The following is a 53,903-nucleotide window of genomic DNA, read 5'->3' as shown; positions in this document are numbered from 1 at the left end:
GCCAGAGCGGGCGATCGGGCGATTTGCGCATGGTGCTATGGCTTTGCTGCGGATCGGTTCGGACGGCCTGCTTCCGCCCCTTGCCTATGCTCGGTTCATGGCGACAAGGGACTCCGTTGACTGTGAAAGGCGGAGTCAGTTGAGGTTCTCGAGCAGGGCAGATCGAAAAAGGGGCCTCGACAGAGGCCCCTTTCCTATGGCTGACCCAAGCTTAATAGCGCCAGGAAATACCCAACGAGAGCTTGTTGTTGTCAACGCGGATGCCGTTGGCGCCGAGATCCTTGTTGAGGCCCGCGCTGCCATAATCTTCGATCAGATATTCGATGCGAACCGAAGTCTGGGCCGCAATGCGGGTTTCCAGACCCGCGCCGTAAACGAGGGCGTCCTGCATCGTCTTACTGCTGTAGCTGTCCACACCGTCAAATGCCTGTGCCTTGAACTTGGTCGACTGCCAGCCGCCCCGCGCGTAGACGGCGGTGTTCTCGGCAATCATCGCGCCCAGGCGCGCGCTCAGGCCGAAGGATTCGCGAGCCTTGATCTTGCCGCTCACGCTGTCGACGCCATCGTCGAGCTGCGCCGAGATGCTCGCGCCCGAGAAGTTCGCATTGGCCTCGACACCGAAGAAGACAGTGTTCGAGAGAGCATAGTCGTAGCCGACATAGAGACCGCCGCCCACGCCATTGCCGCTCAGGCCGTCAAGGTCGAGGGTGGCGAAGCCGAGGTCGGTGCCTTCGGCTTTCACTTCATAGGCGTCACGGCTGATTTGGGCGCCGATGAACGGGCCGGAGAAGGTTTCGGCGTGAGCGGAGGTGGCTCCGGCGACAATCGCCAGAAGCGTAATAGAGAGTGTCTTCATGTTTCCCCTGAGTGGTTCGCGTTGATTATCGTTTCGGTTGCGACCCGAGGCGCGGATAATCGAAGGAAAGGGCGGTGGTCAACCTGCCGTGGCAATTTTGCTAAACGCTGTCCTCTTTCTGTAACAGGGTGAGAGGCCGTTCAGGGGCGGTCTGATAGCTGTTGCGCGGCAGGACCGCACGCCGTTATTGCCGAGCTTGATGCTCTTTAGAACGTTGCCTCCCATCAAGCTGTGCCAGGTCCTGGCAGGAGCGATGGCTGTTTTATTCAGTGCCGGACCGGCCCGCGCCCAATATGCCGATGACCTGACGGCAAGCATCGGGGTGGCGAGCGACGAGCGGCGCCAGGGCTTGAGCTGGAGCGATGGCGATCCGATAGTGCGTGGCCGCTTGTCGGTCCCCGTTTACGAGGGACTGAGCCTTGACGGTGCGACCGTTGCGCTGTGGGGCAGCGATCGTCACGCCGGCGCGGCCGCTGTGGTCGATGTCGGGCCAAGCTATGTGCGGCAGGTCGGGGCGTGGCGACTGACCGCCGACGCGCGCTATCACCTGTTCGTCGGAGCTTCCGGGCAGGGCTATGGCGAAATCGGCGCGGGCGCCGGCTTCTTGATGGGACCGATCAGCGTCGACCTGATGGGCAGTTATGCTCCGCGCCAAACCTCCATCGGCGGCGACAATCTCTATTTCTCGGCATCGGCATTTGTCGGCTTGCCGGGCACCCCCTTGACCATATCGGCCTGGGTCGGGCGATCGTCGGGCGGCGTATGTGATCCGGCAAAGGCGGCGCGGCTGAGGCCCGATGGCACCTATTGGGACCATGGCGTCGGCGTCGACTATCTGAAGGGCCGCTGGTCGGCGGGACTGCGCTACGTCAACAGCAGCATTGATGGGCCGAGCCGCCGCGACGCCGGCGCCAGCATGGTCGGGCGCGTAGGGCTGAGTTTGTAGCAGCATTGCAATGAGTGGGAGAGCGGGCGGCCGTCCGATGGTCCACTGATCCTCTTGTCAGGCGGCAGGTGCTCGCCTCGCAAGCCTGAGCTTCATATGCCGGCGCGGCAGGTCATAGCGCGCCATCGCTTGTTCCCCGAAGGCGTGATAAGCCCCGCTCGTCCAGCGAGGCCGCAGCCCGTCATCCTTGCGGCGCCAGCTTCATGAGGATGAGGCCGCTGATGATGAGGATCGCAGCACCGATACGCAGCGCGCTTGCCCCTTCTCCCAGCAACCATATCCCGATCACGAAGGCGCCGACGGCGCCAATACCGGTCCATATCGTGTAAGCAGTGCCAAGCGGCAGCGTCTTCATGGAAAAGGAGAGGAGCGCGAAACTGGCCAGCATTGTGACCACGGTAATCGCCGACGGGACGATGCGTGTGAACCCGGCAGACTGCTTCATGAAGAAAGCCCAGACGACCTCCAATAGGCCTGCAACGATCAAAGCTACCCACGCCATACGGCTCTCCACTGTGAGGGCCGGGCCGTCCCGGACTTGGCACCCAACGGGGTACGGGAACGTGGTCGCCGCGCCGCTCAGATAAGCCGCTTGCGCCGATCGTTCAATCCTGGATCGCGGCAATCGAGAATGCGAGCTGATCCCTCCTCGGCGACTTACGGACCGCAGCGAACCGACCCCGGTCGCAGGCACGGCCTCTGAGCCTGGTAAAATTCGCAGTAGCGAACACCCCCTGGGCCCGAGGTACTCGAAAAGAATGGGAGGAGTGCCAATGCACGAAGTTCCCTTTCTATGCTTTACGCTATATGGACCAATCCTACAGAATCCATGAATAGCGATTCTCTGGAAATAATCGATGGAAATGGACCGCTCCCTTTGCTGCAGGATCAGGCGAATGCCAGGGCATCCATGCCGGCGCGCGTCGAGCGCGACATGAACAGGGCCAACGGGGGGGCGTCCATGCGCGCTGCGTTATACCGGTCAGCAAGGTCGGATTGCCAACATATCGATGTCGTGATCAAGGATTTGACCATAGCAGGTTGCCGGATGCTGCTCAGTCCGGCCGATCTCGATGAAGGCGAGCAATGGATGATCGATCTGCCGGGGCTTGGCCTGCGGCCGTGCCGCATCAGGCGATCGCATCGCCGAGGTATTCGCTGCGAGTTTCAGGATCCTTTGGAGTTTGCCCAAATCGCGATGACCCGTAAGGCCGATGTCGCCGCTGGGGCGGCCGTATCCATGGTAGTCCCTTTTGGCGTCCGAGGCGTTGGCAAGGATGGCAGATTCTCGCGTTCACAAAGGCTTTTCATCATCATCCTTGCCGCCGCCGGCGCATGGATGTTGTTCTACGCAGCCGTCAGGCTGGGCGATGCGCTGTTCGCGACCGCATCCGTGCCGGCACCCACCCGGTCATGACCGGTCGGGAATAGGGGAAACGGTTCGGACCAGCAGGCCCCTCATCGCTGGGGCCGTCAGCGACCGAGTTTCGTCTTAACGGAGTTCAATCCGTTGGGCTGGAACAATTTCGTTCTTTTCAGCCCACAAGACGATTCTGCCCCAAAATCCCGGCGCCATACTTAGGAGACGCTGGTAGCGGATGGCGCCGGGATCCCTGACGCGGCGGTGCGACCCGAGGCCGGCTTCAGGCGCTCAGCGTGGTCGACGCTGCTGAGGAGGATCATTTTATAGATTCGGCAGCATGATGTCCAAACAATTATATGTTTAAATCCAGCATTGATAGGAGGACGCAAAAACAATAAAGTGATTCGGGAAGAAACCAGTTATAAGACTATCATGTCTTCTGCCGACCAGCCTTGCTGCGCAAGGAGATGGCGTTGCGTGCGCTTTGGTTGCTTGCCGCTGCACGCGACGGGCAGAAGCCTCGCAGAGAAAATATCTCCCGTCGTAAGAGGCCTGAAAGCCGGTGGCCTATGAAGACGACCATCTGACGGCCGCGACCGGCTCGGAAGAGCGCGTCATCCAGTTCCGCAGGATGAGGCGCCATGGCGAGGATGGTGAGATGAGGATGGCGGGGGGAATCACCAGGTCTGCGCTTTCCCGGAGGGGAGAGCGACAATGCGAGGGCGAATGATGGCACATAGATATCTGACCCGTTTTGGGTGGTTTTCAATGGCCTATGTCGGATGGCGGAATGATGCGAAACTACGTCTGGATGATGTGCTCGCCCGGTTCGGCCTTTCGGATGCGGCGCGCGACTATATCAATACGCGCGTAAGGCGGGCGCCCATCAGTTCTTTCGAAAGGCGGCGCTGGGTCCACATCCGCAAGCTTTATTGTGATCGGCTGCGCCGTCCTACCGGAAAGACGAGCAATGCCGGTATGGCGGGGACGCAATAGGTCGGGCGGAGGGATGGGCCGGTTCACACCCCGATCGCCTTCATCTGCGATGCTGCCCTCCATCCCCCATTTCGCGAGTCATCATCGAGGATATCGCGAGATGCGATTGCTTTGCAGGCTTTCGCGGTTCCTCGATCACCGGTCATGGATGGTTCATCTTTGCAGGGCAATAACGCACGAGCCGCCTGGTTACCTCCCCCCCCTCCTACCGGGCGGCCCTGAACCTCGGCCCCGTTGTGACCCTGCTCCAACGGGGCAATTTTCCTCAAATTTCACGGTGCACGAGGCGGGATGGCGAATGCGCCTTGCTTCCGTGCCGCTGATCGCAGCGAAGAGTCCGTCCTGGCAGCGTGCGCTATCTGTTGGCTCGCCACTGACGAAGGGCGAGCATCACGACAGCAACGGTACGCCAACTCTGAAACGAATAGCTGCAAAAGGATGAGAAAGCGTGTGACTTCCTTCTCCCTGCGGAGCAAGGTGGTAGATACATGCACGGTCGGGAGAATATTCAACGCAATTGCTGATACAGCCCTGGGGTGCGCTTACGCGAATGTCTGATTGCTGCAAGGGAGACCAGATCGGAGCGACAGCCGCGATCTGAATGCCTGCGGATATTTCAATCTTCTATTTCTTACTGACTGAATGTAGAGGCGCACTATCCCGGTTTTGCTGCTACGCGTGATCGTTGCCCGCTGTTGGTTCGGTCGGAAAGGCAATCGGACTTGTTTGGTGTGCGGAGGCAGACGAGAAATCCCAATGATTAGATCTGAGCTGGTCCATGAAATGCAGCAACAATATTCCGATCTTCCTGCAGAGGATGTGGAACGGATCGTCTCGCTGTTTTTCCAGGACATTTCGGACCATCTTTCCAAGGGTGGCAGGGTTGAGCTGCGAGGATTTGGCGTTTTCAGCACGCGCTCCCGCGAGGCTCGCATGGGCCGCAACCCCCGAACCGGCCAGGATGTACCCGTCGCCGCCAAAAAGGCGCTTCATTTCAAGCCAGGCAGGCAGATGCTGGCACGGCTGCAGGCGAAGCCTGCCGACTGAAGCTTCAGGGCTCAGGAAGTGATGGATTCTTTTCCCGCCCGTTGAGCGTATTGATGATCCGGAAAGCGGCGCTGCGCACCAGCCGATAGCTGCGGCGTCCCGTTTCTATGGCCCCGTCCTCGATGCCGCCTGCTGCCAGCTGTTGTCTCAATTTGCAGACATAGACCCTGATCACAGCAGCGCTCGGGGAGATGGTCCCGGCAGCATCCGCCAATTGCTTATGCGTGACATATTCCCCTGACTGCCGTAGCAGGCAAAGCAGAACGCCCGCCGCGACCCAGCCGTCCAGCGCGAAGCAATCGACAAGCTTCTGCCGGATCATATCCTCACGATCTTTCGCTTTGGCCGTCCTGCCCAAAGCGGCGAGCGCGCCCTGGACATCGGCTTGATCCTCGGTAAGCGTTACGTCATCTGCCTCATCCGCGCGCCTGGTCTTGCCGTTGCGAGGCGGCGACGAATTTGTCGAATCGCTTGAACCGGGACCAGACAGGATCCCGCGGATTCTTGCTATGGATGCTTCCAGTGCCTTAAATTGCTCCTCCAGGGCATGTAAATCTTCGTACGAGACGGATTTAACAATTGGTTTTTCTTCCTTTTTATATTTTCCGGATATAGCCAAATCTGTTCTCCGCTGAGAATTCGATTATTATTGTTCGATCTGCCTCAACTAATATTGTTCGGAACCAGGACCATTGGAATGTTCTATCATATTACTCTGCAGTCGGCGGCATCAGGGGCGGATTAACCTTCGAAGCAAGCTAATGCAAATGATAATCATGGATATCCAAACATTCGTATAGATCACGATGGAGTTACAATAGGAATCCATTTTCTTTGCTCAACGATTGTTACAGATTGCCGTCATTCGCTTTCGGTTCCTGCGGCACGATGCGGCATGCCACGGATTTCGGATCAATGGCTGAAATGCTCGGGGGCATCATGTGAGCAAAGGAGAGAGTGGGGAAAGGGGGCGAAGGAGACAGGGCATGGCGCTGACAATGAAAAGACCCTCCCAGGAGACTATTGATCTTGTGGGTGCATTGGGAGGCGTATGGCACGGCCGCTGTGCCATGTGCCGATGCCCTGCCCACGACGATCGCCGTCCCAGCCTGTCCATCCGCCAGGGCGACCATGGTATCCTGGTCACCTGCTTTGCCGGCTGTTCCCGGGAGGATGTGCTGCGCGAGCTGCGCCGGATACCAACCGGCCAGAGATTCTTCTATCGGGATGCGCCAGCCGCCGTACCGGGCGCTGCCGATCGCCTGTGGTCAGAGGCTGGCCCGATCGCCGGGACTCTGGCCGAGCGCTATCTGGCCAGAAGGGGGTTGGATGTGCCTGTGGGAGATGCGCGTTTTCACCCTCATTGCCCCTATCGGCCCAGACCCTGGACGAGCCATCACCCGGCATTGTTGCTGGCAGTCCGCGAGGGACGACGGCTGACCGCAGTTCAGCGCATCCTGCTCGATCCCAGCACCGGTCACTACCGCCTGAAAGTCATGCTCGGCCGCCCCGGGCGCGGCGCCTGGACAGGGGATCGTCCGGTATCGTCTGTGCTGGCGCTTGCCGAAGGGTTCGAGACGGCCCTGGCCTTTACGATTCTTCAGAAAATTCCGTGCTGGGCGAGCCTTGGCGCACGGCGAGCGGACCAGCTTCTGCTCCCGGAAGCACCTTCGACCCTCATCCTGGCGATGGATGACGACGAGGCCGGGCGACGTGCCGCAGAGCGTGCTGCTGTGCGCTATGCACGACCCGGGCTTGTCATCACCCGCATGATGCCTACCGGTCGCAAGGACTGGGCCGGAGTGCTCGAAGCCATGCGCTCGACCTGAGTCCCGCGATCCCCCTCGCTCGATGCGGGGCATGGGTCGGTTTCTCCCAGAGCATCGCGCAGCAGGATCGGATGCTTTGGGGGCGAAATCGCATGGCGCCAGAGTCGATCTGGCGACGTAACAGTCATGCTGCGTTCAGCCTGTCGCAATAATATCGAGCGATCATGCGAGGATGGAGGGCGCCCGACCCGGTTGTTTCATGGTCTTTCTTGTCCTCACGGCGCCTCGCACAGTCGCGCGACAGGCCGAACTCTCAAGTCCGGTGTCGAAGTCGATCCGGCGTCAGCGTCGGCTCTGCTTCGGAGGCAATGGAATTGCCTGCGGAGCAGCGGTCGCCCGTCCTCATTAACTGGCGTCTGACCGAGAGCCTCCATGGGCTCGTCGCGCCGTTACTGACCCGCGAGGCAAGCATAATGCGTCAACTGCCTCCTGGTCTATGGCCATCACCCCAGCGCACGGGTTGGAGATGGGCCATTTGAAGAAAGGAAGGTGGAACGCGTGCGACATATCTATACTCTGGCAGCCGCTACATTATTGGGAACAAGCACCATATTCCTCGCTGGGGGATCTGCGTCACAGGCTGAGGTCGCGCGGAAGGAAACGGCCCCGCAGGCGCCTGAGGGCCGCAGCGCGCAGGCGGCCACCGGTTTTGCAGATCTGACCGAACGGCTCGCGCCCGCGGTGGTCAACATCTCGACCCGCCAGCGCGTCCGGACGCCGGTCATCAACCCCTTTGCCGGAACACCTTTCGAAGACCTGTTCGGTGGCCGCGGCCTTGGCCCAAGAACGCGCGAGGCACAGTCGCTCGGCTCGGGCTTCATCATATCGGCCGATGGCTATGTGGTGACCAACAACCATGTGATTTCGCCTGGCGGCGGAGACGCCGAGATTAAATCCATCACCGTCACAATGCCGGATGGGGCGGAATATCCCGCAAAGCTTGTCGGCCAAGATGCCGCTTCGGATCTTGCCGTTCTCAAGATCAACGCGCGCGCGCCGCTGCCGTTCGTCAAGTTCGGCGATTCCCGCGCTGCGCGCGTGGGCGACAGGATCATCGCCATTGGCAACCCGTTCGGCCTTGGCGGTACGGTGACATCGGGAATCATATCGGCAGTCTACCGCCATACGGGCATGGGGACCGCCTATGATCGCTATATCCAGACCGATGCCGCGATCAACCGCGGCAATTCGGGTGGGCCGATGTTCGACATGCACGGCCAGGTCATCGGCATCAACAACGCCATCTACTCCCCTAATGGCGGGAGCGTGGGTATCGGCTTCGCCATTCCGGCTGAAATCGCTGCGCCCATCGTCGAAAAGCTCAAGAGCGGTCAATCGATCGACCGCGGCTATCTGGGCGTGCGCATACAGCCCGTGGCGGACGACCTCGCCGATGCGCTGGGCATTTCACGTCGCAGAGGCGCCTTCGTACAGGCGGTGGAGCCGGGCAGCGCCGCTGACGAAGCAGGCGTCCGGCCAGGCGACGTCATTGTTGCTGTCGAGGGCAAGGAGGTCAGGGCGGAGCAGTCCTTGTCCTACCTCATTGCAAACGAGGATCCTGGAAAACGCGTAGCCATGGCGCTGATCCGCGATGGCAAGCGCATGACGGTCCATGTCACGCTGGACCTGCGGCCAACGGAAACGGAGCTTGGCGGCCAAAGCTTCGAGCCTGGGCGCAGGGATAGACCTGGCAATCCATCGCAGGATCAGGCCGACTCTGCGGTGCGCGAGGCGCTGGGCATATCGGTCCTGCCGCTGACTCCGCGGATCGCGCGGCAATTGGGAACGGGCGAAAAGACCCTGGGTCTTGTGATTGCCAGCGTCGACTCGACTTCCGACGCGGCAACCAAGGGGCTGCGGCGCGGCGACATCGTGCTCTCGGTGAACAATCACCCTGTCCTGTCGGCTGGAGACCTTGAAAGCCGGATCCAGGAGGCGAGGCGGGCTTCGCGTGGCGCTCTTCTGCTGCGCGTTCAGCGCCGGGGCCAGCCGCCAGGCTATGTGCCAGTCCGGCTGCGCTAGGGAGCAGGGTTAAAGCCGAGCTTTGGGTACCATAAGGCGCCTATCTCCGACCGGCGGGGGGCGCCACATATTGCCCGATGCGCAAGAGCTGCAGCCCTGGTGCGCAAGGCCTTCAATCCGCGCTTTACGAAGCCGTCCTGCATGTCGTCGGACAGCAACGCACAGCTGGCCTGAGCCGCCACGATTTCGCGCGATCCGGACTCGTCAATACGCGACGCCGATTGGGCTCGGGGGCGGTTGGACCTCCGACGTCATGCGCTCGACCTGAGCGTCAGCGCCCCCGTCCGACGCGGGGCAGGCATCGGCTTTTGCGAGGGATCGCGCAGCAGGACTGGACGCCTCGGGTGAGTATCCCGCCAGGCGGCTCATGCCTTGGAGCGGCCTGGCGCCGGACTGGAAGGGGAGGGGGGATGGAGGAGGTGATGCTGCCAATGGGGCAGCCAGCCTGGAGACCCACCATGTCCGATCTCTTTGAAACGGTGAGCGCGGCCGAACGTCGCGTCGCCACGCTTCTCATTGACCGCTTGCGCGCCGCCCGCCCGATCACCCGGGCTCATCTGAACGAGGCCATGGTGGAAGGCTTTGGCGGCACGGATGCCGAGGGCCTCTGGACCCAGCGCGACAGTTTTGAAATGCTCGAACATGCGCTTGCTCACCATCTCCAGTTTGGCCCCTATCCGCTATGTTCGCTCGCTGACGTGCACAAGGCCTGCGATTTGCTTGACCGACTGCCGACCCAGACTGTCCGCAGCGAGGAGCAGATCGAATGGCAGCAATTTTCGACCCCCGTGGATCTCGCCGCGATTCTTACCCTGCTGGCCAATGTCCAGAAGGAGGATGTCATTCTGGAGCCGAGCGCGGGCAATGGCCTGCTCGTTGCGCATTGCCGTGATTTCACCGCGTTGCACCTCAACGAATATGCGCCTGCCCGTCGCGCCCGGCTTGCCCATGTCTTCCCGGACGCCCTCGTGACCGGTCATGACGGCGCAACGATCAATTCCACCCTCTCGCATGCACCGCGTCCCAGCCTAATCCTCATGAACCCGCCCTTTTCCCGGTCAGTGGGACGCGGCGCTGACGCCCACGCGGCTGTCCGTCACCTGCAGGCGGCGCTTGGGAGGTTGCAGCCGGGCGGGCGGCTGGTTGCCATCATGCCCGACTGGTTCGGCCCCAATGCCAGGATGCGGGATCTTTTCGAGACGACCCTGCGCGATGTCAGTGTCCGCACTTCGGTGCGTCTTGAGAAATGCTATCTCAAGCACGGTACTGCCATTGCGGTTCGGCTGTTCGTTATCGACAAGGTTCCAGGAAGAGCCATTCCCGCGACGATCCAGCGCGCATCCGTCCGGGACCTGATCGAGGTCCTCACGATCCACGAGCGAGGCGTGGTTGACGAGGTTCCGGCGCCCGCTCCAAAGCGCTCGACCAGTCCTTCGCTGTTCCGGGCCGTCAAGAGCAGCCGCGCACAGCCTCGGCCCGATCACAGGCCTGTTCGTAACAACGTGCTCCCGGTCGACTACACGCCGCTCGACACGCCGGCCGCACTGCTCGATCAGGTGGGCGTCTATCTCCCCTATCGTCCCAGCCGCATCGTCCTCGATGCCGCTGGCGAGCACCCGACCGCACTGGTGGAATCTGTCGCCATGGGCTCGATCGCGGCGCCCATTCCCGCCTACATACCTCATCTGCCCGAGAGAACGGTTGCCGAGCGGATGCTATCGGCCGCGCAGCTCGAAACGGTGGTCTATGCTGGCCACGCCTGGGAGCAGTTCCTGCCAGGCCGTTTCAGGCCGGCCAAGGAAGGCGTCGGTCTTGACGAGGCCGAGGACGGCCATGCCTATCGCAAGGGCTATTTTCTGGGCGACGGCACCGGAGCGGGGAAGGGGCGGCAGATTGCGGCCTGCATACTCGACAACTGGCTGCGAGGCCGCCGCCGGAACATCTGGATTTCCAAGAATGAGGCGCTGCTGGAAGACGCGCGCCGCGATTGGACCGCGCTCGGCGGGCTCCCCGCTGACGTCCAGCCTCTGGCGAACTGGAAGATCGATCAGGCGATCCCGCTCGAACAGGGCGTGTTGTTCGTCACTTATCCGACGTTACGCTCTGCCCGCGGCGATCATAGCCGCCTTCAGCAACTCGTCGAGTGGGCCGGTGGGGATTTCGAAGGCGTGATCGGCTTCGACGAGGCCCATGAAATGGGCGGCGTTGCCGGCGGCGAGGGCGCCATGGGCAAGAAGGAAGGCTCCCAGCAGGGCGTCTGCGGCGTGCTGCTCCAGAACCAGTTGCCAGGCGCCCGGGTGCTGTACGCTTCGGCTACTGGCGCATCGGACGTCAATAATCTTGCTTATGCCGTGCGGCTGGGGCTTTGGGGACCGGAAACGGCATTCAGCAATCGCGAACAATTCATCTCGGGCATCCGCAAAGGCGGCATCGCCGCAATGGAACTGGTCGCCCGCGATCTGAAGGCTCTTGGCCTCTACACGGCGCGCGCGCTCAGCTTTGCCGGGGTCGCCTATGACATACTGCGCCACGAACTGACGAGAGATCAGATCGCCATCTACGATGCCTATGCGGATGCCTGGGGCATCTTATGCGCAGCTCGCCATAAAACCGCTTATCGCGAGGAAGCGGTAATGCGGAGGAACGCGGCGTAGTCCTGCAAAGCTGCGGAACATTTCGCCACGTCCTTCACATTATTCTATAGGGTGTCGAGCCATCCCATCAGATTGGCATCTCGCTTCCACGAAGGTGGCACGTTGCTCGCCGCCGGGGCGCCAACCTGTTCCAGCGCCTTTCGTTTGGTCTCCAGATTGGCCTGAGCATAGTGATTGGTCGTATCGAGACTGACGTGCCCGAGCCAACTGCGGATGACGGTGATATCGACCCCGGCGGCAACGAGGTGGACGGCGGTCGCGTGCCGGAAGCTGTGAGGCGTAACGTGTTTTGACTGGAGGGTCAGCGTCGATTTCGCGGCTTGTTCCACGTAGGCGTTGAGCTTGAACCGCACCCCTGACGCCCCTAGCCCGCCTTATTCACCAAAAGTGTCCTGAAGGGTTGGCGGGAGTGGCGTAAGCCTCTGATCTGAATTAGGAACTGGGTGTCTAAGCCGAACCTGCCGCAGGGCAGAAAATGCCACGGGCCACACCCGCCATGAACGATGATATCGCAAGCTCATTTGGATTCCCAGCAGTCGGCCGCAAGAAAATCACAGCTGCGTTCGACGGTGGCCGGCTTACCTCGGATGGCGGTGTTCTACTGCTTGCACAGGCCGAGCGCGCGATGGGGATTTGCCAGCGCCTGGCGGCTTGTATTGCCGATCCGCGCGATCCAGCGCGGGTGATCCATCGCCTGGATGACATTCTGCGTGCCCGTGTGTTCGCGATTGCGTGCGGCTATGAGGATGCCGATGATCTCGATGCTCTGCGCGACGATCCAGGCTTCCGCCTGGCGCTCGGCAAGCTGCCGGAATCGGGCGCGGGGCTGGCCAGCCAACCGACGATGAGCCGGTGGGAAAATGCACCGACTACGCGCGAACTGGCCAGCATGATGGCCGCGATGATCGACATCTACTGCGCCAGCTATCCCGCCCCTCCGACAGCGGTCACGCTGGATATCGACGACACGTGCGACGTCGTGCATGGCTATCAACAGCTCTCGTTCTGGAACGGGCATCATGGGGAGCGCTGCTTCCTACCGATCCATATCTACGACACCGCGACCGGCAGGCCGGTGGCCATGCTGCTGCGCACAGGCAAGACGCCTTCTGGAAAGGAGGCGGCGGGGCACATCCGACGCCTGGTGCGTCACCTGCGCCGTAATTGGCCCGATACCCACATCACTATCCGCGGCGACGGGCACTATGGTCGACCCGAGGTCATGGCCTACTGCGATGCGGCCCGCGTCGATTACGTGTTCGGCCTGCCCACCAATTCAGCGCTGCGCGCCGATCCCGCCATTGTTGCGGTCGCCGATGCCTGCGCGGTCAAGCGCGCCCAGCGTCAGTGTCCCGTCCTGCGCAACTATGCCGAGACCCGCTATGGGGCAAAGACCTGGAAGTGCCAGCGTCGCGTCGTTGCACGGATCGAGGCCAGCACGCTGGGCATGGACATCCGCTATGTCGTCACCTCGTTGGCAACAGGATCGGCCGAGCACATCTACGACACGCTCTACTGCGCGCGTGGTCAGGCCGAGAACCTGATCAAGCGCCACAAGTCCCAGCTCGCCAGCGACCGAACCTCGTGCCGCTCGGCCAATGCCAATCAGATGCGCCTGATACTGCACACTGCCGCATACTGGCTGCTATGGCGCATCCAGCAGGCGATGCCCAGGACCGCTGCTCTGGCAAGCGCGGAGTTTACCACCTTGCGCCTGCGGCTGCTCAAGGTCGCTGCGCGCGTCGTAGAAAGTGCTAGCCGCATCCGCATTGCCTTCGCTTCCGCCTGTCCGGATGCCGACCTGTTCCGCGCCCTCGTTCTCCGGCTGAAGCCTGCGCCGACGTAGCCCATGCGGCAGCGCCGCAGAACTCCGAGCCCAGCCCTTCAACCCGAAAAGCCCATCAATCCGAATGCGGTGAAACAAACGCCAGCGATGCCGGTCGTCCGCGCAATACAGCCAGCCGCAGCAAATGCCCAGAGCGGGCCCGAAACCGAGCGTCGTGAATAAGAGAGGCTAGCGGTTCACCGTATCGATTGACGAAGATCCGCTCATCGGGCGCACGCGGCTGTCGCTCCAGTAGCTTCCTGAGCAATGCCACGGTTTCTGGCCAGAGCGGGCAGATGCGTTCCTTGCGCCCCTTGCCGTAAAGACGCACGAAGTTCGGTGCATCGAACCGGATTGCTTCGGGACAGAGGTCAAGCGCCTCTTGGATTCGCGCGCCACTGTTATAGAGGAACGAGAGCAGTACATGGTCGCGCAGCCCTTCGAGTGTCGATCGGTTGGGCTGGGCGAGGATGGCCTCGACCTCCTCGGGCTCGAGGTAGCACGGCGCGGAGGTGGGCTCCCGCTTCAACGGAACAGCCAGGACCTCTGAGCACTGCGCGATGTATTCCGGATTCTTGTCCGCCACGAAGCTGAAGAAGCTGCGGATGGCGGCCAGTCGGCAGTTCCGCGTGCCGATCGTGGTCTTGCGGCCATGCTCGGTATGATGAAGGAACGCGCGCACCTCGCCGGCCGAGACGTCGGTGAGCGTCAGCCGCGCGACCCCGCAGCCTTTTCGCTCCGCGACGAACCGAAGCAGCAGCCGCCAGGTGTCGCGATAAGAGCGGATCGTGTGGATTGACGCGCTGCGCTGCTCGGCCAGCCACTCCTGGAAGAACGCCCGCAACAACGCGGGCAATGGATTGCCTTTCCTCATGGCCGCGCCTCCGTGACAAGGCACGGGGCGCCGAGCGCGCGGAACCGTTCACTGGCTTCCTGCAACAGATCCTGCGTGACGGTGATGTAGACCAGCGTGGAGTGGAGATCCCGGTGCCCCATGTAGGTCGAGAGGAAGTGCAGTTTTTCCTGAGGGTTAATGCCGGACCGGTACCACTGGAGGATGCGGTTCACCACCATCGAGTGACGAAGGTCATGGACCCGCGGCCCGGTCCGGCCCGAAGCGGGCTTGAGCCCAGCACGGCGCATGACGTTGGTAATCATTGTCGTAACCGCCTCGGGCCTGTAGCGGTCATTTAAGTGGGCATGCCAGAACAGCCCTGATTTCGGGTTCTGTGGGCCGCCAGCGCGCCGCCTCGCATCGATGTACGCGCGCAGTTCGACCGCGACACTGTCGGATAGAGGCAAGATCCTGGTCTTGTAGAACTTCGTTTCCCGGATCGTGATCGTGCTTGATTGCAGGTCCACGTCACCAAGATCGAGCCATGCCAGCTCGCTTCGCCGTAGCCCGGCACAATAGGCCAGCATGATCATGGTGTAGAGGGTCAACGGCCGCAGCGGAGCGTCCGGCGACGGATAAGTCCGTGCGGTATCGAGCATACGCCGAACGTCAGCCGGGCTGAAGATATGCGGTTGCCGATGCTCCCGCGCTACTTCCCGCTCTGGCCGGGGATTGAAGCGCTTTGGCGGGATAGTCGGATCGAGGCGGAACCGCGCCTTGGTCAGGATGCGCGCCAGCTTCTGGCATTCAGCCGCGTGGTTGCGGGTCGGCTTGGCAGCCGCCCAGCTCGCAATCATTGCCTCAAGTGGTTGCTCCGCGAGGTCGGGACGGGCCTGAAGGAACCGATCGAACCGCAGCAGCCAGTGAGCCTGCGCTTCATATTGATATCCCCGGCTGCGCATCAGCATGACATGGTCTTGCATGAAGTCACCCAGCACGCTGCCGAAGGGCGCAGGCCGTCGTAACGCGGCCAAGGATTCGTCGGGATTCGGGGAAGCCAAGGCCCGCCAGATCGGCTTGCTTTGCTTGACGTTGTACCGACGGCGAAGTGCAGCAACAGGGTTGTCGGCGATCAGCCCGATTTCGACGAGGTGGTCGAGGAAGCGGTCGACAATGCAGACCTGATTGAGCAGCGTCGACAATCGCCAACGTTTTTGCATCTCCTTCAGCCAGGCGTCGAGCATCTGCCGGTCCACCGCCGGATGCCGGCGGGCAACATCTTCGAAGGTGCAAAGGAACCAGCGATATGTCGGTACGCTTCCCGGCCGGAACTGCGATTTTACCAGGAAGGCGTCGACGACGGTGCGATCGGGATCGTGCCAGGCGCTCATGACAGCACCTCCATTCCAGGCACCTCGAGTGCCACGGCTCGGAGATCATCTGTTGCCAGTTTGAGATAAGTATTGGTGGATTCGGTGGATCGATGCCCGAGCACGTCGCCGATGATCTTTTGCGGGACCGATGCCCGCAGCATTTCGACCGCACGTGCGTGGCGGAAGACATGCGGCCCCCGCTTTCCTGCTGGCACTACGCCTGCGGCGGCCAACCGACCGCGGATCATGCCGTACAGGTTCGTCATTGCGATATAGGGTGCGCAGGATCGGACGAAGATTTCCCGCACTTCAACCTGGGGCCGCCCAAGGCGCAGATAATCCAGCAGCGCTTCACCAACAGTCACCATTAGCGGCATGTACGAGTACGCGTTGGTCTTGGTGTGGCAGATCCGGAGGGATTCTGCGCGCCAGTCCACGTCATCGAGCCGAAGGCGGCATATCTCACCTTCGCGCAGCCCATACGTGGCAAGCAGCTGAAGTATCGCATAATCGCGTAGTCCGCGTGGCGATCTGTCCTCCTGCGTTGTCGCCAGAACCGCGGCGATTTGGCTCCTTTCCAGCGTCGACGGCACATCTTCGTAGGCATAGAGCATGGGGCCGATGATGTGTGGCGTCAGATCGGTCGGGATGCGACCCGTCCGATGCAGATGGCGAACCACCGAACGGAGACGCTCAGCGACATCGGCCAATGATTTGCGCCGTAAACCAGGCGCGCGCATGTCCATGTAGAGATCGATGTCCACGATGCTCAACGTTTCGAGGCTGGCGGCACCGGCCCGGTCGAACTGCCATCGCAGGAAGTTTCGCGCCTCCCACATCAGCGCCGCAATGGACGCGCTTGCCAAACCGCGCTCCTCGCGCAGCCATGCCTCGTATTCGCGGCAAATTTCATGTCGATGCTCGTCATCGGGACCGATCATTTCTGCGTCCGGGGGCCAATTGCCTTGAGCAAGCCGGAGGAGCTTGGCGATCGCGGTGCGGGGCAACATGTGCCAACGCGCACTGGGAGGCCGACCGTACTGGATCTCAAAATCCTGAACCGCATAGCCAAAATACTGATCGACCTGCTGCGGCGTCACAGTCTCGACCTGTATATCGCACTCGGCCAGATAATCGAGAAACGCGCGGGCGTAGAGACGGTGGTTCGCCACGACCACGGGATTGTAATTCTGTGTGGTGAGCGAATTCGAGAGTTCGGTGATCAACTCGTCATGCAACTTCAACATGATTGCCTCCTCAGCTGGTCCAGGGACCGCCGAGGTTCGCAACCAATATAATGCGCAGCAACTGCGCACACTATCATGGGAATTCGCCGGTTACGCCGCGCTCCTCCGCATTACCGCTTCCTCGCGATAAAGCCTGATCCATCGGAACATGGAGGGCGCCCTCGAACTCACCGCCGTGGTCGACGGGCTTGAACACACAACCCTCAACAGCGGGGCCAAGGCCTCGGCCCGCTCGCGCTTTGAATCGACCAAACAGCGCTTTTTTGGACAATTGCTTCTCAGCATGAAGCTGCCGACCGTGATCGGCGCTATCGACTCCCATCTCAAGGCTGGCCAGTCGGTTGTCCTGCAGCTGGTGACGACAGCGGAATCGATCCTCGATCGTCGGCTGGGCGACCTGTCCCCCGACGAGCGGGCAAATCTGGAAATCGATCTTTCTCCCCGCGAGTATATCATCGACTATCTGGAGCGCGCCTTTCCCATCCGCCAGATGCGCGTGTTTACAGACGATACCGGAACACCGCGCTCGATGCCGATGGTGGATGACAATGGCCATCCCGTCTACAATCCCGAGGCGCAGGCCGCGCGTGACGCGCTGATCGAGAAGCTCTGCGCGATGCCGCCGATCATGTCCGCGCTCGACGCGTTGCTCGAGCATTTTGGACATGACAATGTTGCCGAGGTTACGGGCCGCACCAAGCGATTGATCAGTGCGAGCGATGGGCGCCAGAAGCTCGAAAGCCGGTCTGCCCGCACCAGTCGGGCCGACGCCGCCGCCTTCATGGCCGGGAACAAGCGCATTCTCGTCTTCTCGGACGCCGGCGGCACGGGCCGCAGCTATCATGCCTCTCTGGACGCTGCCAACCAGGAGCAGCGCGTGCATCTGCTGCTCGAGCCGGGCTGGCGCGCGGATCGCGCTATCCAGGGTCTTGGCCGTACGCACAGGACGCACCAGGCCACGACCCCGCTGTTCCGGCCGGTGACAACAGACTGCAAGGGGGAGTTGCGTTTCACGAGCACCATCGCCCGGCGGCTCGACAGTCTTGGCGCGCTGACACGCGGCCAGAGGCAGACAGGTGGGCAGGGGCTCTTCGACCCCGCGGACAATCTCGAAAGCGAATATGCGCGCGCTGCGCTGCTTTCCTGGTTCGACCTTCTTGCAATGGGCAAGCTCACCAGTGTCACGCTCGACGACTTCCAGCATCGGACCGGCCTGGAGCTGGTGGACAAGGACGGCGTTCTCAAGGATGAGATGCCGCCTATCCAGCGTTGGCTCAATCGCATTCTCGCGCTGCCGATTGCGCTTCAGAACACTATTTTCGACGAGTTCCTCGCCCTGATCGAGACACGTGTTTCGGCTGCACGCGAGGCTGGCCGTCTCGATGTCGGCGTCGAGACGATCATGGTCGACAAGGCGACGCTCATTGAGGATAGCGTGCTGCGCACCGATCCGCTCACGGGCGCAACCTCGCATCTCCTCACCATCGAGATCGCCCGGCGCCGCAATCCGGTGTCGCTCGATCGGATCCTGCGGATCGCCGACGGTGATGGAAGCGCCGCCTTCATGATCAATCACAAGTCCGGGAAGGTGGCGCTGCGCACGCGGGCACGGGCGCTCATGGAGGAGAAGGAAGGAACCCCCATTCCCCGTGTCGAAATGATGCGGCCAACGCGAAGCGACTACATGCGTGAGCATGACCTGTTCGAATCTTCCTGGGAAGAGGTGGACCGGCAAGCTTTCAGCGCCATCTGGTCGACCGAGGTTGAGGCCGCGCGCCAGATTGTCGAGAGCGAAACCGTCCGTCTGGCAACGGGGCTGTTGCTGCCGATCTGGTCGGCGCTACCCAGCGATCACCTCGCCGTCAACCGTATCGTCGATGCCGAAGGACGGTCCTGGCTCGGTCGCCTTGTGTTCGACGACCATGTGCCCCAACTCTATACCAAGCTGGGAATCGACTGTGCCGGTGCCTTGCCAGTAGAGGCTGTCGCCAAGGCGGTGACGGCAGGCCGAACCATCGACATATCGCGGCCTTTTGCGCTCACAATCAGGCGTTCACTCGTCAACGGTTCGCCTCGGATTGAGCTTGCCGGCGCCCCCCATGACCGGCTGCCCTGGCTCAAATCGATCGGCTGCTTCACCGAAGTGATCCAGTATCGAACAAGGGTGTTTGTCCCCATGGGATCGGCCGAGGCGGTCCTCGGCCTGTTGCTCGCCTAGATCGTCGCGCCAACGCTGCTCAGAGCAGCATAAGAAAGTCCTGCCCGACCGAGCCGGGCAGGCTCTCAAGTTTAACGGTCGGGACAAGGCTTTCGACTCGCCAGACCTTTGGGTCGCTCCCCTTTCTAACAGATCAGATCCCAGAAGCCTTGTATGAATGAGACGTGTATCACCAACCCCGGTCCCGTCGCGCGGTCAGGGCAGCAGCTTGCCATATGGGCGCAGCACAAGCGTCTCTTCGGCATTGTCCAGTATCGTTGTTCGCCGGAGGCGCTGACGCGTCCATCGTCATACGCCTGACTGACGGCCTCCAACGGTCCAGAGCGGGGAAAGGGAAGAGGGAGCGGAGCTGGTGTCCGGGCTGATCCGGACGTTTGATGGAGCTTTCCCATGACCACATCCGTAAAGCTTTCCAAGCTCACGCTTTCGTCGATCAACGTCCGCAAGCGGCCTGACGATCTGCTTGAAATCCCGCAGATGGCCGCCGATCTCGAGGCGCGGGGCGTCCTGCAGAACCTGCTCGTCACACCCGTGAAGAAGCCTCGTGGCACGTTCGAGGTGTTTGATGGCGGCCGCCGACTGCGGGGCCTGCTGATGCTGGCGGAGCGCGGCGTCATCGATCCCGAAACCTATGACGTTCCCGTCAAGGTGCTGGTCGGCGACGAGGCGACCTTGTCCGAAACCTCGACCGCGGCCAATTTCCACCAGCTCAAGATGACTCCGGCGGAAGAATGCCGCGCATTCCAATATTTCATCGGCCTCAACAACGACATTGACGGTGTCGCCAAGCGGTTCGGTCTCACGCGCCGTTTCGTTGAGGGCCGCCTGCGCCTCGCCACCTTGGCCGAGCCGATCTTCGAGGCGCTGAGCGAAGGCGCGATCACGCTCGATGTCGCCAAAGCCTATGCCTCGACCGAAAATCAGGAGAAGCAGCTTTTGGTCTGGACCAGTTATGGCACCACCTATTCCAATGCCGACACGATCAGGCGGGTCATTGCCAACGAGACCATGAAGTCGACGGACCCGGTTGCAATCCTGATCGGTGAGGACCGCTATGTCGAGGCCGGGGGCAAGGTCGACCGTGACCTGTTCAGTGAGAGCGGCGACAAATGGGTCAATCCCGAGATCGCCCAGCGACTCGCCGCCGACGTCATGGAAGCCGAGGCCAAGCGTGTCGGTGAAGAACTCGGCCTTGCCTGGATTCGTCCGATCGCGTCCAACTACACGCACAGCGCCGCCGCCGGCCTCCATCGCGTCATTCTGCCCGCACCTGACCTCACCGACGACCAGCAGGTGCGGCTCGAGGAAATCTCAGCGCGGCAACAGGCGATCTCGGAAGAGATGGACGACGAGTCCCTGAGCGAAGATGCCTATAAGGCGCTCGATCAGGAATATGACGCACTCTCCGACGAGGAGCATGCGATCTACCATGTCGCCCCGGTGCTGCCTGATGAGCTCAAGCCTCAGGTCGGTGTCTTCCTCAAGCTTACGCCACAGGGCGAGATGGTGCTCGACACCGAATATTACAGCGAGGAACCTCTTCGCCTCAATGTCGCGGAGGACGCCGAGGAAGGGGATGAGGGGGATGCGGCCGGCAACCGTCCGGGCGACATGGGCCGCGATCACATGCCTCCGCCACCGGCTCCCGAAACCATCGCGCCGGGCGGCAAGCCGCTCAGCGCTCGCCTCTATGACGAACTCGCCATGCAGCGCCGCGACGTCCTGGCGGCCGCGTTGCTCAGCCATCCCGCGCTCGCGCTCGACTATGCGCTCTTCGTGATGATAGATGATCGCATGAGTTCGTTCAGCGCTTATGGGTCGACCATTCGCGCGCGTTCCGCGACCGACCCGGTGTCGGGCGAACAGCCGACGACCCGGGCGCGCAGCTATCTCGCCGAAGCCCATGACGGGCTCGATGCGAACTGGACCGAGCACAAGTCGGAGGTGGAACGGTTCGAGGCGTTTCGTGCGCTCGATGACGATGGCAAGGCGGCCTGGCTCGCCTATATCGTTGCGATGTCGCTCGAGGCAAAGCCCAGCTACCGTGCCGAACAGTGCCCGCTCCACAACCGTCTCGCGACGATCATGGAGGTCGATGTCGCAAGCTGGTGGCGCCCCACCTCTGCGAACTTCTTCGATCGTGTCAGCAAGGGTTCGATCCTGACCTTGCTTGCCGACGTTGGCGGCGCTGCGCTTACCGCCCGGCACGCGACGATGAAGAAGTCGGAGATCTCCGAATCCTGCGCCAGGCTGTTTGCAGGCGAAGCGATAGTAGAACCCGAGGTGCGCGATGCCGCGCTCGCCTGGGTGCCCAATGCGATGAAGTTTCTTGACAAGGCCGACGCGCAGGAACTGGTCGTGGCCGAAGGTGAGGGCGACGAGGACATCGGCGCAACCGCCGACGAGCCGGACGTGGTGGACACCGACGGTGCGGTTGCCGGCGACGGCATAGCGGTTCAGCCTGGCGCCGACATGGTCGCGCAGGGCGATGAGGAGAAGCCGGCGCTCGCGGCCTGACGCCTGACCTCTCCTGGATGACCGGCCGCCGGCGCTCCCCCGCGTCGGCGGCCAATTTCATGCATCCCTTCGCGCTCTATCGTGGGGCATGATTCGCCGGTTGCCGGCACAGTTGAAAGTAATGCAGTTTCGCATTATTCTATGGAAAGCCCGGAGAATGCTCATGACCACATTGACCGTCACAGCGAGGGGACAAGTCACGTTCCGGAAGGATGTCCTGAAGCACCTCGGTATTCAGCCGGGTGGCAAGATCCAGCTCGACCTCCTTCCCGACGGCAGGGCCGTGCTCAAGGCAGACCAGCCTCGGGGGACCTGGAAAGATATCGCCGGCATGCTCAAGGGGAAGGGCAATGGCGCCCGCCTTTCGATCGACGCGTTGAACGACGCAATAGCCGATGCCGGCTCCGATGCCGGTGCTACCGGGATCGAGCGCAAATGAAGGCGACGCTCGACACGAATGTCCTGGTTCGTCTCATGATGGGCGATGACGAAGCACAGCAAGCAAAGGCGGTCGAGGTTCTCGAGGCCGCGGAAGTCGTTGCCGTCAGCGTCCACAGCCTGTGTGAATTCTCCTGGGTGCTCGGGCGTAGCTATGGCGTCGAACGCGCCGACATCGCTTCGGCCATCCGGCATATTCTGGACCTGCGAAACGTCGTGACCAATCGACCCATGGTCGAAGCGGGGCTCGACATATTTGAGGCGGGCGGGGATTTCGCCGACGGCGCGATTGCCTTCGGCGGCCAGTGGCTCGGCGGCGAAACTTTTGTTTCGTTCGACAAGAAGGCGGTCAGGTTGCTCAAGGCGAACGGTCTCGAAAGCGTCCTCCTGACCTGAGCGTTGCGATCCGGCGCCGCGAGGAGAGGCGAGGGGAAGGAATTTCGGCGAATGGCGGAGCGGGAAAGGCCCGTTTCCAGGCCTGCCGAGGTACCCATGCCCAATCCCAAGCGCGTGAGCCGCGACGTTGCCGCTGAAATTACCGATCTCACCATCTGCAAGCTCAAGGAGGGCGTTCCGCCTTGGTGGCGTCCCTGGCGCTCCCCGCGACGGCGGCCTTCATCCCGTTGCCGGATGTTGACGGATTGACGACGTTGACGTCAATGATATCATGAGGTCAGAGTAGAATGGAGGCTCAGATGCCGGGTGCACTTCAAGTCCGAAACCTCGACGATGATACCATTCAGCGTCTCAAACGGCGCGCGGCTCGCCATGGCCGCTCGGTTGAGGCCGAGCACCGTGAAATCCTGCGTCAGGCTCTATCGGGCGAGATGGAGCCATCGTTCCAGGAACTCGCCGCTCAGATGCGAGCCTTGACCGCAGGCCGGTCGCAGACGCCTTCCGAAGTCTTGCAACGAGAAGGGCGAGACGAACGGTGACCGCGTTCGTCATCGATGCGAGCGTCGCTGTCAAATGGGTGATCACAGAGGAAGATTCGCAGCAGGCGAGCAGTTTGTTTTCAGGGTCGATCCTTTCGGCACCTGACCTGATCATAGCTGAATGTGGCAACATTCTTTGGAAGAAGGTCAGGCGCGCGCAGTTAACGGAGGACGAAGCATTAATGGCCGCTCGCATTCTGCAGCATATGGATGTCGAACTACACCCTATGCGCCCGTTGATGGAGAGGGCAACGCGCTTGGCGATGGATATTGGGCATCCTGCCTATGACTGTCTGTATCTCGCGCTGGCGTTGGAGAAGGGCATACAGTTCGTCACGGCGGATCTCGGCTTTGTGTCCAAAGTCCGTCAGACGCTTCCGGAGGCCGCGAGCACCGTTCAATCCCTGGCGGATGTCGCCGCCAAAGGGTTGCATTAGATGGATGCCATTGCATGACCACTTTAACGATCGGGGTGATGAGTGAGCTTGCCTTACCGGCTGACGTCCTCCAGCATCTTGGTGCCGCATATGGAGGTAAGCTTCGTCTCAGGCTGATGCCCGATGGCCGGGCGGACCTCACGGCCGGTCGGTCCGGAGGATCCTGAGACGAGATCAGCGGCATATGGAAGATCAGGGGAAACGGAAAACGCCATTCGATCGACGATATGAGCGCTTCCGCTGGCGATGGCGGCGCTAACTGATCGACCGTGCCCGCAAGGACGCCACTTGCCGCCGCCGATGCACGGCTGAGCGGTTCGAAGCGAATAGCGGTGCTCAACGCGCGCTCGCCCCCGCGACCGAATGAGAACTATCCGGGAAAAGGTGAGGGGGAGCAATCACGACGAAGGGGAGCGGGATGGGCCCAGCTCCATCAGCGTCGAGAACCTCCATGAACCAGCTCAAGCGCTCCAGCCGCGATGTTGCCGCCGAAATCACCGATCTCATCATTCGCAAGCTTGAAGAGGGCGTGCCGCCTTGGTCGCGTCCCTGGCGCTGCAACGGCGCAGGCGGTCGACCGCTTCGTCACTGCGGCACTCCATACAGTGGTGTCAATACATTGTATCTTTGGGCACTGGGCGATGCCGAAGGCTACCGCTCGCGTTACTGGATGACATATCGCCAGGCCGAGGCGCTTGGCGGCAACGTCCGTCGCGGCGAAACCGGGGCGGTCTCGGTCTATTATTCCTCCTTCAAGAAACAGGAGCAGCACCCGGAAACCGGGCGATCGGTCGAGCGCAACATCCGCTTTCTGCGCCATTACATCGTCTTCAATGCCGACCAGGTGGACGGATTGCCCGCCTATTTCTATGCGCCTATTGAACCGGTGAGAACACCGGGAATAAAAGGGGCCACGGATCGGCCAGTCTCACCGGATTAAAAAGGGGCCAGTCCTGCTAGACCTCCGTTTTTGGGCGGAGGTGGAGGATGAAGAGAGTGGAGCTTTATCAGAAGGTCCGCCGCGCCGTGCTGATTGACGGGATGAGCCGTCGCGCTGCCGCCCGGTATTTTGGGATCAATCGCAAGACCGTCGACAAGATGCTGTGCTTTCCAGAGCCAGCAGCGCACGGCCGGAGCGGGCAAACCTACAGCCGCAAGCTGTCCGGATTTACCGACATCATTGACCAAATCCTGGTGGATGACCGCAAGGTTCACATCAAACAGCGACACACTGCCGCGCGTATTTTCGAGCGTCTGCGCGATGAACATGGCTTCACCGGCGGCATCACCATTGTTCGCGACTATGTGGCGGGCGCCAAGTTGCGCAGCCGCGAGGTGTTCATACCATTGAGCCACAAGCCGGGGCATGCGCAGGTGGATTTTGGTGAGGCGGACGGGATCATCGACGGCAAGTTGGTGCGGTTCCACTATTTCTGCATGGACCTGCCGCACAGCGATGCGCCGTTCGTTAAAGCCTATCCTGCCGAGGTGGCTGAGGCATTTTGCGAAGGGCACGTGGCGGCCTTTGCCTTCTTCGGCGGCATCCCGCAGTCGATCCTGTATGACAACACCAAGCTGGCAGTGGCGCAGATCCTGGGCGACGGGAAGCGCGAGCGCAGCCGGATGTTCTCGACCCTCCAGAGCCATTACCTGTTCGAAGACAAATTCGGGCGCCCCGGCAAGGGTAACGACAAGGGCAAGGTCGAGGGGCTGGTCGGTTATTCCCGGCGCCACTTCATGGTGCCGAGGCCAGAGGCGCCCAGCTTTGATGCGCTGAACGCGCGCTTTGTCGAACAATGCATGGAGCGACGACAGGCCATCTTGCGCGGGCATGAGCGCAGCATCGGTGACAGGCTGGTGGCTGATCTGGCGGCCTTTATGCCGCTACCGGCGGTGCCGTTCGATCCCTGCCATATGGTGACGGGGCGGGCCTCGTCGATGTCGCTGGTGCGCTATCGTACCAATGATTATTCGGTGCCGACGGCCTATGCCCACCAGGAGGTCGTAATCAAAGGCTATGTCGATCGGGTTGCGATCATCTGTGGCGGGGAGCTGATCGCAGTGCATCCGCGCAGCTATGAGCGGGAGGACTTCATTGCCAACCCGCTGCACTATCTGGCGCTGTTAGAACAGAAACCCCGCGCGCTTGATCAGGCAGCGCCGCTCGATGGCTGGGTGCTGGCTGAACCGATGCATCGCATCCGACGACTGATGGAGGCGCGCAGCGGCAAAGAGGGACGGCGCGAGTTCATCCAGGTGCTGCGGCTATGCGAACGCTTCGAGCAGTCCCTGGTGGAATGGGCAGTGGCCCGCGCGCTGGAGATGGGGGCAATCAGCTTCGATGCGATCAAGATGATCGCGCTGGCCCGCCTCGAACAGCGTGTGCCGCGCCTCGATCTGCAATTTTACCCGCATTTGCCGCGCGCGAATGTCGGGCGTACCGATCCGCGCACCTACATGGGCCTGCTCTCGCAGGCAGGCACTCCAGCGACGGGAGTGGCAGCATGAGTGATCCCATGATGCCGCTGCCAGCCATCGAGGCCGAACCCACCAGCGTGCCGCCCGCTGTACTACTGGCCAACCATCTCAAAGCGCTCAAGCTGCCCACCTTTGTGCGCGAGTATGAGAAGGTCGCCTTCGAGGCCGCGCAGGATCGGGCCGATTACCCCCGCTATCTGCTGCGCCTGTGCGAACTTGAACGGATTGATCGCGAGCGCCGGATGGTGGAGCGCCGTATCCGCATGGCTCGCTTCCCGCACACCAAGAGCTTTGACACCTTCGACTTTGCAGCCCAGCCATCACTGAACAAGGCCTTGGTTCTGGAACTGGCGCGCGGTGAATGGATCGAGCGGCGGCGTAATGTCATTGCGCTGGGCCCCAGCGGCACCGGTAAGACCCACACCGCCCTCGCGCTAGGACTGGCTGCGTGCCAGAAAGGGCACAGCGTGGCCTTCACAACGGCCGCGGCGTTGGTCCATGACCTGATGGAGGCTCGCGACGAGCGTCGCTTGCGCAGCCTGCAAAAGCATCTGGCATCTGTAAAGCTGCTGATCCTCGACGAGTTGGGATATGTACCATTCACCGCCGTGGGCGGCGAGTTGCTGTTCGAGGTACTCAGCCAGCGCTATGAACGCGGCAGCACGCTGATCACCAGCAATCTGCCCTTCGATGAATGGACATCGGTGTTCGGCTCCGAACGCCTGACCGGCGCCCTGCTCGACCGGCTGACACACCACGTCCACATTCTCGAGATGAATGGTGACAGCTTCCGTCTCGCCAGCAGCCGCAAGCGCCAGAAGGACAAGGGGGAGGATAAATGACCTAAGAACGGGCGGCCATCGGCAGCGGGAAATCGGCTTCCGCTCCGCTCCAGCCGCTTCCCCGCTGCCGATGCTGCCCAGCCTCAACCTTGGGGCTTTTTGTTCAAACCAACTGGCCCCATTTTAAACCGGTGCCTGGCCCGTTTTTATCCCGGCGTTGACACGATCTTCATCCTGTCGTTCGACGAGGCCGTTTCGCATCCCGAGGATTAATCAGTCAGTCGCAAGGGACGGCTGTTTTGGGCGCGCCCATGGACGTGGCGGACGCCGACGCGCGGCATAAGCTTCACGGACGTTGCCGTGATTGGCGCCCACCTGGTCGAACCACCCGCCACAAACTGGCTCGGAGAGGGCGCTCGCCACCTGTCGGTTCTCCGTGTTTGCGCCTCGGCATGTCGCCGACGGCATCGGAACGGTGGCTATCAAGTCTTCAGCAGGTGATGTCGCCATTCAGGCGGTACCCGGGGAAAAGGGGAGGGGGAAGGAGTGCGCGAGCGAATGCACCGCTCAAATTTCCGGAGGACGCCATGAGCTACGATGTCACCTTCCGCTACAGCCAGGCCTTAGACCCGAGCGCACTGGCCACGATTGAGACCTCGCTCCACGCGATCCAGGCCGCCATCACCGATTGCCGCAATGCCGGGCTTCCTGTCGAAACCGACCCCGCCGTCATTCTGCTTGTGCGCCACCTGTCGCAGATCGGCGCACAGCGGACCGACGACGCGGATCTTCGCCGCGCCTGTGTCGCGCAGGTCGAAGAACTTCGCGGCAGGCCGATGCTCAAGATCCTGGCGGTCCGTGGGGTCGCCTATGATGCACCGGCCAAGCGCCTCTTCCATGCCCAAGGCCGGACGGCCATGCGCCATCTTGCAGCAGCTCTTGCCCTTGAGGACGGCAGTTTCGACATTCGCTCAAACAAGGCCGGTCCCGCCGTCTCGGGCGATGTTACGCTCCACGGGGAGAGCATCTGGGTCCAGCTGTCGCTTGGTCCGTTCGGACCTGGCCGCGAGGTCTGCTTTCGCAAAGTGCAGGATCGGCACGACCATATTGGTCAGCGCAACTATTGGGCGTCGGTCCGGGACCTCCTTGAACCTGAGCAGTTCGCAACGCGCATTCGTCAGGAATTGAGGCTTCCCGCATCCGCCCCAGACGCGCCGCGCCTGGTCGCGTGATACACACCCACGCCGCGAAGTTCGCTGCGCGCAGCCGCCGCATCACGACCTCAATCTTTCATCCTGGAGCCCGGTCGTGCGCGTCGTCTGCATGGGCGGCGCTCGGTGCGCAGATTGGCTGCGCGAGATCGGAGTCTTCCCATGAACGCAACCGCTTTTCCTTCGCTCCTGCGGATTCCCGGTACCATCCAGATTCACCCGCCGGCACCGGTCGTCCTTGCATATGGCATGGGCGTGGACAGCACTGCCCTGCTTGTCGAACTTGAAAGCCGCGGCACTCCGCCTGACCTCGTGCTCAGCGCCGACACGGGTGCCGAGAAGCCCGAAACTTACGACTACCAGGTCATGATAGCCGCCTGGATGGCGGCGCGCGGCATTCCCTATGAGGTGGTCCGCTATGTGCCCCGACGCTTCAAGCATTGGCCTCCTTATTACGACATCCTCGCCAATGTCCTCACCAACGCGACCCTGCCGAGTATTTCGCTTGGCGGCAAATCCTGCAGTCTGAAATGGAAGGCGGCGCCTCAGGAGAAGTTCCTGAAATCCTGGACTCCCGCCAAGGCCGCCTGGTCGCGCGGTCAGAAGGTCGTCCGTCTGATCGGGTTCGACGCCTCACCGCAGGACACGCGCCGCTACACCCATGCCGCCTCGATCACCAACGACCTCTTCGATACCCGTTACCCTCTGCGCGAATGGGGCTGGGACCGCGCCCTTTGCACCGCGCGTATCGAGGCCGCCGGACTTCCCGTGCCGCCCAAGTCAAGTTGCTTCATCTGTGGCGCCATGAAGCCTGACGAAGTCCGCACGCTGCCCGCCTGGTGCTTGCGGCTCATCGTTCTCATCGAGGCCCGTGCCGCGCCGCGCCTTCGCACCGTCGAGGGACTTTGGCGCCGTTCGACCAAGACCCGCCCAGGCCGAATGACCGATTTCATCCGCGCGGAGGCGCTGCTGCCCGAGACCGAGATCGACGCGATCATCCGCGATGCGCCTGCAGATCTCGTTCGCTTTCAGGACATCGCCGCCCTCGTGCCCCTGGCCGAGCGGCCTGCCATGTCCGACTGGCTGGAGACTTTCAATGCCGGTCGCCTCACGAGATGAAGCCATTGCACCTCCCTGGAACCGGGCCTGCGCCGATCGTGCGCAATATCCTCAAGCCTGAGCGCTACGCAACATTTCCCTTATCTTCTATGGTCGTCTGTGTCAGGATTTCCCGTGCGCGCGATAGTCCCACGGATGAACGGTTACATGAAAAGGCTTAATATTGCCCATTCCGAATGGCCCGAGCAGCAAGGCGGATTGATGATCTGCGGCTACGAATGGGGCGGCGATGGAGCCGCCAATGCCGGAAGCTCCTTCAACGACACGATCTCATGCACCTTCGTCAACAAGGAGTTGCGCTATGGTCCTGAGGCGCTGGATTGGCCCTATGACAAAAGGATCAGAAAATGGTTCAGCCTGTGGGGCCGGCCGCTCGACCATGAAAACCCTGGACCGTTTGAGAGATCCATAATCCAGACGAACTGGTGCGATACCCAGAACCCCCGGATGAACGGTGATTACACGCTCCTGTGGCAACCCGAGCAAGCCGCGAACTTCATGGGCCATGTCGCCTATTTCAGACCGCGCATGGTCCTGTTTATGGGAAGCAAACTGATCGACGCTCTGCAAGCCCCGGAAACCCTTGAGAAGTTCGAGGGTGTCGTTGGCAAATGCGTGAGCCCCTATAGGACGGTTCAGCGACCGTTCGACGGGATCCGCTTCAAGGTCGGATATCAGAGCTTTGAGCGTTGCGAAGTTGTCTGCTTTCCTCATCCCAGCGCGTCTCGGGGCCTCAGCGACAGCTATATCGATCTCTTTTCCACCGAGATCCGCAGTCGCCTGAACAGCTATGCAGCCCGGTTCAGCGCGCCCCTGTCCGCCGGAACCTGATCCCGCGCGTTGCCTTCACGGCGATGCGGCGCCCAGGTGAACGACGTTGCGCTCAACGACCGGCGCCTTGATCTCCAGTGCCTTGGCATACGCAATCGACAGACGAGGATATGGCTGTCATTGTCGATGACCGATCGCATGCCTCGCCCGATGCGGCAATGGCGGGCGATGACGTCGTTGTCGTTGCCGACGAGCAGCAGGTAACAGGTGAGGGGGGTCGAGCACCGGCGCTATGTCCATTGGTTTCCCCGGACAGATCTTCGATCGTCAACCCGACCTTGCCGACCTTGGCGGAGCGCGAGCAGGTTAACCAGTTGGACCGACTGCGCAGGCACGATCCGGTGCTTGAGGCTCGTGCCCCCCTTGCGTTTGCAGCACCGACGCGGCGCGAGCTTCATAGACTGAGCCCACCAGCTTGGTGGCATCTGCGGGATCGACCAGGCGCAGGCTTTTGGTCACCAGCGGCGCGCGGTTCGCACACCCTGCGTGGCATCGGGCGCGAGCGTCAGGAACCAGGATGCGTCGAGCGGGCGGATCTCGCTCTGCGTGGCGGTGCGACCGGACCGGCCGTCATTCCCCAAGGCCGTGTATCCCGAGCTGTACGACCCGCGCACGCTGCTTTGGTGTCTCCACAAGTCCTGCGACAGCGCCGCTGCACAAATCGCCGAGGCGCTCTTCTCGTTCACCAATCCAGTGGACTCGACGAGCGGAACCAGCCGCTGCCATCCGCATCCGCGTTATAGTATAGCTGAACCGGCCCAGACCGCGGCTTTTTCATCCATGCAGCGCCTCGGGCGCGGACAAGAAGAGGGGGGGTGAGGCCGCAGGTCCTCCGGTGCGAGTTCGCCCGCAGGCCATTCCCTCATGCCAGGAGCCCCGCCATGTCACTCCCCATCAGCGCGCCAGAAGCCGTCACCATCGTGCCCGAACACCGGCGCAGCGCCTTCCTGCCGGCTCTCTTCGGACGCTGCCATTTCTTCATGGCCGAGACGATGGTCTACAATTTCCTCAGTCTGCTCTCTCCTGATTATCGCGGTGGCTACTGGAAGTTCCTCGAAGCCGGCGGCCGCCCGCTCTATCTTGCGCCTGCGGGGCAGGAGACCTACCGAATCTGCTGCCAGGGCAATGGCTATACAGGCATGCTGTCCGCAGACGCCGCCGGCATCGTCGCCACCCTGTTCACCTTCTCGCATCTCTCGTTTGAGGTCGAGGACGATCACATCGTAGAGGTCTTCCACAGGCTGCGTGACTTCGCGGGCGACCACGTCGAGGCGACGGAGATATTCAGCGCCATCGACTGATATGAGGTGGCGCATGACCCGAAGATCGTGCGTGTATCGCCGGCAACCCGCTCAATCTCTTCCAGTCGCGCCACGTGGTCGTCGTCGAGATCCCCGGCAAGGACAGCATGGCCTTCATCATCAAGGCCGGTGTCACTTACCGATTTCCCTGCCGGAAATCCCATCCGTGTTTCGGGAAAGCAGATTCCCGGCCATCGGACGCGATCTTCCGTTCCGCTGCTTCAACGGTATCCCGTCAACGACACAGCTCATGGACGGACACCCGATTTGCGCGGAAGATGCAATTGCAGGTACGGCCGCCTTGGAAAAGGAGAAACCCATGTTCATGACTCGCATCCTGCCCGCTCTCATCCTCGCTGCCACCTCGGGACTTGCGCAGGCGCAGCCCGCTGCCGCCGATCGCCAGCCGGGCGTACTCTATAGTGGCGCCGGTCAGGAGCTGGGAAGGATCACGGTCACGTCCGCGCCGAAAGGTGTGATCCTGCGGGTCGAGGGACATGGTCTCCCGGCCGGATGGCACGGCATGCACTTCCACGAGAAGGCGGACTGCGGTGATGCAGCTTTCAAGAGCGCCGGAGGCCATGTCCATTCCACCAAGCCGATCGTACATGGCTTCCTTGTCGAAGGCGCCAATGACGCGGGCGATCTCCCCAATCTCTTCGTCCATGCTGACGGAAGCGCGAGCGCGGAAGTCTATTCCGCCCTGGTCTCCGTCGACAACCGCGACGGTCGGCCCGCGCTCAAGGACAGCGACGGCTCGGCCCTTGTCATTCATGCCAACGCTGACGATTATATGACCCAGCCGATCGGCGGCGCGGGCGACCGCATCGCTTGCGCCGTGATCCGCTAGGCCAAGATTCAGCGGCCTCGCACGGTCGTGCAATGACACTGCGGGGCGAAACACGTCCCGGGCATACGGTCCGGCCGAACGGCGGCGGGGTCGGTTGGAGAGGGAAGAGGGAGGGGGACCGGGGGAGCAAGTCCGCTTCAAGGAGGTCCCCCAATACCGCTTCCCGCCTTCGTCCGCAGCGAAGTCCATCCCGCCGCGATCACCAAGGTGACGCGCCTCTTAGGTCTACATTGCTGATCTGTCCTATTAGGGCCGTCCCTCATCAGCCGCGGTGTAGTCGCGGCCTCTGGTGCGTTGGACCTGGCCAGACGGAGCGAAGAGCAATGTCATATCGAGGCATGACCGCGCGGTCTCACTGCGCGCATGAACAACTATGGACTTTGTGGCCATCTTATATGACCAGTCATTAGACGTGACTATAAAGGTGATCTATGCGAGCTGAGACCTATGGTGCGGCCGACTTCAAGGCCAACTGCTTGGCGATCCTGGACCGTCTGGCGCGTCGCGATGTCGATCGGGTGACCATCACCAAACGTGGCCACGCCGTTGCGGTGCTGACACCGCCGCCGAGCGTGGCTGAGGCGGTCGAGGCACTGCACGGTTTCATGCGCGGATCCGTTGGCGTACCCGAAGGGTTCGATCTGTTGGCGCCCGTTCTCGATGAACCGCTGACCGCAAGCGAAGGCAAGCTTCACCAGTGACGAAGCGGAAAAAGCCCGAGCCAGCACCAAGGGCAGTGTTGTTGGACGCCTGTGCGGTCATCTGGCTGGCCAACGGCGATCCGATTGGCCCTGACGCGCTGGCGGCAATCTCGCATGCCGCGCTCGCAGACGGCATTTTCGTCTCTCCCGCATCGGCGTGGGAGGTCGGGTTGTTGAGCCGTGTCCGCGGCGATAAGCGGCCTGCCGTTTCCTTTCTTCCCGACCCGCACAGTTGGTTCGCCCGTTTCATGGGCGGTCCGGGGATCAAGGAGGCGCCGCTTCTTCCCGAGATTGCCATCGCATCGTCGCATCTACCTGATCCGCTGCACGGCGATCCCGCCGACAGATTTATCATCGCGACGGCGCGACATCATCAAATCCCAATCGTTACGCGAGACGGCAAGATCATTGACTATGCCGCGCAGGGACATGTGAACGTCATCGCTTGCTGAAGGCTATGGCACATCAATCGGCGGAACCAACATTGTCTTCCCTGAAAGCCCAGCTGATCGTGGTGACGACGCAAAACGCGGGGCTCCTGCAACGTGCGCTGGCCGCTGAGCAGCGCGCCGATCAACTTGAAAGCCGAAATGCCCAGCTGGTTCGGCAACTGCGCAAACTTAGTCCGCCCATCTCGATGAATAGCCCCCGAACTACCGGTTCCGAAGCAGAAACGTGATCGCGCTGTCCAGTCTCGCCATCCGGCGACGGCGCTTGGAGGGGAGAGGGAGGGTGATTGTGGTGATGCGCCGACGTCGCCCATCTGCACGCCAACCTATCAGGACGGCCTGTTTGCGGGTTTCCCCTGATCATACCGGAATCTGGATCACGCTACATTATCAGGACACTTCATTGTGAACCTATCGCCTGTTCAACAACACGCTCGGCGACGTTCTCGCCGAGCTGTTACAGAACGCTCGCCGCGCGGCCGCCACGTGTGTCGATCTCGATCTGCAAATAGATCATGGCGAACACTGCGCTCGACCTAAATGATGAATTGGACTATTTGATGGACCATCTATTCAAGGGCCAGGGAGCCATCGAAATGCGCGTGTCTGTCAGTGATGCCAAAGGTCAGCTCACCGAGCTTGTCCGGCGGGCAGAGGCTGGGGATGAGGTAATCCTGACCCGTCGCGGGCATGAGATCGTTCGCCTCGTTGCGATCGCTGCCGCGCCCGGACGTAAGGGCCGCCGCGCGCTGATGGAAGAAGCCCGGTCTGCGGCGGCAGCAAAAGTTCTGTCTGGCCCTACTGCCGCGCGGAGCCAGGACGATCTTTACGGCGATGACGGGATGCCGGCATGATCGCCGTCGATACCTCAGCGCTGATGGCGATCGTGTTGGGCGAGCCCGAGGCCGAGCAGTGCATGACCGCGATCGAAGATGCCGACACCCTTTTGATTTCTGCCGGAACCGTTGCGGAAGCGCTCATCGTAGCGTCCCGGCGAAATGTCGGCGACGAAGTCGAAGCACTGCTTTCCGGACTGGGCTTTGAAATCGTCGCTGTAACAGGCGCGTCGGCCCGCCGGATCGCGAGGGCTTATGGACGTTGGGGCAAGGGCGTACACCAGGCATCACTCAACTATGGCGATTGCTTCTCCTATGACGTGGCAATCGAAAATGATTGTCCATTGCTTTTCGTCGGCAACGACTTCTCCGCGACCGACGTTCGTCCTGCGCTCTAGTTCCCGCCGGTTCTGCTCCAAGCGCCGCTGGGACGCTATAGCCCATAGATTCAAGGGTCTCGCGTCCAACTGCGCGGGTTCTTTCGCCTTCTCCCGGCCCTGCGGCCAGCAAGGGGGGAGGGAAATCTGCGTGAGCTGTCTTAACCCATGGAGGAACGCGGTGTCTGACATCATCGACCTGGGCGGCGCGCCTGCCAACGGGAACTGCGCGCAGAACGGACACACCCCCATTTCGCGGCACTCAATCACCTCGAAGTCGCCACCTATCGCGCTGTTCTGACCGCCCGCGCGCGCGTCGCCAATCTCCATCGTGATCCGCGCATGGATGGACTGCAGCGACTTGGCGCCCACCGCGCCCTGACCCAGCTTGCGACCGACAACGAGGTGTCGGCCGGTTATGTCGGTTCGGGGCCGCCCAAGCGAAGCGTCTGATCTCGCCGAGGTCGCTGCAGTCGGCTTTGGGGTGTCGATCGCCAAAATTGCGCTGTTCTGAGCGCAGCCTCGAGTACGGAAGCCCTCGCGGGCGACAGGCAGGCATCATTTTGCGTGACCCCGTCTGTCGCGCGCGTGCCTCTGCTGAATCCCTCTGCGATGCTTGTAGAATGAGCGCTCGTTATTTTCTGATCGCGTCGCGAATTTCGCGAAGGAGCAGGATCTCCTCAGGTGTCGTTGCGGCCATGTCTTGGGGCTTGGGCATCAAGCGGTTGACGGCCTTAACGAGCAGGAAGATGATGAAGGCCAAGATCAGGAAGTTTACAAATACGGTCAGGAATTCGCCCCAGCCCAGCATCGCGACCCCTGCTTCCTTCAGGTCGGCATAGCTTTCGGGATTGCCCTTGAACCCAGCCGGTATCTCTCCAAGCCTGAGAAAATATCGCGAAAAGTCCGCGCCGCCGAAGAGGAAGCCAACCACCGGCATGATGAGGTCATCGGTCAGCGACTTGGTGATGGTGGCAAACGCGCCACCGATGATCACGCCAACGGCGAGGTCGATGACGTTGCCGCGACTGATGAACGCCTTGAATTCAGAAATCAGTCCCATGCCGGATCCTTTTTGTCATTGCGGATAATGGCAGCATGGCGTGCTGTTTTGGTCATCACAACCATCTATTTTCGACCCCGAAACAAAGCCCGAAGCCCATTCCACAAGCGGGGCCGCATCCTCTTGCACAGCTAGCATGCGCCGGCGCATTGACTGGCAGGTTTCATCGATGACGATGGATACGGCTGATCTCAGAGCATCTTGGCCTTCATTCGCTTTGAACGTGCGACCGGCTGTCGGCGAAGTTTCGAGCTGCAATCGCGGCTTGGGAATGAAAGCTCGGTGTCTTGAGACACCATCTGCGGTTCCCCGCAATGCCAGGCATGTGAGATCGATCCTTCCCAATTTGGCCCAACGAGATCCGAAGTCTGATCCCAACACCGATCCTCCCAATTTACCAAACGCGACTAATCCGTCCAGAGGCCGCGAATGGCGGACCTCGGATTTGGCGCTTAAGCGCCTGCTCGGCCGAACGGCCGAGGAGAGGAGGGGGGAGGGAGGAAGGTGCCTCGGACACGGTGCTCGAGAGCAGCTTCTGACGGAGACCTTCCATGAACATCGGTACGATCAAACAGAATGACGGCGGCATTTTTGTCGGCAAGATCGCGACGCTGACGATCGCGATGACAATCGCGCTGCGCGAGGTCCACTCGGCCAATCCCAAGGCGCCGAAGTATGAAGTGCTCGCTCTCTCGGCCTCGCGGGCGTGGGTTCAGGTGGGCGCGCTCTTTGAACTCTTCTCGAACGGCACTGGTGAAGCCTTTCTCAACGGCAAGATCGAGGATCCCAGCTTCGCCGCGCCGCTCTACATCTCGGCCTTCCGTCAGGACGACGACAGCTACAACGTCGTCTGGTCGCGCCCGACGCGCCGCCGCGATCTCGCCTCCGAAATGGCGCCCAAGGCCGATGACGGTCTCCCGCCGCTGCCGGGTGCCGACGAGACTGCCGGTGCTGGCACGGGCACGGGCGGCGAAGGCGCCGAGGCCGGCCTCGGCCAATCCTCGGCGGAACACGCTTTCGCCGGCTGACGCCGCCGGTCCAACTCCACGAAGGCTCTCGCGCCAACCGGCGCGGGGGCCTTTCGCTTTCTCTTGGCCGTGCGGCCGGCCTGGACGCAGCAAGGGGGAGGGGGATCTGGGCCTGCTGTCCGAACCATGGAGGAAGCGATGTCCGATATCATCGATCTGGGCGGCGCGCCCGCGAACGAGGATTGCGCGCAGCTCGGGCACACCCCGGATTTCGAAAGGCTAAACCGCCTTGAGGTCGCAGCCTATCGCGCGGCGCTGATCGCGCGCTTCGGTGTGCCGCCGGATGGCTGCGTCCTCAAGACGCTCACCAACCGCCACGACTTCGGGGTCTATTACACGCTCGGCCTCTCGGTCGATGCCGGCGCCGCCCGGCGGGACGCGCGCGTCGCCGCCTATGCCGAGGCCGTCCAGGACGGCCTTGCGACCTGGACCGAAGCCTGTTTCGCGGCGCCCGTGCGCTACGCCGACGGCGAACGGCCGATCGTCGAGCGTGACCGGATCGATGCCATCGTCACAGGCGCGCTCATTGCGACGCGGCCCGGCCCTGACGGCCGCTTTGCCGTGCCCGATTTCGAAACCCTGCACCGCAACCTCGCCGCCGCCTACCCTGCGAGCGCCAAGGCCGCGAACACGCTTCTTCAGGAGATCTCCGCATGACCGACATCCAGCTCGATCCCGAACATGCCGCCGCCGCGGCCCGCATCGTCGCGGAGATCGACGAACAGATCGACCGCGTCCGCGAGGCCGAGCGCCGCTGCAAGGCCGCCTTCCTCCCGCTGCTCGCCGAACATGGGATCACCCGCGTCGAGATCGGATATGATGGCGGGGGCGATGAAGGCGCGGTCGGCGACGTCACCGCCTTTGCCGGCGAAGACACCTGTGACCTGCCCTCCGTGCTTTGCGACCATTTCTCGGTCGAATGGGGCGGCGACATGGCGAGCCGCGCAATCCAGCTCGAGGATGCGCTCAGCGCCTTCGCTGAAAATGCCGCAAGCGACCATCACATCGGCTGGGAGAATGGCGAGGGCGCCTGGGGCACAATCGAGATCGACGTCGCGAGCGGCGCGGTATCGCTCACCCACAACAGCCGCTTCGTCGACTATGAAACGACCGAGACGGAGCTCTAGCCATGTCGCACTGCCATTATCATGCGCTCAGCTCGGTGCGTCGATGGGGCGGGGTGCCCGGCGACTATATCGCGCTTCATCAGTGGTTTGACGAGTCCAAGAAGATCCTTGCCGATCCGCGTCACCGTGCGCTGCGCCATCATGCCGAGGGCATCTTCATGCTCGAGAGGGTATTCGGGGTCACCATCACCAACAGCGACCACCGCGACGTGCCGGTGCGGCTGATTGGCGAGATGCATGTAACGGAGGATCTGGGGCGAATCCCGTCCTTCGCCGACTGGGCACGGCTCATCCAACCCATGCCGTGGATCCTGCGCGGCAACCCGACCGGGTCGCCGGGACTGGATCCGATACTTCGCCGCAGCGCCTAGAGACATGCCCAAAGTTCGCTGGGCGAGCCCGGTTTTGCTATCAGTCAAAAATAGACTGAGTTGATTGAACTAAGTCAGGAGCCAGTGATGCAAACCGTCAACATCCACGAAGCGAAGACGCATCTGTCTCGACTCATCGACCAGGTCGCAAACAGCGGCGGCTTCATCATTGCCAAGGCGGGCAAGCCGGTGGCCAAGGTCGTTCCTTTGAACGCGCCGGATGCCGGTCAGACGAAGCGCCTGGGATTCATGGCGGGTCAGATGGTCGTGCCAGACGACTTCGATAGCATGGGAGAGGCCGAGATCGACACCCTCTTCAGTGGCCAGTTATGAAGCTCCTCCTTGACACCCATCTGTTGATCTGGGCTGCCGGATTCCCGGACCGAATGCCACAGAAAGCGCGCGATCTTCTCGACGACGTCGACAACGAGCTCTTCTTCAGCGCCGCGAGCCTTTGGGAGATCGCCATCAAGAGTTCATTGGGCCGCGACGACTTTGTCGTTGATGCCAGGTTACTTCGGCGCGGGCTGCTCGACAACGGCTACAGCGAACTGCCCGTCATCAGCGAGCACGCCGTTGCGATCGACGCTCTGCCGCCCATTCACAAGGATCCCTTCGCTCGCCTATTAATTGCCCAATCGATGATCGAGGGCATCACTCTCCTGACGGCCGATGAGACGGTCGCCCGTTATCCGGGGCCAATCCGAAAATGCTAAGGCCGTTGGACACATCGTGTGACATAACGACGAGACGCTTCGACGTCACCTATGACAAAGCGATGAGCACTCCCATTGCCGTTCAACGAAATGGCGTTGCCCACGTCGTGATGGTTCCGGCAACGGAGTTTGCACGCCTCGCTCGCCTCGACCACGTCGCCATGACCCCCGAGGAACAGCGGTGGCTGCATGAGCGCGCAGGAAGCGGTGACGGACGGATCATTTGGGAAACGAGCGGTCCAAAATGCCCTCCGCTACCTGATTGATGTCGCGCGCTCCGACAATGGCCAGGCGCGCCGCGTCGCCAATTTCCTGCTCGCCTGGTGGAACGGGGCCGACTGCGGCCATTTTCCGATCGCAGACCTGTTGGCGTCGATGTGACGATCGCGACGCACATGACCACGATCATCGGCTTTCTCGGTCAGCATGAGGAGACGCCTTCGCCCGCAAGGCCGAGATGATCGAGCATGTTCACCGCCGGCGCGACTTCAACAACGACTGAGCCCGCGCGGCGGTGGGCGGCTCGCTCTGCGGTCCCGTTTGCGCTATGATCGGTCCCATGACGGAACTCGACCCGCATACCTTGCGCGTCGCCGCCTCGCTGGTTCGGGGCCGCCTCGCAACGATCAAGCTCGACCCACGGATGGACGGGCTGCAACGACTCGGCGCGCACCGAACGCTCGCCCAGCTCGCCATCGATCTCGAGGTCTCGGCCGACCATGTCGGGCCGAAGCGCCGCCGCCGGAAAGCCTGAGAGGACGACCCTAACAATCTGCTGGTGATCGGCGTACACGACGCCGGGACGCTCCTATCCAGTGAAAGGGAAGGAGGATGCGTGAAGGTGATTCGATCGCCGACGCCATCGTGCTCGTGCACGACTGCTATCTCCAGGTCTGAATTCCCCGCGGTTTCGGCGCTTCACGGTTGAACCAATGCTCGGCAACGCTATGTGTATAAAAACCGAAAAGGATACACATCATGAGAACGAATATCGTCATAGACGACAAACTCATGGCCGATGCCATGCGCGCGACCGGTTTCAAAACCAAGCGTGAGGCCGTCGAAGCCGGCCTTCGAACCCTTGTGAAAATCCAGTCGCAAGCAGCAATCCGTGCCGCCCGGGGAACACTCCATTGGGAAGGCGACCTTGACGCGATGCGACGCGACAAATGATCCTTGTCGATTCCAGCGTCTGGATCGATTTCTTTCGCGGCAGGCCATCGCGCGAGACCGACATCCTTGACGAGTTGCTCGGCCAGGAACCGCTTCTCATTGGCGATCTCGTCCTTGCGGAAGTGCTCCAGGGATTTTCGGCCGATCGAGATTTCAAACACGCCTACCGTTTGCTGGGTTCACTCGAATTGATCGAGATCGGCGGTCGCGAGATCGCTCTTCAGGCGGCGCGGAACTTCCGATCGTTACGAGCACGCGGGATTACCGTTCGAAAGACGATCGACACGTTGATAGCGACCCGATGCATCGAAGCGGGCATCAACCTCCTCCACGACGATCGGGACTTCGATCCGTTCACCGAACATCTTGGCCTCAATGCGATTTGAGGCACGCCTACTGCTATTGGACCTTCGGCGTCCAGCCATGCGCAGCGAGAGCGCGTTGAATATCCATCGACACGACGCCTGGCTCCGCGCAGCAATACCAGTCCAGATAGCTGCCTTCTTTCCGAAGCCATGCAATCAGGTCACCTGCCGACCGAAACGAATAACTCACCGTGCCGCCATCAGCATGTTGCCATTCGACAGTGGCAAGAGCGGACCACAGCTCCACGGCTACTCCGCCATCAGCTAGGATCCGCTCTCCAAGCACACGGTCCAGCATCAGCGCAAACGCCTGTCGCAGTCGCGCAGGACGTGCACTTGCCACGCCATCCCAATCTCGTTTCTCGGTAAACACCGGCTGCATCTTCCTAATCGGACTGCGATTGCCGTTGTACAGCCCTGCACAATGTAGCGTGCGGGCAACGTGCAAGGAAGGCGCTCCCAACCGGCATCGCTTTCCTCGCAAGCCGACCAACTCCCCGAGACCGCGAAGAGCGGACCTCGGATAGTCTTAAGGAAGGGGGCGCTTAAGCGCCTGCTCGGCCGAACGGCCGAGGAGAGGAGGGGGAGGGAGGACGATGTCTCGGACAAGGGTGTTCGAGCGATCATCCAGGAGAAGTCCCATGAACATCGGTACGATCAAGCAGAATGACGGTGGCATCTATGTCGGCAAGATTGCGACGCTGACGATCGCCATGACCCTCGCGCTGCGCGAGGTCCACTCGGCCAATCCCAAGGCGCCCAAGTTCGAAGTGCTGGCGCTGTCCACCGCGCGGGCCTGGGTGCAGGTCGGCGCGCTCTTCGAGCTCTTCTCGAACGGCACCGGCGAAGCCTTCCTCAACGGCAAGATCGAGGACCCCAGCTTCGCCGCGCCGCTCTACATCTCGGCCTTCCGTCAGGACGACGGCAGCTACAACGTCGTCTGGTCGCGCCCGACGCGCCGCCGCGATCTCGCCTCCGAAATGGCGTCCAAGGCCGATGACGGTCTCCCGCCGCTGCCGGGTGCCGACGAGACTGCCGGTGCCGGCATGGGCGCGGGCGGCGAAGGCGCCGAGGCCGGTCTCGGCCAGTCGTCCAGCGAGCATGACTTCGGCGGCGAAGTGCAGGAGCCCGCGCGTCGCGGTCGCCGTCAGCGCACCCCCGAACCGGTCGAATAACGCCGACCGCACCAGCCAACCCCGCGTCACGAGCCCCCGGCGCGGGGTGACAGGGCTCGCTTCGCACCCCCTGGCGAAGCGGGCCCTGTCTTCGTTTGCTGCCTTTACCGACGTCACCGCTCGATCGGAGGCAATATTCATAATCTCCCCATTTTCCCTATATTGGGAACATCGATTGAGGAGCTCCGCCATGCCCGCCGATCGCACACCCGCTCTCACGCGGACAGAAAAGATCGCGCTCACGGACTTCCAAAACGACCCCGGACCATATCTCGATCGTGGCCGCCGCGCGCCAGTAACCATCACCAAGCATGGCCACCCGGATCTCACGATTGACGACGCCGCCTATTTCGAGCGGATCGAACGCGACAGATCCTGGCTATTCTCGACCTGCAGACCGTCCTCGCCGCCGACATGACGGCGGAGCATGCCGCACTCTTCCAGGCCACCCGCCCGACCGTGCAGGAACGCGCTTCGGATCGCTGGAACGATGACGCCGCCCCCCTAACGTCGGCGACATCCTCCACCACGTCTCTCTTTCGCCCTGACAACGCCGCTCACCGCGACGACGGCATAAAGACGCAGCCTTTGATGGTTGCGGCCGTCAAGGACAGCCGCGTCTTCACGGTGGCCAGCACGACCAAAGGCGACGCATCGTCCGCGCTGCTATTCAATGCCGCGTCCAAGACCCGCGACACAACGCGGGGGATCGACGCTGCTCCGGGACGTTGACTATATATGCGTTATCGTGCATATATACGAACATGCATATGGACGTCTTCGAAGCCCTGGCCGACCCGACCCGCCGCCGCGTCGTCGACGCCCTGCGGTCCGGCGAGCGACAGGTCAACGATCTGGCCGATGTGGTGGGAATCCACCAATCCGGCGTCTCCCGGCATTTGCGTATCCTGAGTGAAGCGGGTTTCGTGACGATGCGCCCGGACGGGCAGCGGCGTCTCTACTCGCTCGCGCCAGACCCGTTTCGTGAGATCGATCAATGGCTCGCGCAATATCGGCAGCATTGGGAGAAGCGCCTCGATCGCTTCGGCGCGGAGCTTGAAGCCCGTCAACAGCAGCAGCAAGACGTTTCAAGGAGTGATAAAGAATGACGGATCAGATCCAGTCGAGCATCGTCATCGAGCGCACCTATGCGGCCCAGCCGCAGGAGCTTTGGTCTCTGTGGACGACCAAGGACGGTTTCCAGTCCTGGTGGGGTCCCGAGGGTTTTCGGGCCGACGTTTCGGAAATCGACGCGAGGTCCGGCGGTGCTCTCCGCTATGAGATGGTCGCGGACTCTGCCGAGATGGTGGCCGCGATGAAGGACATGGGGCAGCCGGCCTCAACCGCCTGCAACGGCCGCTTCTCCGAGTTCCGGCCCTTCGAGCGCCTTGTTCTCACACAGGTCATCGATTTCATTCCCGGGGTGCAGCCTTATGACAGCATCATGGAAGTCGACTTCATACCCACAGCCGATGGCAAGGTTCGTATGATCGTCACGTTGAGCCAGATGCACGACCTGCAGACCACGCAAATGCAGCAGGCGGGCTTTACGAGTCAGCTTTCGAAGCTCGACAGGCGCTTCGGCTGGAGCGCCTGAGACACGCTGAGGCCGTTAGGTGGGGATCGATGCTGATATTGCCATCTGCTATCAAGGCGATCGTCGCCCGCGAAGCCTTTGCCAAGGGGAGCGACGCCGACCTCGAAATGCGGCGTCGTCTGCCGCCCGTTGCCGTGCCGCAAAGCTATCTCGAATTCGTCACGACCTGGGGATACGTCCGGTTCGAACTGCTGGACGACCCGTGCGAATTCACCTTTGCCTATGACGCGCAGGACGCCGCCACGAACCTGCGATCATCGGTCAGCATGTTCATGGCCGCCGACAAGGTCGCCCAATATTATCAGGGTCTCGTCCTCGACGTCGATGACGACCTGCCCAAGTTCCCGCCCATATGTTGCCGATCTGCTTCACGCCCGGTCAAAGCCATGCGCTGCTCGAATTCGGCGGCGTGAGCGACGTTGTGTGGTTCTGGGACTTCGAGGGCGAGCCGTGGCACGGCGACACTGGCGTGAACCTCGGTTTCGTGGCCCCGACCTTCCAGGCCTTACCCGACGGATTGCGCGTACCGACTCCGTGATATCGTATTCGTCCCGCGTTCCTCGACCAGGTCGCCAGGAACATCGCCATCGCGCCGACGTCGGTTCGCGAGAGGCCAGGCTCGCGCCTCGCGTCCGCGGTTGGATCACGCCTGCCACCTAGCACGTCGTCTCTCCTGTGCCGATCGCATCGGGACGGCCCCAGCCTTCCCGGTGTGCCCCTGCGCGGCGGCGACGCTCGCGTCCGCTGCACTGGCGCCGCCTCGCGCTACGGAACCGCGCCAAGCGATGAACGCACCCGTGTCGGACCCGCGGGAAACGCGGAAGCGCTCAGCCCGACCCCCCATTGCCCATGGCCTCGTGCGCCGTCCTGCAAACGCCAGGCACGCCGACCGCTTGAGGGGATGAACGCTACGCCCGGGCGGGGCCGCCGCAACCCCGGATTATCCGGCCGTGTTGAGGCCTGACGGCCTCTGCCCGCACCACCCGGAAAATACGGGGTTCCCCTGCGCTTCGCTCCGGTGCGCCGGCCCCTCCGACCCGGGCCTTCGCGATCGTCCATCCCAGCGGGATCGGCCCGCTGGCGCTTCGCAAAGGCACAGCATCATGAACAAGGTTTTTCTTTCGGGCCGGATCACTTCGGACATCACCCGCTTCGGCACCGACAGCAAGGGCGGCGTCAGCTTCTCCCTCGTCACCTCCAAGCCCGTCATCAAGGACGGCCAGGTCCAGAAGGACGGCAACGGCTACACCGAAACCTACGACGAGTTCCACACCGTCAAGGCCTTCAACGGGCTCGGCAAGTCGGTCGCCAACCACAAGAAGAAGGGCGACAAGCTCATGGTGGTCGGCGAGATCCGCTACAGCAAGAACGAGCGGGACGGCCGCACCTTCTACAACACCGACATCGTCGCCGAGGAAATCGAATTCCTCTGACCCCCGGACTGGCGGCCCTTGAGCCGCCCCCTTTCCTTTTCAAGGAGACGATAGATGTTCCAGCTTTCCAGCTTCGAAGAGATCGCCGGGGTCGCCCATGGGATCGAAGTCCTCAACCCCAACCTGGTCGCCCGCATCCGCCGGGCCGCCGACCAGCTCAACCCCCACGAGATCGCCGCCTATCTTGCAGACGCGATCACCGAGGCCGCGGACGCCGCCCATATCCGCTCGTTCGAGGAAGCCCAGTTCGGCGAAGCCAGCGCCGATGCGATCGTCGACTGCGAGTATCATGACGAACTCGCCGCCGCCTGGTCGCTGGTGGCCGCCGAGCATCAGCTCGTCAGCCCCGATCTCCTCTTCACCTTCGACGGGTCGGTCCACTGACCCATCATTCCTTTGTCCCCAGGATATCACCCATGTCGGCAACAGCACGTCTCCGCCGTCCCCGCACCCATGGCTACGGCATCGTTCTTCACCACCGCCTGGCTTGGTGGCTGGTGAATTTCCCTGACCTCGACAGCGTTCCGACAGGCGCGCGCAAGCTCTCGGGCCGGCTGACGCCGGCCCTTGCCGCCTGGCTGCGCGAGGAGACCGGCGATCCGCGTCTCAACGATGATGTCGGAGCCCTCCATCCGGGCAGCAGGTGCTGGTCGGGCGAATTTTCCGTCGTGCCAAGTGGCACGGCCTGCGATCTGTTCGATATCGACGCCCACCCCTGGGGGTCGGAAGCGGGTGAGCTCGAGACCATGCTCGCGCGGACGATGATCGATGCGACGCTTCGTCCGGTTCCATCAGGTTTCATCTCGGCGCTGGCCGCGCTGCCGCGCGAGGACCAGCCGGTGCTCGCCATTCGTCTCAGCGGCTATACCTGCTCGACCTTCGAACTGCTCACGGCCCGCTATATGCCGACCTCCCGGCCGCGCTCGCCGTGGCGCGACATCTCGGGTGACGCGGTCGGCGACAGCGGCAGCGATATCATCGGCTGGTGCGAGGCCGCCGACTGGATCAGGCCGGTGTGACGGCAGGCACCGCCGCGCGCGCCGGGCCCTTTGCCGGTCCCGGATCTGGCGTTGACGGGTTCGCCTTGTCGAGCGCGCCACCGACCTTGGTCGCGACCTCGTCGAGCGTCGCCATCAGGCGATTGAGCTGCGACAGATTGCCGCTCAGTTCGGGGCCATAGCGGATCGAAAGATATTCCCGGCCCTCGCTGAGTTTGCCGAGATGCTCGAGCGTGCGTTGTCGCAGCCGCAGCGCAGATACCGCGGGGTTCGCGGTGCGCTTGCGCAGGTCGTGCTGGTAACCCCGAATCTCGGCCGGCTTCACGCCCCGCGCCAGCAGCAGCGCATTGAGGTAAAGCTCGATCGCCTGGATCGCAGTCATCCGCGCCGGCGCCCAGCTCGACGGCTTGCCCCGCTTGCCGCGGCCCATCAGATCATGCGCCGCGCCGCGATATTCGTCGGCGAGCTGCCTAATGTTGTTCGGTGTCGCCACTTCGCCCGGATAGGGCTTCGATTCCCCCTGCATCGCGCCAGTCTATGACGCGATGCTGAAAGTTCCAATAATGTTCCAGCGCAAGACGAGATGGCACAGGGGCGGCGCATCCCGTACCGCGCTACGCGCCGGGCGGAACCCGGACTCTATTCGCTAAGCCGCGGCCGGCCTGTGGCCGACCCCGGCTAACCTCACGGAGCCGCGCGGGGCGCGTCTCCGCCCGTCCGGGTTACGATCCCCTTGCGGGATGGTGACGCAAGGTGAGGTTTTACACCCCTGTTCCTCTCTTGTGTCTGCCTAGTGTGGCATGCGGGGTTGGCCGTCCGTCAAGCATGAGCGGTCCCCCCAATTTTCAGTCCGCGCCCGCGTGCCGCGGACCCGTCCGGAAAATCGGTTCCCCCACTCCCCGCGGGGCGGCGGCGACCGGAGACCGGTCGCCGTGCCTGACCTCCCTGACCACCGCATGCCCCGAGGCAAGCCTCATCGAACGGATGAGTTTCTTGAAAACCTTTGGAGGCTCCCATGACCAAGTCCTTTGCAAACTTCGCCGATCTCGCCAGCCACATCGCCGCCGAAACCGGAGCAGACGAGCGCAGCACCCTCTATTCGGGCGCGTTTCTCGAGCATGACGAACGCGCGAAGCTGTCGCCGGTCCACGAGAGCGAGCAACTCGACATGCCCGATCCCGACCAGGCGCGCGCGGCGGTCGAGATGGTGATGGCGACGCTGTTCGATGTGTTCCGCGATACCCGGCTGGAAGCCTTTGCGGGTGACCTCGCATGGGGGTTCGTCAACAGCTTCCATGTCGTGGCGAAGCGCATCAGCGACCGCGAGGACGATGCCGCCAAGGAACTCGGCGATCTCGCGCGCAGCTTCGATCCGAGCGAAATCTACGCATCGCAGATCGAGGACGCCCAGCTCCTCTGCCAGACGCTGCAAGGGTGCCGCGACGCCATGGAATGCATGCGCGACCACGCCGCCGAAGTCTATCGCGTCGAGACCGGACGGCCCTACGCTCCGACGCGTGGCAGCCGGGTATCGAAGGGCGTCACCGCATCGATGATCGACGCGCGTGATTTTCTCGCCGCACGGGGCCGGGAACGCCGCGAGCAGTTCAACCCTGAAGGCCCCGTCGTCGCCTTCTCGGGCGGTCAGGTCTGGGAAGATCATGACCTGCTCTGGAAGGGACTGGACTCGATCAAAACACGCGTCCCGGAGATGGTCCTCGCGACGACCGCACAGGCCAAAGGCTGCGACGCGATTGCGCAGGCCTGGGCGGCAGCGCGCGGCGTGAAGGTCATCATGTTCCGCCTGGACCGCAGGTTGGGCGCCAAGGCCGCGTTCGTGCGCAACGATCGCCTGCTCGCCCTGAAGCCGGTCGAAGCCGTGGTGTGCGAAGGCAGCGGTATTCAGATGAACCTCGCACAGAAACTGCGCCAGGCAGGCGTTCCCCTCCATGTCGTGAAGCTGTCCCAGCAGCGCACCGCAGAGCGCACCGTCCGGCGGGCCTGAGCGCCCGTCGGCCGAGAGGCTCCGGCATCCGCCGGGGCCTCTCGTGCCTCTTTCTCGCGTGGTTCCTGCGGCGCGCCGGGCATCGAACCCGGCGCGCCGCACCCTTGGACGTGCCCCGGGACAGCCCGCCGCTGGCGGCCAAGGGAGGAAAGGAGGGCGGGAGACGGGCAACTTCCAAGGAGCCAAAGGCCATGTCCATCCTGTTCCGCATCGCCGTCCCCGCCGACGAGACGACCGATCCGTATGCGATCATCACCGCGCGGCAGCTCGCCGCCTTTCGGAGGTTTCTCCGCGCGGAAGGCGACCGGCTGGGCGTGGCGCTGCTCGAGCCCGACGAATATCTCGGCGACAGTTTCGAAGCGCGCGTCTGTCCTCTGGCTCTGGCGTCGATCACCGCCCGGTTCGACCACGAGCCCACTGTCATCGCGGTGGTGGAAGAAGCGCAGTTCCGTGTCCGTCGGGTCATGGTCCACCGCGACCGTGCGACCGCCGAAATCCGCATGCGCGTCGCGCTGACATCGGATCGGGGTCTCGAACTCGATCTCGCCTACGGCAACGCCTATGCCCTGCTCGAGGCCCTCGAGATCGAGGCCGAAAGCGTTGGCGACATCGCGCTTGATATGGCACAGGACCGGCTCCGAGATCCGGCCACGGCCGCCCGCGCAAGAGCGCGATGCGTCGATCACTATCTCCCTCGTCTGGAGACGCTGCTGATGACGGCACCGGACCCTGCCGTCGCCCGCCTCAGCTGGGCATGACGTCCGGCGTCTTGCGGCGGAGAAGTGCGTCGATCCGGAATGTTAAGGGGCTGTGAAACGACGCCGGGCGCGGTGAGGTCCCGGCTCGCTCGCGTGCCATGCGGTCCCGTCGGACCGCACGCCGCTACGCATTGCCAGGGGGGGGACCTCACGAGAGGAAAAATCTCTCACAGTTTTCCCATGATGTCGGGCGAACGAGGCCGCCTCAAGGACGGCGGGGCCCCACCATTTTCTTCGGCGGATCGGGCGGCAGTTCGTCCCTTCGGCGGCAGTGGCCGCCGAAGAAAATCGTGACCCCCACCGCCGCTACGCGGCCCGCTGCGCGGGTCCTTGACCCGGCCCCGCCCGCCCGACGCGACTGCCCCTGTCATTCAAGACAGACAGGAGCCAAACATGCAGACGATCACGACCGCCGCCGCCGACAACGCCGCCTACTTCGCCGCGGTCACGAATGCATCGCGCCGCGCCCAGCGCAGCTACTTCGACCAGCACGTCATCGAGGACAGCGAGCTGGGCTACCTCGCCATCGACGAGGGCGATTACGGTGCGCTGAGCCAGGCGATGATCGACCGGATCGTCTACACCGCACCGGGCGGCCTCATCGACGAATATTGAGGCCGGGACGGGGAGGGGCTTGGCGGCCTCTCCCCTTTTTTGTGTAAGGATCAGTCGGACATGAGGGGCATCGAGCCCCCCATGCCCGAGCCGCGACGCCGGGTCGCGGCAGGGGGTGGTTCAGGCGGTGAGGCGCTTTTCCACCTCGTCGATTCCGAGGGACCGAATACGGGTCATCAGACCGGACAGGCGCTTACTATCGACCTTGAGCAGGCCCGCTTTTTCGACGGCATGAATCGCTGCCTCCCGCTCCTTTTCCGCAAGTCTCTGCCTGCGCCCTTCCAGTTTGCGTTCGTCCTCTGCGAGCGCCGCGCGCTCCTGTTCCAATGTACGTGCCATAGGGGCCTCTTGGTTCACGCTGATCGGGCTATGAACGAGGGGTATAGTATCGGGGCCGGCGCGATGCTGGAAGGAAAAGATGAGGCGGCGGCTCGGCGGGGCGAAGCGGCCCAGCCGCCGGGCTCTATTCGCTAGGCCGCTGACCGCTGGAAGGAGCGGTCAGCGGGCAAGCTCACGGAGCCAAGGCGAGGCCTTGTCTCCGCCCGTTCGGGTCACGAACCCTGCCGTTTGTAAGGACCATTGATCCGCATCACTATGGACGGAAGCACCCGTCCAGCACGGCCCCTCTAGCGAACCCGGACTTCACCGAATGCGTGCACAACATTCCGTCCGCCGGACGGCCCGACACCCCGCCGGAGACAAGTCCCACCCATGAACCATGCGAGCCCAGGACGGCCCGGGGATAGGGATCAACCCTGGCGCAGAGTAGCACACCGAACGCACCGATGGTGCAAGAGTTCTGATGTAAATCCAGCTACTTAGTCGGAAATCAATCTGTGGGGCGTCGTGGGACAGCGTTTGGGCTGGGCAAAATTTCCAACAAATATGCCCTTTCAGCGTGATACGGACGAACACGGTCGAATGGCCCTACGCGAATTCCTTGCCGGCGCAGCGTCGATCCGATATAAGCAGCAACGCTTTCTGAGACCCCACCAGCCTCCCTGCTAGGAGGCCTGGTTTGACCACTCCCTACAAACACTGCACGGTCCGCCTCGACCGGGGCAAATATGACCGCCTGGTCGCGCTCGCCTCGGAGCGTGGCTGCACTCCATCCGACCTCTTGCGCGCAGCTGTCGACGGCTTTCTTGGCTCTGTCGATGTGCTCAACACGAGCAATCGTCGGATCGCACGGATCAGCGAGTTCCAGCATCTCGCACTCGACATCATCATCCGCGAGCAATTTCCCGAATATCGCGACCGGATCATCGTCGAAACTGACAAGCGTCTTGAGCAATATCATGGCGCATAAGGACATCCGGAACGACGGCCGACCGATCCCGCTCACCCACCACAGCGCGCGCGGCCGCGTGCAGCGCAACTCGGGGAATTTCACGCGGGGCTCGCAGCTTCTCACCCACGAGATGCTGATGTGGTTCTCGGGCGCGAAGTTGCCCTTGCTGCTTTGGTTCTTCGCCTTCCTCATCGCCTGGTCGATCATCGTGTCGATCAAGCTCGACGAGCATGGCTTCCAGCTCGTCTGCATGAAGATCTATTCGGCGCTGTGGAATTGGGTCGACCTCGATCCGAACAAGCGCGTCAACGTCACGCTGCCCAATGGCGAAATCATGCGAACCGTCATGAAAGCGGTCCCCTATATCCCGGAGGTCATCAAGGCCTGGGCCGTCGCGATGCGGGGTCTGGTCGGCGCCATCCTCGTCTCGACCTTCCTCACTATCCCGCTGACGATCTGGTTCGTCGATATCTCGCATCGTCGTGGTCGTTCGATCCTTCAGGAACGCCATGAGCGCGGCGCCATGCTCGTCGATCGCCCCGTCCTTCTCGCCGAGATCAATGCCCATAACCGGGCGAAGTTCGAAGAAGACGCCGCCGATCTCTTTCCGCGGCTTACCCCGGCGCAGGTGATCGCGCTGCCATTTCGCGCCCGCAAGGACGCCGGCATCCACCATCCCTACACGCTTGCCGGCATCCCCTATCCCCACCGCATGGAGCAATCGCACTCGATGCTCATCGGCACCACCGGCTCGGGCAAGACCACCGAGCTCAGGAGCCTCGTGTCGCAGATACGCGAGCGCCAGGACACCGCCGTTATCTTCGACCTTACCGGCGCTTATGTCGAAGCCTTCTACGATCCGCTGCGCGACACGATCCTCAATCCGATGGACGCGCGATGCCCGGCCTGGTCGATCTTCAACGACTGCCGCACGCACAGCGAGTTCACAGCCGCCGCCGCGGCGCTCATCCCGTCCGACGGCGGATCATCGGAACCCTTCTGGGCGCTCGCCGCGCGCACCCTCTTCATCGAAATGTGCGTGCGTCTGATGGAGCGCGGCCAGACCACCAATCTCGCGCTCGCCGAGAATCTGATGACCGCCGATCTGAAGCGCGTTCATCGCACCCTTGCCAACACCATCGCCGACCCGCTGACCGCGCCCGAAGCGGCACGCATGGCGGAGTCGATCCGGGCCGTCTTCAACACTAACGCCCAGGTCCTGCGCTTCCTGCCCGATGCCGGCGAGCAATTCTCGATCCGGGACTGGATCACCCAGGACAGGCAGCCCGGATCGATCCTGTTCGTCACCTCCAACTATGTCGATCTGCCGATGAACCGGGCCCTGCTGACGCTGTGGATGGACATTGCCATCAATCGGCTCATGACGCTGCCGCGCACCCGGTCGCTGCGCATGTGGTTCATGTTCGATGAGCTGGGAGCACTGCACCGCTTGCCCGCGATCGAGAACGGCCTTCAGACCGCGCGCGCCTTCGGTGGCGCGATGATCCTGGGCATCCATAGTTTCGAGAAACTGGTCGAGGTCTATGGCGAGCAGGGCGCGCGCAATCTTGCCTCGCTCGCGCGCTCCAAGCTCATTCTCGCCACCGCCGATCTCGACACGGCCGAGCAGTGCGCACGGTATATCGGGAACCGCGAAGTGCGGCAGATGGATGAGGCCTATAGCTATGGCTATAACAACACCCGTGACGCCTCGACGCTCACTCCGCGCAAGCAGGTCGAACCGCTCGTCATCGCCGACGACATAACCAACTTGCCCTCCATGCACGGCTTCGTGAAGTTCCCCGACGGCTTTCCGGCCGCGCGCATCCTGCTCGAGTGGAAGGGCTATCCCCAGGTCGCACAGGGCTTCATCGCCCGCCCCGATATTCAGCCCGTGCGGTCAAGGCGCGGAGAGGAGGTGTTCGAAGAAAAGGGGGCCGGGGAGGCCGGTGGGCGCGATGGCGCCGGCCTGGTCGTGGAAGAGGTCTCCGATACCGCCAATCTCGCGCGGGATCTTGCCGTGCGCATCCTGTCCGCCGAGGTCGAGGAAGAGCCCGAGGCAGCCGCCGATCGAGCCGCGCAGCGCGGGGATGACCAGGGCGATCAGACGGTAGCGCCCGCCGCCGCCGAGCGGGCGCAGACCGCGCGGGCCGGCGGGGAGGAACAGCCTGTCGCCAGCCGCGATCGGGACGACCGGCGTGGAGATCGGCATGGTCCCGCGCCCCAGGTCGAGGATCAGACCCTTGCCGAACTGCGCCAGGACTTCTCGGCAGGCCCGGATCATGACGGCATGGACATGGGCATCTGATGCTCTCGGTCGCCGCCATCCGCTCCGCCTCCGGCGCCGCGAGCTATTTCGCTAAGGACGACTATTACACGGTCGAAGGCTCGTCCGAGATCAGCGCCTGGGGCGGGGAGGGCGCCCAGGCGATCGGCCTGTCGGGCGAAGTCTCGAAGGAGCCGTTCGAAGCCATATTGAACGGCGTGCTTCCGAGCGGGGAGGGTGTGGCGCAAGTGGAGAACCGGCGGGCGGGTCTCGATCTCACTTTCTCTATGCCGAAATCGGCGAGCGTCATGGCCTATGTCGCCGGCGACAAGCGCGTGCTTGCCGCCAACATGACGGCAGTCAGGCAGACCATGGCCTGGGTCGAGAAGAACCTCGTTGAGGGGCGCAAGGACGTCGAGGGGCGAAAGGTGCCCGTCCAGACCGGCAACCTCGTCTATGCGCTCTTCCAGCATGACACGAGCCGCGCGCGCGACCCCCAGGCCCATATCCACGCCGTCATCGCGAACCTCACCCGCATGCCCGACGGAAAATGGCAGGCGCTCCATGCCGACAAGCTCTGGAGCCACAACAGCATCATCGGCTCGATCTATCATGCCTATCTCAGGGTCGAACTAGAGCGGGCAGGCTATCAGCTCGACATGAAGGGCAAGCACGGCACCTTCGAGATTGCCGGTGTCCCCAAGGCGGTGCTCGCCGAATATAGCCAGCGCCGCGAGGAGATCCTCGACCGGGCGACGAAGCTCGGCATCAAGTCACCCGAGGGCCTGCGCGAAATCACCCAGCGCTCACGCGACCCCAAGCTCCAGGTCGAGGATCGCGAAGCCCTCAAGCAGGAGTGGGCGGACCGTGCCGCCGCGCACGGGTTCGACGGCAAGGACCTGCGCGCGGCCGCGGAAGCCCGCGCCGGGATGAGCTCGCGCGACAGCGCGATCGAGCGCGGCTACCGGGCGATCACCGACGCCATTGCGGTCGCACGGGGCAGGGTCGGCGAATTCCTGCGCCCGCGCGATCCCCTCGTGGATCACGGTCTTGCCCGCGCTGTCCGATCGCCGGACGAAGCCCGGACGCAGCTCGCGGTCGCCTCGGCGGTGCGCATCCTGTCCGAACGCGAGGCGGCCTGGCCGCTCAACAAGCTCGGCGCGACCGCGCTCGATCTGGGATTGAAGGGCGTGACGATGGCGTCCGTCGAGCAAAGGATCGAGCGGCTCATCCAGGGTCGCCGGCTCATCCCCGGCGTCGCCACGGCCGTCGACCGGACGGGCCGGATGGTGACCACACCGGAAGCCCTGCGCACGGAGGAACGGATCCTTGCCGCTGTCGAGCAGGGCAGGGGCCTGGCCGCCCCGATCGTACCGGCGACCGATGCCGTCTCCCGGCTGCAGGCGGCCGCGGACCGCCCCCTCAATCCCGGCCAGCTCGCGGCCGCGA

General features: G+C 62.6%; 63 protein-coding genes and 3 pseudogenes (2 of these 66 only partly in view). 53 read left to right on the top strand and 13 right to left on the bottom strand.

Features of this window, described 5'->3' with window-relative positions:
* Together NUH86_RS23430 and NUH86_RS23425 are read right to left on the bottom strand one after the other, a co-directional pair.
* Positions 1-31, bottom strand: the start of a protein-coding gene (locus NUH86_RS23430) for a hypothetical protein (protein ID WP_267253087.1). It extends 161 nt beyond the left edge of the window; 31 of the gene's 192 nt are visible here — the first part of the coding sequence; its start codon is at positions 29-31; its stop codon lies off the left edge, out of view.
* A gap of 180 nt (positions 32-211) precedes the next feature.
* Positions 212-856, bottom strand: coding sequence for an outer membrane protein (locus NUH86_RS23425; protein WP_044663554.1), 645 nt, complete (start codon positions 854-856; stop codon positions 212-214).
* A 253-nt stretch (positions 857-1,109) separates the two neighbouring features.
* Between NUH86_RS23425 and NUH86_RS23420 the strand changes: the two genes are divergently transcribed.
* Positions 1,110-1,802, top strand: coding sequence for a TorF family putative porin (locus NUH86_RS23420; RefSeq protein ID WP_267253086.1), 693 nt, complete (start codon positions 1,110-1,112; stop codon positions 1,800-1,802).
* 181 nt (positions 1,803-1,983) lie between these two features.
* Here the strand turns inward: NUH86_RS23420 and NUH86_RS23415 are convergent, their stop codons facing one another.
* The gene (locus NUH86_RS23415) at positions 1,984-2,304 is read right to left on the bottom strand and encodes a DMT family transporter (RefSeq protein WP_044663556.1); all 321 of its coding nucleotides are present in this window, start codon (positions 2,302-2,304) and stop codon (positions 1,984-1,986) included.
* A gap of 327 nt (positions 2,305-2,631) precedes the next feature.
* Here NUH86_RS23415 and NUH86_RS23410 point away from each other — a divergent pair, with 327 nt between their 5' ends.
* The 3 genes from NUH86_RS23410 to NUH86_RS23400 all read left to right on the top strand — a co-directional run bounded on the left by NUH86_RS23410 (position 2,632) and on the right by NUH86_RS23400 (position 5,208).
* Positions 2,632-3,219 (top strand): hypothetical protein, encoded by a 588-nt coding sequence (locus NUH86_RS23410; RefSeq protein WP_267253085.1) that lies wholly within the window; start codon positions 2,632-2,634, stop codon positions 3,217-3,219.
* 672 nt (positions 3,220-3,891) lie between these two features.
* On the top strand, positions 3,892-4,161 hold the full coding sequence (locus NUH86_RS23405; protein ID WP_196227672.1) for a hypothetical protein: 270 nt from the start codon (positions 3,892-3,894) through the stop codon (positions 4,159-4,161).
* A gap of 756 nt (positions 4,162-4,917) precedes the next feature.
* Positions 4,918-5,208 carry an HU family DNA-binding protein gene (locus NUH86_RS23400; protein WP_044663560.1) on the top strand — a complete coding sequence of 97 codons (291 nt, stop codon included), beginning with the start codon at positions 4,918-4,920 and terminating at the stop codon, positions 5,206-5,208.
* Positions 5,209-5,212: 4 nt separating this feature from the next.
* Here NUH86_RS23400 and NUH86_RS23395 read toward each other — a convergent pair whose 3' ends face one another.
* Positions 5,213-5,827 carry a winged helix-turn-helix domain-containing protein gene (locus NUH86_RS23395; protein WP_267253084.1) on the bottom strand — a complete coding sequence of 205 codons (615 nt, stop codon included), beginning with the start codon at positions 5,825-5,827 and terminating at the stop codon, positions 5,213-5,215.
* Positions 5,828-6,194: 367 nt separating this feature from the next.
* Between NUH86_RS23395 and NUH86_RS23390 the strand changes: the two genes are divergently transcribed.
* From NUH86_RS23390 to NUH86_RS23380, 3 genes are all read left to right on the top strand, one after another.
* Positions 6,195-7,037 (top strand): toprim domain-containing protein, encoded by an 843-nt coding sequence (locus tag NUH86_RS23390; protein WP_196227670.1) that lies wholly within the window; start codon positions 6,195-6,197, stop codon positions 7,035-7,037.
* Between the two features lie 498 nt (positions 7,038-7,535).
* Complete coding sequence (locus NUH86_RS23385; RefSeq protein WP_267253183.1) at positions 7,536-9,059, top strand: Do family serine endopeptidase; 1,524 nt, start codon at positions 7,536-7,538, stop codon at positions 9,057-9,059.
* Positions 9,060-9,517: 458 nt separating this feature from the next.
* Complete coding sequence (locus NUH86_RS23380) at positions 9,518-11,713, top strand: strawberry notch family protein (protein ID WP_323749044.1); 2,196 nt, start codon at positions 9,518-9,520, stop codon at positions 11,711-11,713.
* A 44-nt stretch (positions 11,714-11,757) separates the two neighbouring features.
* Here the strand turns inward: NUH86_RS23380 and NUH86_RS23375 are convergent.
* A pseudogene (locus NUH86_RS23375) lies at positions 11,758-12,081 on the bottom strand (tyrosine-type recombinase/integrase); the annotation flags it as partial.
* Positions 12,082-12,209: 128 nt separating this feature from the next.
* Between NUH86_RS23375 and NUH86_RS23370 the strand changes: the two are divergent.
* The gene (locus tag NUH86_RS23370) at positions 12,210-13,559 is read left to right on the top strand and encodes an IS1380-like element ISSp1 family transposase (RefSeq protein ID WP_013039775.1); all 1,350 of its coding nucleotides are present in this window, start codon (positions 12,210-12,212) and stop codon (positions 13,557-13,559) included.
* A 163-nt stretch (positions 13,560-13,722) separates the two neighbouring features.
* Here NUH86_RS23370 and NUH86_RS23365 read toward each other — a convergent pair.
* The 3 genes and pseudogenes from NUH86_RS23365 to NUH86_RS23355 all read right to left on the bottom strand — a co-directional run.
* Positions 13,723-14,412, bottom strand: a pseudogene (locus NUH86_RS23365) (tyrosine-type recombinase/integrase); the annotation flags it as partial.
* Positions 14,409-15,764 carry a tyrosine-type recombinase/integrase gene (locus tag NUH86_RS23360; RefSeq protein WP_009823940.1) on the bottom strand — a complete coding sequence of 452 codons (1,356 nt, stop codon included), beginning with the start codon at positions 15,762-15,764 and terminating at the stop codon, positions 14,409-14,411. The pseudogene NUH86_RS23365 and the gene NUH86_RS23360, both read right to left, overlap by 4 nt.
* A complete protein-coding gene (locus NUH86_RS23355; protein WP_007015824.1) occupies positions 15,761-16,993 on the bottom strand; it encodes a site-specific integrase in 1,233 nt (410 codons plus the stop codon). Before NUH86_RS23355 ends, NUH86_RS23360 begins: the two co-directional genes overlap by 4 nt.
* A gap of 490 nt (positions 16,994-17,483) precedes the next feature.
* Here NUH86_RS23355 and NUH86_RS23350 point away from each other — a divergent pair, with 490 nt between their 5' ends.
* The 13 genes and pseudogenes from NUH86_RS23350 (at position 17,484) to NUH86_RS23290 (ending at position 29,959) form a co-directional block, all read left to right on the top strand.
* Positions 17,484-19,211 carry a strawberry notch C-terminal domain-containing protein gene (locus NUH86_RS23350; RefSeq protein ID WP_267253182.1) on the top strand — a complete coding sequence of 576 codons (1,728 nt, stop codon included), beginning with the start codon at positions 17,484-17,486 and terminating at the stop codon, positions 19,209-19,211.
* 153 nt (positions 19,212-19,364) lie between these two features.
* Positions 19,365-19,511 carry a hypothetical protein gene (locus NUH86_RS23345; RefSeq protein ID WP_267253083.1) on the top strand — a complete coding sequence of 49 codons (147 nt, stop codon included), beginning with the start codon at positions 19,365-19,367 and terminating at the stop codon, positions 19,509-19,511.
* Positions 19,512-19,601: 90 nt separating this feature from the next.
* Positions 19,602-21,728 carry a ParB/RepB/Spo0J family partition protein gene (locus tag NUH86_RS23340; RefSeq protein WP_267253082.1) on the top strand — a complete coding sequence of 709 codons (2,127 nt, stop codon included), beginning with the start codon at positions 19,602-19,604 and terminating at the stop codon, positions 21,726-21,728.
* Between the two features lie 163 nt (positions 21,729-21,891).
* Positions 21,892-22,167: an AbrB/MazE/SpoVT family DNA-binding domain-containing protein gene (locus tag NUH86_RS23335; RefSeq protein WP_196227666.1), complete on the top strand. Its 276-nt coding sequence runs from the start codon at positions 21,892-21,894 to the stop codon at positions 22,165-22,167.
* A complete protein-coding gene (locus tag NUH86_RS23330; RefSeq protein WP_267253081.1) occupies positions 22,164-22,562 on the top strand; it encodes a type II toxin-antitoxin system VapC family toxin in 399 nt (132 codons plus the stop codon). The genes NUH86_RS23335 and NUH86_RS23330 overlap by 4 nt, the downstream gene beginning before the upstream one ends.
* 299 nt (positions 22,563-22,861) lie before the next feature.
* Positions 22,862-23,101 (top strand): FitA-like ribbon-helix-helix domain-containing protein, encoded by a 240-nt coding sequence (locus NUH86_RS23325; protein ID WP_196227664.1) that lies wholly within the window; start codon positions 22,862-22,864, stop codon positions 23,099-23,101.
* Complete coding sequence (locus tag NUH86_RS23320) at positions 23,098-23,538, top strand: type II toxin-antitoxin system VapC family toxin (protein ID WP_267253080.1); 441 nt, start codon at positions 23,098-23,100, stop codon at positions 23,536-23,538. The genes NUH86_RS23325 and NUH86_RS23320 overlap by 4 nt, the downstream gene beginning before the upstream one ends.
* Positions 23,539-23,989: 451 nt before the next feature.
* Positions 23,990-24,424 (top strand): annotated as a pseudogene (locus NUH86_RS23315) (ArdC-like ssDNA-binding domain-containing protein); the annotation flags it as partial.
* 101 nt (positions 24,425-24,525) lie between these two features.
* Positions 24,526-26,046: an IS21 family transposase gene (gene istA / locus NUH86_RS23310; protein ID WP_096367681.1), complete on the top strand. Its 1,521-nt coding sequence runs from the start codon at positions 24,526-24,528 to the stop codon at positions 26,044-26,046.
* Positions 26,043-26,858: an IS21-like element helper ATPase IstB gene (gene istB, locus NUH86_RS23305; protein ID WP_269148367.1), complete on the top strand. Its 816-nt coding sequence runs from the start codon at positions 26,043-26,045 to the stop codon at positions 26,856-26,858. Before istA ends, istB begins: the two co-directional genes overlap by 4 nt.
* Before the next feature lie 527 nt (positions 26,859-27,385).
* Positions 27,386-28,030, top strand: coding sequence for a hypothetical protein (locus NUH86_RS23300; protein WP_196227659.1), 645 nt, complete (start codon positions 27,386-27,388; stop codon positions 28,028-28,030).
* Between the two features lie 141 nt (positions 28,031-28,171).
* Complete coding sequence (locus tag NUH86_RS23295) at positions 28,172-29,128, top strand: hypothetical protein (RefSeq protein ID WP_267253079.1); 957 nt, start codon at positions 28,172-28,174, stop codon at positions 29,126-29,128.
* A 147-nt stretch (positions 29,129-29,275) separates the two neighbouring features.
* Complete coding sequence (locus tag NUH86_RS23290) at positions 29,276-29,959, top strand: hypothetical protein (protein ID WP_267253078.1); 684 nt, start codon at positions 29,276-29,278, stop codon at positions 29,957-29,959.
* Positions 29,960-30,414: 455 nt separating this feature from the next.
* On the opposite strand, the gene NUH86_RS23285 is transcribed toward NUH86_RS23290, so the two are convergent.
* The gene (locus NUH86_RS23285) at positions 30,415-30,645 is read right to left on the bottom strand and encodes a hypothetical protein (protein WP_267253077.1); all 231 of its coding nucleotides are present in this window, start codon (positions 30,643-30,645) and stop codon (positions 30,415-30,417) included.
* Between the two features lie 195 nt (positions 30,646-30,840).
* Here NUH86_RS23285 and NUH86_RS23280 point away from each other — a divergent pair, with 195 nt between their 5' ends.
* From NUH86_RS23280 to NUH86_RS23250, 7 genes are all read left to right on the top strand, one after another.
* Positions 30,841-31,260 carry an antirestriction protein gene (locus NUH86_RS23280; RefSeq protein ID WP_267253076.1) on the top strand — a complete coding sequence of 140 codons (420 nt, stop codon included), beginning with the start codon at positions 30,841-30,843 and terminating at the stop codon, positions 31,258-31,260.
* Positions 31,261-31,585: 325 nt separating this feature from the next.
* A complete protein-coding gene (gene sodC / locus NUH86_RS23275; RefSeq protein ID WP_416365401.1) occupies positions 31,586-32,110 on the top strand; it encodes a superoxide dismutase[Cu-Zn] in 525 nt (174 codons plus the stop codon).
* Between the two features lie 431 nt (positions 32,111-32,541).
* The gene (locus NUH86_RS23270) at positions 32,542-32,811 is read left to right on the top strand and encodes a type II toxin-antitoxin system Phd/YefM family antitoxin (protein WP_044663350.1); all 270 of its coding nucleotides are present in this window, start codon (positions 32,542-32,544) and stop codon (positions 32,809-32,811) included.
* A 35-nt stretch (positions 32,812-32,846) separates the two neighbouring features.
* The gene (locus NUH86_RS23265) at positions 32,847-33,263 is read left to right on the top strand and encodes a type II toxin-antitoxin system VapC family toxin (RefSeq protein ID WP_267253181.1); all 417 of its coding nucleotides are present in this window, start codon (positions 32,847-32,849) and stop codon (positions 33,261-33,263) included.
* Positions 33,257-33,490, top strand: a complete 234-nt coding sequence (locus NUH86_RS23260; RefSeq protein ID WP_267253074.1) for a hypothetical protein — start codon at positions 33,257-33,259, stop codon at positions 33,488-33,490. The genes NUH86_RS23265 and NUH86_RS23260 overlap by 7 nt, the downstream gene beginning before the upstream one ends.
* Positions 33,491-33,856: 366 nt before the next feature.
* Positions 33,857-34,114 carry a type II toxin-antitoxin system Phd/YefM family antitoxin gene (locus NUH86_RS23255; protein ID WP_267253180.1) on the top strand — a complete coding sequence of 86 codons (258 nt, stop codon included), beginning with the start codon at positions 33,857-33,859 and terminating at the stop codon, positions 34,112-34,114.
* Positions 34,111-34,494, top strand: coding sequence for a type II toxin-antitoxin system VapC family toxin (locus tag NUH86_RS23250; RefSeq protein ID WP_044663352.1), 384 nt, complete (start codon positions 34,111-34,113; stop codon positions 34,492-34,494). Before NUH86_RS23255 ends, NUH86_RS23250 begins: the two co-directional genes overlap by 4 nt.
* 613 nt (positions 34,495-35,107) lie before the next feature.
* Here NUH86_RS23250 and mscL read toward each other — a convergent pair.
* Positions 35,108-35,536: a large conductance mechanosensitive channel protein MscL gene (gene mscL / locus NUH86_RS23245; protein ID WP_267253073.1), complete on the bottom strand. Its 429-nt coding sequence runs from the start codon at positions 35,534-35,536 to the stop codon at positions 35,108-35,110.
* Positions 35,537-36,087: 551 nt separating this feature from the next.
* Between mscL and NUH86_RS23240 the strand changes: the two genes are divergently transcribed.
* The 10 genes from NUH86_RS23240 to NUH86_RS23195 all read left to right on the top strand — a co-directional run bounded on the left by NUH86_RS23240 (position 36,088) and on the right by NUH86_RS23195 (position 40,337).
* A complete protein-coding gene (locus NUH86_RS23240) occupies positions 36,088-36,564 on the top strand; it encodes a DUF736 domain-containing protein (RefSeq protein WP_267253072.1) in 477 nt (158 codons plus the stop codon).
* 138 nt (positions 36,565-36,702) lie between these two features.
* Positions 36,703-37,221, top strand: coding sequence for a hypothetical protein (locus NUH86_RS23235; protein ID WP_267253071.1), 519 nt, complete (start codon positions 36,703-36,705; stop codon positions 37,219-37,221).
* Positions 37,218-37,691, top strand: a complete 474-nt coding sequence (locus NUH86_RS23230) for a DUF6878 family protein (protein WP_267253070.1) — start codon at positions 37,218-37,220, stop codon at positions 37,689-37,691. Before NUH86_RS23235 ends, NUH86_RS23230 begins: the two co-directional genes overlap by 4 nt.
* A 2-nt stretch (positions 37,692-37,693) precedes the next feature.
* A complete protein-coding gene (locus NUH86_RS23225; RefSeq protein ID WP_267253069.1) occupies positions 37,694-38,062 on the top strand; it encodes a DUF6915 family protein in 369 nt (122 codons plus the stop codon).
* 87 nt (positions 38,063-38,149) lie between these two features.
* Positions 38,150-38,395 carry a type II toxin-antitoxin system Phd/YefM family antitoxin gene (locus NUH86_RS23220; RefSeq protein WP_267253068.1) on the top strand — a complete coding sequence of 82 codons (246 nt, stop codon included), beginning with the start codon at positions 38,150-38,152 and terminating at the stop codon, positions 38,393-38,395.
* On the top strand, positions 38,392-38,778 hold the full coding sequence (locus NUH86_RS23215) for a type II toxin-antitoxin system VapC family toxin (protein WP_267253067.1): 387 nt from the start codon (positions 38,392-38,394) through the stop codon (positions 38,776-38,778). Before NUH86_RS23220 ends, NUH86_RS23215 begins: the two co-directional genes overlap by 4 nt.
* A 189-nt stretch (positions 38,779-38,967) precedes the next feature.
* A complete protein-coding gene (locus tag NUH86_RS24945; protein WP_416365396.1) occupies positions 38,968-39,159 on the top strand; it encodes a hypothetical protein in 192 nt (63 codons plus the stop codon).
* 178 nt (positions 39,160-39,337) lie between these two features.
* The gene (locus NUH86_RS23205) at positions 39,338-39,532 is read left to right on the top strand and encodes a hypothetical protein (RefSeq protein WP_267253066.1); all 195 of its coding nucleotides are present in this window, start codon (positions 39,338-39,340) and stop codon (positions 39,530-39,532) included.
* 224 nt (positions 39,533-39,756) lie between these two features.
* Positions 39,757-39,951, top strand: a complete 195-nt coding sequence (locus tag NUH86_RS23200) for a type II toxin-antitoxin system VapB family antitoxin (RefSeq protein ID WP_044663359.1) — start codon at positions 39,757-39,759, stop codon at positions 39,949-39,951.
* Complete coding sequence (locus NUH86_RS23195) at positions 39,948-40,337, top strand: PIN domain nuclease (RefSeq protein ID WP_267253065.1); 390 nt, start codon at positions 39,948-39,950, stop codon at positions 40,335-40,337. The genes NUH86_RS23200 and NUH86_RS23195 overlap by 4 nt, the downstream gene beginning before the upstream one ends.
* A 13-nt stretch (positions 40,338-40,350) precedes the next feature.
* On the opposite strand, the gene NUH86_RS23190 is transcribed toward NUH86_RS23195, so the two are convergent.
* On the bottom strand, positions 40,351-40,698 hold the full coding sequence (locus NUH86_RS23190; protein WP_267253064.1) for a hypothetical protein: 348 nt from the start codon (positions 40,696-40,698) through the stop codon (positions 40,351-40,353).
* A 259-nt stretch (positions 40,699-40,957) separates the two neighbouring features.
* On the opposite strand from NUH86_RS23190, the gene NUH86_RS23185 reads away from it, so the two are divergent.
* The 9 genes from NUH86_RS23185 to NUH86_RS23145 all read left to right on the top strand — a co-directional run bounded on the left by NUH86_RS23185 (position 40,958) and on the right by NUH86_RS23145 (position 45,540).
* Entirely contained in the window at positions 40,958-41,491 is a 534-nt protein-coding gene (locus NUH86_RS23185) for a DUF736 domain-containing protein (RefSeq protein WP_267253063.1), read from the top strand.
* 190 nt (positions 41,492-41,681) lie between these two features.
* Positions 41,682-41,909, top strand: a complete 228-nt coding sequence (locus NUH86_RS23180; protein WP_267253062.1) for a type II toxin-antitoxin system prevent-host-death family antitoxin — start codon at positions 41,682-41,684, stop codon at positions 41,907-41,909.
* On the top strand, positions 41,906-42,223 hold the full coding sequence (locus NUH86_RS23175; RefSeq protein WP_267253061.1) for a hypothetical protein: 318 nt from the start codon (positions 41,906-41,908) through the stop codon (positions 42,221-42,223). The genes NUH86_RS23180 and NUH86_RS23175 overlap by 4 nt, the downstream gene beginning before the upstream one ends.
* Positions 42,224-42,255: 32 nt before the next feature.
* A complete protein-coding gene (locus NUH86_RS23170) occupies positions 42,256-42,600 on the top strand; it encodes an ArsR/SmtB family transcription factor (RefSeq protein ID WP_267253060.1) in 345 nt (114 codons plus the stop codon).
* Positions 42,597-43,088, top strand: coding sequence for an SRPBCC family protein (locus tag NUH86_RS23165; protein WP_267253059.1), 492 nt, complete (start codon positions 42,597-42,599; stop codon positions 43,086-43,088). Before NUH86_RS23170 ends, NUH86_RS23165 begins: the two co-directional genes overlap by 4 nt.
* A gap of 29 nt (positions 43,089-43,117) precedes the next feature.
* Positions 43,118-43,501: a hypothetical protein gene (locus NUH86_RS23160; protein ID WP_267253058.1), complete on the top strand. Its 384-nt coding sequence runs from the start codon at positions 43,118-43,120 to the stop codon at positions 43,499-43,501.
* A 690-nt stretch (positions 43,502-44,191) separates the two neighbouring features.
* Complete coding sequence (locus tag NUH86_RS23155) at positions 44,192-44,521, top strand: single-stranded DNA-binding protein (RefSeq protein ID WP_048574922.1); 330 nt, start codon at positions 44,192-44,194, stop codon at positions 44,519-44,521.
* A gap of 54 nt (positions 44,522-44,575) precedes the next feature.
* Positions 44,576-44,905, top strand: a complete 330-nt coding sequence (locus NUH86_RS23150; RefSeq protein ID WP_267253057.1) for a hypothetical protein — start codon at positions 44,576-44,578, stop codon at positions 44,903-44,905.
* Between the two features lie 32 nt (positions 44,906-44,937).
* A complete protein-coding gene (locus tag NUH86_RS23145; RefSeq protein ID WP_267253056.1) occupies positions 44,938-45,540 on the top strand; it encodes a hypothetical protein in 603 nt (200 codons plus the stop codon).
* Here the strand turns inward: NUH86_RS23145 and NUH86_RS23140 are convergent.
* Positions 45,527-46,045 (bottom strand): hypothetical protein, encoded by a 519-nt coding sequence (locus tag NUH86_RS23140; RefSeq protein ID WP_044663367.1) that lies wholly within the window; start codon positions 46,043-46,045, stop codon positions 45,527-45,529. The genes NUH86_RS23145 and NUH86_RS23140 overlap by 14 nt on opposite strands.
* Positions 46,046-46,534: 489 nt before the next feature.
* On the opposite strand from NUH86_RS23140, the gene NUH86_RS23135 reads away from it, so the two are divergent.
* The 3 genes from NUH86_RS23135 to NUH86_RS23125 all read left to right on the top strand — a co-directional run bounded on the left by NUH86_RS23135 (position 46,535) and on the right by NUH86_RS23125 (position 48,897).
* Positions 46,535-47,524 (top strand): DUF2493 domain-containing protein, encoded by a 990-nt coding sequence (locus NUH86_RS23135; protein ID WP_048574920.1) that lies wholly within the window; start codon positions 46,535-46,537, stop codon positions 47,522-47,524.
* 191 nt (positions 47,525-47,715) lie between these two features.
* On the top strand, positions 47,716-48,282 hold the full coding sequence (locus NUH86_RS23130) for a hypothetical protein (protein ID WP_048574919.1): 567 nt from the start codon (positions 47,716-47,718) through the stop codon (positions 48,280-48,282).
* 393 nt (positions 48,283-48,675) lie between these two features.
* The gene (locus tag NUH86_RS23125) at positions 48,676-48,897 is read left to right on the top strand and encodes a hypothetical protein (RefSeq protein ID WP_044663370.1); all 222 of its coding nucleotides are present in this window, start codon (positions 48,676-48,678) and stop codon (positions 48,895-48,897) included.
* Positions 48,898-49,017: 120 nt separating this feature from the next.
* Here the strand turns inward: NUH86_RS23125 and NUH86_RS23120 are convergent, their stop codons facing one another.
* Positions 49,018-49,236, bottom strand: a complete 219-nt coding sequence (locus NUH86_RS23120) for a hypothetical protein (protein ID WP_082165929.1) — start codon at positions 49,234-49,236, stop codon at positions 49,018-49,020.
* 679 nt (positions 49,237-49,915) lie between these two features.
* On the opposite strand from NUH86_RS23120, the gene NUH86_RS23115 reads away from it, so the two are divergent.
* The 3 genes in view from NUH86_RS23115 to mobF are tightly spaced (each overlapping or abutting the next) and all read left to right on the top strand, a layout consistent with a single transcriptional unit that may run on beyond the window.
* Positions 49,916-50,206: a hypothetical protein gene (locus tag NUH86_RS23115; protein WP_044663372.1), complete on the top strand. Its 291-nt coding sequence runs from the start codon at positions 49,916-49,918 to the stop codon at positions 50,204-50,206.
* The gene (locus tag NUH86_RS23110) at positions 50,196-52,496 is read left to right on the top strand and encodes a type IV secretion system DNA-binding domain-containing protein (RefSeq protein ID WP_267253055.1); all 2,301 of its coding nucleotides are present in this window, start codon (positions 50,196-50,198) and stop codon (positions 52,494-52,496) included. The genes NUH86_RS23115 and NUH86_RS23110 overlap by 11 nt, the downstream gene beginning before the upstream one ends.
* Positions 52,496-53,903: the 5' portion of a MobF family relaxase gene (gene mobF / locus NUH86_RS23105; RefSeq protein ID WP_044663374.1), read on the top strand. Its footprint extends 1,634 nt past the window's final position; the window shows 1,408 of its 3,042 coding nt (coding positions 1-1,408); it begins with the start codon at positions 52,496-52,498; its stop codon lies beyond the right edge, outside the window. Before NUH86_RS23110 ends, mobF begins: the two co-directional genes overlap by 1 nt.

The sequence above is a fragment of the Sphingobium sp. JS3065 genome (assembly GCF_026427355.1).
In the GTDB taxonomy this organism is placed as follows: domain Bacteria; phylum Pseudomonadota; class Alphaproteobacteria; order Sphingomonadales; family Sphingomonadaceae; genus Sphingobium.
The sequence above is the reverse complement of the archived record's forward strand: the minus strand, read 5'-3'. Positions and strand labels throughout refer to the sequence as shown.

Excerpts from the sequence above, each read along its gene's own strand:
- istB (WP_269148367.1), top strand. The coding sequence starts at position 26,043 with ATGAGTGATCCCATGATGCCGCTGCCAGCCATCGAGGCCGAACCCACC.
- NUH86_RS23250 (WP_044663352.1), top strand. The coding sequence starts at position 34,111 with ATGATCGCCGTCGATACCTCAGCGCTGATGGCGATCGTGTTGGGCGAG.
- NUH86_RS23215 (WP_267253067.1), top strand. The coding sequence starts at position 38,392 with ATGAAGCTCCTCCTTGACACCCATCTGTTGATCTGGGCTGCCGGATTC.
- NUH86_RS23360 (WP_009823940.1), bottom strand. The coding sequence starts at position 15,764 with ATGAGCGCCTGGCACGATCCCGATCGCACCGTCGTCGACGCCTTCCTG.
- NUH86_RS23175 (WP_267253061.1), top strand. The coding sequence starts at position 41,906 with ATGACGGCGGAGCATGCCGCACTCTTCCAGGCCACCCGCCCGACCGTG.
- NUH86_RS23225 (WP_267253069.1), top strand. The coding sequence starts at position 37,694 with ATGTCGCACTGCCATTATCATGCGCTCAGCTCGGTGCGTCGATGGGGC.
- NUH86_RS23290 (WP_267253078.1), top strand. The coding sequence starts at position 29,276 with ATGAAAAGGCTTAATATTGCCCATTCCGAATGGCCCGAGCAGCAAGGC.
- NUH86_RS23160 (WP_267253058.1), top strand. The coding sequence starts at position 43,118 with ATGCTGATATTGCCATCTGCTATCAAGGCGATCGTCGCCCGCGAAGCC.
- NUH86_RS23380 (WP_323749044.1), top strand. The coding sequence starts at position 9,518 with ATGTCCGATCTCTTTGAAACGGTGAGCGCGGCCGAACGTCGCGTCGCC.
- NUH86_RS23130 (WP_048574919.1), top strand. The coding sequence starts at position 47,716 with ATGTCCATCCTGTTCCGCATCGCCGTCCCCGCCGACGAGACGACCGAT.
- NUH86_RS23180 (WP_267253062.1), top strand. The coding sequence starts at position 41,682 with ATGCCCGCCGATCGCACACCCGCTCTCACGCGGACAGAAAAGATCGCG.
- NUH86_RS23280 (WP_267253076.1), top strand. The coding sequence starts at position 30,841 with ATGTCACTCCCCATCAGCGCGCCAGAAGCCGTCACCATCGTGCCCGAA.
- NUH86_RS23255 (WP_267253180.1), top strand. The coding sequence starts at position 33,857 with ATGCGCGTGTCTGTCAGTGATGCCAAAGGTCAGCTCACCGAGCTTGTC.
- NUH86_RS23235 (WP_267253071.1), top strand. The coding sequence starts at position 36,703 with ATGTCCGATATCATCGATCTGGGCGGCGCGCCCGCGAACGAGGATTGC.
- NUH86_RS23185 (WP_267253063.1), top strand. The coding sequence starts at position 40,958 with ATGAACATCGGTACGATCAAGCAGAATGACGGTGGCATCTATGTCGGC.
- mscL (WP_267253073.1), bottom strand. The coding sequence starts at position 35,536 with ATGGGACTGATTTCTGAATTCAAGGCGTTCATCAGTCGCGGCAACGTC.
- NUH86_RS23405 (WP_196227672.1), top strand. The coding sequence starts at position 3,892 with ATGATGGCACATAGATATCTGACCCGTTTTGGGTGGTTTTCAATGGCC.
- NUH86_RS23335 (WP_196227666.1), top strand. The coding sequence starts at position 21,892 with ATGACCACATTGACCGTCACAGCGAGGGGACAAGTCACGTTCCGGAAG.
- NUH86_RS23345 (WP_267253083.1), top strand. The coding sequence starts at position 19,365 with ATGAATGAGACGTGTATCACCAACCCCGGTCCCGTCGCGCGGTCAGGG.
- NUH86_RS23410 (WP_267253085.1), top strand. The coding sequence starts at position 2,632 with ATGAATAGCGATTCTCTGGAAATAATCGATGGAAATGGACCGCTCCCT.
- NUH86_RS23325 (WP_196227664.1), top strand. The coding sequence starts at position 22,862 with ATGCCGGGTGCACTTCAAGTCCGAAACCTCGACGATGATACCATTCAG.
- NUH86_RS23295 (WP_267253079.1), top strand. The coding sequence starts at position 28,172 with ATGAACGCAACCGCTTTTCCTTCGCTCCTGCGGATTCCCGGTACCATC.
- NUH86_RS23355 (WP_007015824.1), bottom strand. The coding sequence starts at position 16,993 with ATGTTGAAGTTGCATGACGAGTTGATCACCGAACTCTCGAATTCGCTC.
- NUH86_RS23370 (WP_013039775.1), top strand. The coding sequence starts at position 12,210 with ATGAACGATGATATCGCAAGCTCATTTGGATTCCCAGCAGTCGGCCGC.
- NUH86_RS23145 (WP_267253056.1), top strand. The coding sequence starts at position 44,938 with ATGTCGGCAACAGCACGTCTCCGCCGTCCCCGCACCCATGGCTACGGC.
- NUH86_RS23425 (WP_044663554.1), bottom strand. The coding sequence starts at position 856 with ATGAAGACACTCTCTATTACGCTTCTGGCGATTGTCGCCGGAGCCACC.
- istA (WP_096367681.1), top strand. The coding sequence starts at position 24,526 with ATGAAGAGAGTGGAGCTTTATCAGAAGGTCCGCCGCGCCGTGCTGATT.
- NUH86_RS23140 (WP_044663367.1), bottom strand. The coding sequence starts at position 46,045 with ATGCAGGGGGAATCGAAGCCCTATCCGGGCGAAGTGGCGACACCGAAC.
- NUH86_RS23190 (WP_267253064.1), bottom strand. The coding sequence starts at position 40,698 with ATGCAGCCGGTGTTTACCGAGAAACGAGATTGGGATGGCGTGGCAAGT.
- NUH86_RS24945 (WP_416365396.1), top strand. The coding sequence starts at position 38,968 with ATGAGCGCGCAGGAAGCGGTGACGGACGGATCATTTGGGAAACGAGCG.
- NUH86_RS23270 (WP_044663350.1), top strand. The coding sequence starts at position 32,542 with ATGCGAGCTGAGACCTATGGTGCGGCCGACTTCAAGGCCAACTGCTTG.
- sodC (WP_416365401.1), top strand. The coding sequence starts at position 31,586 with ATGACTCGCATCCTGCCCGCTCTCATCCTCGCTGCCACCTCGGGACTT.
- NUH86_RS23220 (WP_267253068.1), top strand. The coding sequence starts at position 38,150 with ATGCAAACCGTCAACATCCACGAAGCGAAGACGCATCTGTCTCGACTC.
- NUH86_RS23420 (WP_267253086.1), top strand. The coding sequence starts at position 1,110 with ATGGCTGTTTTATTCAGTGCCGGACCGGCCCGCGCCCAATATGCCGAT.
- NUH86_RS23300 (WP_196227659.1), top strand. The coding sequence starts at position 27,386 with ATGAGCTACGATGTCACCTTCCGCTACAGCCAGGCCTTAGACCCGAGC.
- NUH86_RS23170 (WP_267253060.1), top strand. The coding sequence starts at position 42,256 with ATGCATATGGACGTCTTCGAAGCCCTGGCCGACCCGACCCGCCGCCGC.
- NUH86_RS23330 (WP_267253081.1), top strand. The coding sequence starts at position 22,164 with ATGAAGGCGACGCTCGACACGAATGTCCTGGTTCGTCTCATGATGGGC.
- NUH86_RS23205 (WP_267253066.1), top strand. The coding sequence starts at position 39,338 with ATGACGGAACTCGACCCGCATACCTTGCGCGTCGCCGCCTCGCTGGTT.
- NUH86_RS23150 (WP_267253057.1), top strand. The coding sequence starts at position 44,576 with ATGTTCCAGCTTTCCAGCTTCGAAGAGATCGCCGGGGTCGCCCATGGG.
- NUH86_RS23240 (WP_267253072.1), top strand. The coding sequence starts at position 36,088 with ATGAACATCGGTACGATCAAACAGAATGACGGCGGCATTTTTGTCGGC.
- NUH86_RS23120 (WP_082165929.1), bottom strand. The coding sequence starts at position 49,236 with ATGGCACGTACATTGGAACAGGAGCGCGCGGCGCTCGCAGAGGACGAA.
- NUH86_RS23390 (WP_196227670.1), top strand. The coding sequence starts at position 6,195 with ATGGCGCTGACAATGAAAAGACCCTCCCAGGAGACTATTGATCTTGTG.
- NUH86_RS23400 (WP_044663560.1), top strand. The coding sequence starts at position 4,918 with ATGATTAGATCTGAGCTGGTCCATGAAATGCAGCAACAATATTCCGAT.
- NUH86_RS23415 (WP_044663556.1), bottom strand. The coding sequence starts at position 2,304 with ATGGCGTGGGTAGCTTTGATCGTTGCAGGCCTATTGGAGGTCGTCTGG.
- NUH86_RS23135 (WP_048574920.1), top strand. The coding sequence starts at position 46,535 with ATGACCAAGTCCTTTGCAAACTTCGCCGATCTCGCCAGCCACATCGCC.
- NUH86_RS23350 (WP_267253182.1), top strand. The coding sequence starts at position 17,484 with ATGCGCGTGTTTACAGACGATACCGGAACACCGCGCTCGATGCCGATG.
- NUH86_RS23165 (WP_267253059.1), top strand. The coding sequence starts at position 42,597 with ATGACGGATCAGATCCAGTCGAGCATCGTCATCGAGCGCACCTATGCG.
- NUH86_RS23110 (WP_267253055.1), top strand. The coding sequence starts at position 50,196 with ATGGCGCATAAGGACATCCGGAACGACGGCCGACCGATCCCGCTCACC.
- NUH86_RS23200 (WP_044663359.1), top strand. The coding sequence starts at position 39,757 with ATGAGAACGAATATCGTCATAGACGACAAACTCATGGCCGATGCCATG.
- NUH86_RS23230 (WP_267253070.1), top strand. The coding sequence starts at position 37,218 with ATGACCGACATCCAGCTCGATCCCGAACATGCCGCCGCCGCGGCCCGC.
- NUH86_RS23125 (WP_044663370.1), top strand. The coding sequence starts at position 48,676 with ATGCAGACGATCACGACCGCCGCCGCCGACAACGCCGCCTACTTCGCC.
- NUH86_RS23195 (WP_267253065.1), top strand. The coding sequence starts at position 39,948 with ATGATCCTTGTCGATTCCAGCGTCTGGATCGATTTCTTTCGCGGCAGG.
- NUH86_RS23340 (WP_267253082.1), top strand. The coding sequence starts at position 19,602 with ATGACCACATCCGTAAAGCTTTCCAAGCTCACGCTTTCGTCGATCAAC.
- NUH86_RS23155 (WP_048574922.1), top strand. The coding sequence starts at position 44,192 with ATGAACAAGGTTTTTCTTTCGGGCCGGATCACTTCGGACATCACCCGC.